This window comes from Paracoccus sp. (in: a-proteobacteria), assembly GCF_032007265.1.
Classification (GTDB): Bacteria; Pseudomonadota; Alphaproteobacteria; order Rhodobacterales; family Rhodobacteraceae; genus Paracoccus.
In genome coordinates this window covers 1-41398 of record NZ_DALZMB010000024.1, presented here as the reverse complement: position 1 = coordinate 41398, position 41398 = coordinate 1, and the positions used below count along the sequence as shown (strand labels likewise).

Below are 41398 nucleotides of genomic sequence, written 5' to 3'. Positions count from 1 at the left end.
ATTCGCATCATTCCTGCCTCGTACGGGTCGCCCACCTTGGAAGGTTACCATTCCTGACTTAACTTTAGCGGTAAGGATAGATGGCGCAGATGGAGTTCACCTGAAGGTGCAGAAAGAACCCGAATTCTGGGTCTTTGCCTATGGCTCGTTGATGTGGGATCCCGGCTTTCCTGTCGCGGAATGCGTGACCGCGCGCATCGATGGATTTGTTCGGCGCTTTTGCATGCAATCCGTCGTCTATCGCGGCACACAAGAGCGCCCCGGCCTGGTCCTTGCGCTGGACGAGGATAAGGGGGGGCATTGCACCGGGCTTGCACTGCGGGTTGCGGCGCAAGATTGGCCTCAGACGCTGCATGATATGCGCCAACGTGAGTTGGCGACCAATGCTTACCGCGAGGATGTGCGTGGCGTGCTTCTTGCTGACGGGCGGCGGGTGCAGGCTGTGACCTATGTCATGCGGCGCGAGCATGACCAATATGTGGGGGATGTCAGCCTGGCCGAACAGGCCCGCATCATCGCCTCGGCTGTGGGTGGGCGCGGTCCGAATGCTGATTATCTGTTCAACACCACACACCATTTGTCCCAGATCGGGCTAGAGGATCTGATGCTAGAGGATCTGGCCCGACAGGTCCGCCAGCTGCTGAGTGCGTCGCATTAGTCAACTCGGGGTCATCCCTTAGGTGCATCAGGAATGCCGCCGGACCGCGCGGCATTTGCCTCGAGGCGATAGGATTGCTTGGCAACCGCCCTATACCTTTCTAGTGTTTCACAAAGATTACCAAAACAGGGCAAGATGATGTCTGACGCTGATACCCGCGGACCCGGCTTGCCGGGCAGCACCCAGACCGCAGCTCAGGCGCCTGACCGCAAGATCCGCGCGATTCGTGGCAGCACCGGGCGACCCATTGGTGCAGGCGAGCCGCCGCAATTCTCGCAGCCCGTGCGCCAGATCGTGATGATGCTGATCGTGCTGGCCTTGGTCGCGGCGGGGGGCTGGTTCGCCTATGGCCGGATCGTGTCGATCTTCACCGCGAACCGGGTGCTGAATGGCATCATCGTGATGGTTTTCGCGCTGGGCGTGCTGACGTGCTTTTGGCAAGTGGCCCAGCTGGTCAATTCCGTCAGTTGGATCGAAAGATTTGCCGCCCGCAGGCGCAATGCCCTAGAGAGCGGCGTGCCGGTTGAAAGTGCCGAGGCGCCGCATCACGCACCGCGATTGCTGGCCCCTTTGGCGGCCCTTTTGGGCAGCGGGGGCGCTTTGGGCGGGATCATTTCGACCGCTTCGGCGCGTTCGATCCTGGATTCCGTCGCCGCTCGCATCGATGAAGCGCGCGACATCACGCGCTATCTGTCGAACCTGCTGATCTTTCTGGGGCTTTTGGGCACCTTTTATGGCCTTGCCACTACGGTCCCGGCGGTCGTGGAGACAATTCGTGCCCTGAACCCCCAAGAAGGCGAAACCGGGCTTCAGCTTTTTGACAAGCTGATGCAGGGCCTTGAGGGGCAATTGGGCGGCATGGCCACCGCCTTTTCCAGCTCGCTTTTGGGGCTTGCCGGCTCATTGGTGGTCGGCCTGCTCGAACTTTTTGCAAGCCACGGCCAGAACCGCTTTTATCGCGAGCTGGAAGAGTGGATGTCGGGCTTTACCCGTCTTGGCCTTTCTGGCGCGGATGGCGAGGGCCTGGATCAGGCCGTGATCGCGGGCTTTATGGATCACCTCAGCGGGCAGATGGCGGATCTGCATGAGTTTTATCTGAACCGTGACGCCTCGCGCGAGGAACAAACCACCGCGGCGGATGCGCGCCTTTTGGGCGTAAGCCAAACGATCGAGGCGCTGGCCGGGCAGATCCTGTCCCAAGGGCAGGCCGTTCGCAAGCAGGCCGAAATCACGGGCGCGGCGCTGTCGCGCATGGTCGAGGGGCACGAGCGGCTCAGCGATGGTCACGGACGGCTGGCCGAAAGCAATGACCGTTTGGCAGCGGTTTTGCACGATGGCAGCGAGAGCCAGACCAAAGAGACGCGGGAACTGCAGGCCATCTTGCTACGTCTGGCCGATGGGCAGCAGCAACTGAGCCAACAGATCGCAACCGCAAGCCAGATGGCGACCAGCGAGGGGCAGGGACGCCACGGCGCGATGATCCGCATGGCCGATGGTCAGGACCGATTGACAGCACATTTCCTGACCCGCGATGAAACCGGGAAATTGTCCGCCGACATGACGGCTCAGGCTCTGGCCCGCCTTGCCGAGGGGCAAGAGCGCCTGATCGCGCTTTCCACGCGCGAGGTCGTTGTCACGGCGCCCTCGCAGCCCGCCTCTGGGGTCAACTCCGAGGTCGATGAGACCGCGCTGCGCGAGGCGCAGATGCGACTGCGCTCGATCGACAACCAGCTTGCCAAAATGGCCGAAGAAATGGCCGCGACCCGCGCCGATATGATCGCTGATCTGCGCGGCGATATGGCCGCGTTGACCCGCGCAATTCGCAAATTGGGGCAGGGCGATGAGGCTTAGTCGCAACAATAATGCGCGCTTTGCCAGCAATATCTGGCCCGGCTATGTCGATGCGGTCACGACGCTTTTGATGGTGATCATGTTTGCACTGACCATTGTGATGGTGGTGCAGGCGGTTTTGCGCGAAACCATTACCGATCAGGGCAGCCAGCTGGATAAGTTGGGCGCGGAAATCGCGACCCTAAGCGGGGCGCTTTCGACCTCGCAGGGGCGTGCCGATACGCTTGAGCGCGACCTTGCCTCAGAGCGCGATCGTCTGGCTGCCGAGCAGGAACGCCTGGCCGCCGAACAAGAGCGTCTTGCCCAGTCCGAGCGTAACCTTGGGGCGGCTCGCAGCGAGATCGACAGCCAGCACGAGGCCGCGCGATTGGCGGCCGCACGCCGCGAAGCCATCGAGGCGCTTTTGGCGGATCTGCGCCGCACGCAAGGCGAAACGGTGGCGGATCTGACCAAGGTTCGCGGTGCCTTAAGCGAGGCCGAGGCCGCGCGTCTGGCCGATGCGGCCGCGGCCAAATTGTTGCAAGACAAACTTGCCAGCTCGCAGGCCGAGCTGACGGCCATGACCCTGGATCTGGAGGCGCAGCGCCAAAAGGCCGAGGAAACCCTGACGCTTTTGGCTGCGGCCGAGGCAGCCAAGGGCGATTTATCGGGCAAGCTGGATCAACAGATGAGCGAGGCCGAGAAACAGGCGGCTCTTCTTGCTTTGGCCCAACAAAAGCTGACCGAGCAGAAAGATCTGTCCAGCGAAGATCAGCGGCGTCTGGCGCTTTTGAACCAGCAGGTTGCGGCTTTGGGCGTTCAACTTGGCAGCCTTCAGGCGGTGCTGGATGCGGCGGGAGAGGATAAAAAGCAATCCGAACTCAAGATTGAAAACCTGGGTGAGCAGCTGAATGTCGCGCTGCTTCGCGCCGCCGAGGAAGAAAAGAAACGCAACCAGCTGGAACGGCAGGCCCGTGAAAAGGCCGAGGCCGAGGCCGCCGATTTGTCGCGCTACCGCTCTGAGTTTTTCGGGCGGCTGTCGCAAATCCTGCAGGGCCGTCAGGGCGTTCGCGTGGTCGGAGACCGCTTTGTCTTTTCCTCCGAAGTGCTTTTCCCGACGGGCGAGGCAACGCTTTCGGACGCGGGGCGCGAGCAGATCCGAAATGTCACCCAGATGCTGGGCCAGATCTCTTCGGAAATCCCGCCCGAGATCGACTGGATCATCCGTGTCGATGGTCACACTGATAGCCAACCGCTGTCGGGGCAGGGGCGCTATCGGGACAATTGGGAATTAAGTCAGGCACGCGCGCTGGCCGTGGTGCGCTATATGACCGATGATCTGGGCTTCCCGGCCAATCGTCTGGCCGCGACCGGCTTTGGTGATACCCGCCCCGTGGCCAGTGGCGACAGCGATGAGGCACGCGCCCAAAACCGCCGCATCGAACTGAAATTGACCGAGCGCTAAAGCAGAGGGCCAACCATCGCAGGTGGTTGGTCCTTTAGCTGATATGGGGGTCCACCAAAGTGTATTCGTCCGCAAACCGCGACAGATAGCGCAGCATCTGCCCGGATGCGCGCCATTGCCGAAACAGCGCTGCGCGCAAGGCAGGGGCAGTGGTCCAATGACGGCGCTCGGGCTGATCAACGGGGCTTCCCAGGGGGAAATGTGCCTCGATCACATCACTGAATGCACGCCGCATACGCATGGGCACAACCCCGATTGAGCTGTTCAGCCAGGGCTTGCGCGTGCCGATGAAGTGAATCAGGCAAGGGTCGGCCATCGTGGTCAGATGCGATGAGGCAGAGGTGAACTGCCAGTTCCACAGCGGGCTGATCTCGGCCCAATCGCCTTTTAGCATCCCGTTCATCAATGCCTGATCGCGCCCCAGCCCTGCCAGATGTGCGCGCGCAAAGACACTGGCACGCTGGGGCAGGTCTTGTTCGGCGAATGCCTCGGTGTCGATCATCACGACACCTGCATTGAAATAAGGATGGGCGGGCTCGCCTAGTTTGCGAAACTCGGCCACTTTGCGGCCGGGAGTGCGCCACTGGCGATTGTCGCGCACGGCCGCCACGGCATGACCCAGCATATCGGCCGACAAAAGCCGGGCCAGATCGCCGCGTTCGTACAAAATGTCGGCATCTATCACCAGAATACGGCGATAGATCCCGCGCAGCGCCGTGCCCAAAAACAGCTCCATATAGGTCGCAAGCGAGCGTCGGGCATCCAGCGGCAGCGCGTCCAGCAGGGCGTGATCCTTGGCCGAAACATGACCGATCCCTGCATTCGCCAGGCTTTGGGGCAGCTCGATCGCCTCGGGGCCGCCAATCAGCACGTCATAGTGCCGATTGCTTTGCGCGGCCATTTGCAGCGCAGGCGTCGCCGCATAGGGCAGGTAATTGGCATCACATGCGACAATCACCGCAAGATCGGATGACGGTTTGAACTGGGATGAGAAAATCGGCGGCTGCATATTTCAGTTAAATAGATGCAGGTCTCGTGGTGTAAATCCAGAATTAACCACAACCACGAGGAGCAGTTTTTCTGATTGGCCGGATCGGCGAAATTTGGCCTTTTCTGTGCATTAATCGGCTAAAAATGGCCTATTTCTGGCTTTGTCGGTCAAAATTCATGACGGGTCGGGAACTAAATTCAAGCGATGATTTGACGCAATTTCAAGGGAGTGCCCACCCCATGCTTGCCCGTCTGATCGCTATGGCCTAACCAGATAGCAAAATCCCGAATAGGGCGATGATCGATGCCGGACAAATCCTCTGATACCCTGACCGAGGCACTGGTGCTGAAGATTTTGCACGGTGAATTGCAGCCGGGTGAAAAGCTGCGTCAGGACCATATCGCCCGGGATTACGGCATGAGTCATGTTCCCGTGCGCGAGGCGCTTTTGCGGCTGGAGGCCAAGGGGCTGGCGATCAGCCGCCCGCGTCAGGGCATGCGCGTAGCCCCCCTTGATGGCGAGGCGCAGCGCGAACTGCGGGTCATGCGCCAAGCGCTAGAGCCGGTGGCCTTGGCCCATTCGGTCCCAAATCTGAGCGTGGACCAGATCGCCGCAGCCGAGGCTTTGCGTCAAAAATGCGACGAGGCCGATGACATTCTGACATGGGAGGCGCTGAACCGCGAATTCCATCTGGCCACTATTGTTGCCTGTGGCATGGCGCGGCTGATCGACGAGGTGGCAAGTCTGCAAATGCTTGCCGCCCGACACATGCTGAACCATTACCGCACGCGTTGGAAAAAGCGCGTTGATCTGGACCATCGCGCGATCATGGCCGCGATCCATAAGCGCGATGCTGGGGCGGCGGCCAAGGTCTTGGAACGCCACCTGACGCGGCTGGGCTAAAGGCGACGGGCGATCATCCAGACGGGATTCCAGCTTAGGCCGACCCCGCCTGATGGGGTGGCAAAGCGATGCTGATATTGGTTGCAAAATTGTGCTAGATCGCGCCGCGTCCAGCCTTTTTTGGCCAATCCGTTGACGCCAGTCAGGCGCAAATGGGCAAGCATTGCCTGTGGGCTGGCGAAACTCTGCACGCGTTCGGCCATGGCGCAATCATGGATCTGCCAGCCGTCGGGCAGCGCTTGGGCCAATGTGGCTGCATCCATCAGCGCGGGCGCGCAGGCATCTGGGCCGGTCAGGCTGACAATCTGGTGAAACTGCCGCGGCCCAAAGCCCGAAACCGCAAGCCACCCGCCGGGGCGCACATTGGCGCAAAGTCTGCTCAGGGCTTGGGCGGGTCCGGCGAGCCATTGGATCGTCGAGGCGGAGGCCACCAGATCCAGCCCGGTTGGGATTATGGCCCTTTCGATCGGGCCGGGTAGCAGCTGGGAATTGCCGCGCAGATCATCGGGCAGGGGATGGGGGGCAAGGTCGTTCAACCACAGCTCTGATATGGAAAATCGGGCATGCAGGGCGCGGCTGAAATGATAGCTGCCTGCGCCAAATTCCAGAACCCGCCCAAAGTCTCGCGGTCCCGCGCAGCTCTGCAGGCGTCGTGCCAGCATCCGCGCAATCACTCGCTGCGGTCTTGCGCTGGCGTCATAGCTTGCACGGTGGCGGTGAAAGCTGCGGGCGATGCGATCAAGCTCATCCGCGCTCATGCCAGAACCTCGGACCAATGCTGCCAAAGCGAAAATGGCGTATGCCCGGCCTTTAGCCAGGTGATCGGCAGGTGTTGGTCCTGCCAGCCAAGCGCAAGTGCCGCGGGCGGAAAAATGCGATCACCTTGTCCCAGCCAGATGCGGTCAAAGCCGGGCGAAGGTGCTGGACCGCGCGTCAGGACCGCCCGCAATTCGGCGCGAAGGGCACTGACATCGGGGGCGGTTGGCGCAGGCGCGCCGGCGCGTTTGCAAAATCGGCGCAGGTTCTCAAGATCAAGCTGATCGGCGGTGGCGCGCACCAGTTCGGGGGGGATGCCACGCTGTTCGTGGCAGGGATCAAGCGTGCCGTTGATGGCGATTTTGCGCGTGAACGGGTTGGGCCGATCTTTGGCGGTTTGCTCGGCCAGCCAATGGCCCGCGGCGGCCACGCCAAAGCTGTGAGCGATCAGATCGCAGCGCGCATAGGCACCACATTCTGACAGGTCATGATCCAAAAGACGCCAATCCTCGACAAAAAGGACGTCCTCAGCGCCGGTCAGATGGGCAAAGGGGGCTGGTCCAAGCGCCCAGCCGCCAAAGATCACGATCAGCCGGTCCGCCTCACGGTGTTGCAGCCACTGCGTTCTCATGGCGCGACGCTTGCTTGTGTCAGCATTGCTGCGGTGATCTGCGACAGCTCGGCCTTAGAGGTGATATAGGGTGGCATGGTATAAAGAAGGCGTCCAAAGGGGCGCAAATAGACCCCGCTTTGCAGCGCCGATGCATGAACGCGGGCCATATCAAGCGGCGCCTTCATCTCGATCACGCCGATCGCGCCCAGAATGCGCAGATCGGCCACACCGGGCAGATCGCGCGCTGGTGCCAGTTCGTCGCGCAGCTGGGCCTCGATCGCGGCGATTTGCGCGGGCCATTGGTTTTGTGCGATCAGGTCAAGACTGGCGCAAGCGGCAGCGCAGGCCAGTGGATTGGCCATGAAGGTCGGGCCATGCATGAAGATCCCCGGACTGGCCGAGGCAATGGCCTGCGCCACCTCGGCCGTCGCAACGGTTGCTGCAAAGGTGATATGGCCCCCCGTCAGCGCCTTGCCCAGGCAAAGTATGTCTGGTGTGATCCCCGCATGATCCATCGCGAAAAGGCGACCCGTGCGGCCAAAGCCCGTCGCGATCTCGTCCAAGATCAGCATGACCCCATAGTGATCGCAAATTGCGCGCGCGCCTTGCAGATAGGCGGGATGGTAAAAGCGCATCCCGCCCGCGCCTTGGACCACCGGCTCTAGGATCAATGCGGCGATTTTCTGGGCATGGCGCGCGAAAAGCTGGTCGAGATCAGCCAGACCGTTCAGATTTGGATCTGCGGGCCAGGGTGCGCCAAAGGCCACAGGGGGCGCTGGCAAAAAGTACTCGGCCTTCAGGGCCGCGCCGAAATGGCCGTGCATTCCCGACACCGGATCGCACAGGCTCATCGCCTTCCAGGTATCGCCATGATAGCCGCCACGCAGCGCGGCAAAGCTGGTGCGATCAAGATGGCCCCGCGCGATCTGAGCCTGCAAAGCCATTTTCAGGGCAACCTCGACCGCGACCGAGCCGCTATCGGCATAAAAGATGCGGTCCAGCCCTTGGGGCAACATCGCGACCAGACGTTGGCCCAGCTCGATTGCGGGGCGATGGGTGAGCCCGCCGAACATGACATGGGGCATACGTGCCAGCTGATCATGCATGGCAGTGGTAATTGCGGGATGGCGATGGCCATGGACCGCGCACCACCACGAGGACATGGCATCAATCATCCGGCCCCCATCCGCACGTTGCAACCAGACCCCCTCAGCCGCGCTGATCTCGTGGACGGGACCGGGGGTGATGGGGCTGTCATAGGGGTGCCACAGATGGGCGCGGTCAAAGTCGATCGCGCTCATGGTGCCAAGGCCTGCCGGATCGCGGCCAGATCTATGCCTGTAAAGGCCTGCGCCAAGGTCTGGGCGTTGATCTGCTCCAACGGGGGGATTGTGCCAAGGTTACGGGTCTGGCCCAAACGGGTGATGATTTCGGGGCTGTCGCCATGAGCGGGGCCGATATAGGCCACCCCGATCAGGTTCAGCCCGCGTGCGCGCATGACCTCGATCGACATCAGGGTGTGGTTGATCGTGCCGAGGGCCGTGCGCGCGCATAAGATCACGGGCGCTTGCCATGCGACCATCTGATCGGCGTAAAGCAGCCCCTCATCAAGCGGCACCATCAGCCCGCCCGCCCCTTCGATGATCAGGGGGCCGCTATGATGGGGAATAGCCAGCCCTTCGGGGCGGATGCGGGCACCTTCGGCCATGGCTGCCAGATGGGGCGACGCGGGCAGGGCAAAGCGATAGGCCTCGGCAAGGGTGGGCCTGCCGGTGAGCCGGGCCACGGTCTGGCTGTCGGTTTCCTCGTCAAGCCCGGATTGGATGGGTTTCCAATAGGTCGCGTCAAGCGCCTGGGTCAGGCCTGCGCTGAAAATGGTTTTGCCGATGCCGGTATCGGTTCCGGTGACAATGATCGCGCTCATGTCAGCTCCTGAAGGCGGGATAATGTGGTGAAAAGCTCGGTGATGTCGTCGCTGCTGACGCCCCCCGAGATCGAGATCCGCAGCCTTGCCGCGCCTTTCGGAACGGTGGGCGGGCGGATGGCACGCAGATCAAAGCCGGCTTCGCGCAGCTGCGCGCTAAGTTGCAAGGCGCGCTGATCGCAGCCAACCGGAAAGGGCAGGATCTGGCTGCCACTTGGGCTGAGACCGCAAATGCGCACCGCCTGCTCATTGGCATGTTCGCGCAAGGCGGTTGCGCGCGCCATCAACTGGGGCTGATCTTGCAGCGCACGCAGCGCGGCACGCACAACACCCGCCATCAGCGGCGAAGGTGCGGTTGCATAGATAAAGGGGCGCGCGCGATTGATCAGCGTATCAATGACCAACCTGTCTGCCGTGATCAGCGCACCGCTTGCACCAAGCGCCTTGCCGCAGGTGTGCAATGAGATCAGCGCAAGATCTGCAATCTGGTACAGCGCATACCCAAGCCCGCGGCCATCTGGCCCATAAAGGCCAGTTGCATGGGCCTCATCGACGATCAGGACCGCGTCGAATTCGGTGGCGATACGGGCAAAATCGACAAGGGGGGCAAAGTCCCCCTCCATCGAATAAAGGCTTTCGACGGCAATCCAAAGCCTGCCCTTGGCGCCAGAGTGACGCCATGCCAGCGCAGCCTCGCGCAGCGATTGGGGGCAATTGTGACGAAAGGGGCGGGCGGTGGCGCGGCCCAGGCGGATACCGTCATGGCTGCTGGCATGCACCAGGGCATCATGCAAGACCAGATCGCCCGCCCGTGGCAGGCATGACAGGATCGCCAGATTGGCCTGAAAGCCTCCGCCCAGAAACAGCGCGGCTTGCGTTCCGAAAAAGCGCGCGGCCTCTGCCTCAAGGGCCTCGTGCTCACCATGATTGCCGCGCAATAGCCGCGATGCCCCAGCCCCCAGGGGTAAGCCGCGCGCCAGCCCGTCACGTGCCGCATCGGCCAGCAGCGCCGAGCCCGCCAGACCAAGATAATCATTCGAGGCAAAATCGCGCCCGGCAGGGCAGGAAAGCGCGCGCAGCCTTGCGCGCTGTTCCAAGGCCTCAAGCCCGGATGCCAGGCCGGGGAAATGGCTCATGGGGTGACCTGACTATGCAGGGCGTGCATTTTCAGATCAGGGGGTGCTGCAGGTGCCTTTGGCGGCGCACTTGCCTGGCTATGCAGGCCAAGGCGGGCGAACAACTGGGCGTCACGGTCTTCTTCGGGGTTGTCGGCCGTCAACAGCGTATCGCCCACAAAGATCGAATTGGCCCCGGCGAAAAAGCACAAAGCCTGCATTTCATCGCTCATCTTGCTGCGCCCGGCTGAAAGGCGCAGATGCGATTGAGGCATCAGAATGCGCGCCAGCGCAACCGTGCGCACGAATTCAAATGGGTCGAGCGGGGACACATCGGCCAGCGGCGTATCCGCCATCGGCATCAGCATGTTAAGCGGCACCGATTGCGGCGGCTGGGGCAGGTTTGCCAAGGTGACCAGCATGGAAATGCGGTCCTGCGCCGTTTCGCCCATGCCCAGAATGCCGCCCGAGCAGACGTTGATGCCCGCATCCCGGACATGTTCCAGCGTTTCCAGGCGATCTGCAAAGCTGCGGGTCGAGATGATCGTCGGATAATAGGCCTCGGATGTATCGACATTGTGGTTGTAGTAATCCAGCCCGGCCGCGCGCAGCGCATGGGCTTGCTCGGCGTCCAGCATGCCAAGCGTCATGCAGGTTTCCATGCCAAGCGCCTTGACCCCCGCGACCATCGCTACAATCGCCGCCATGTCGCGATCCTTGGGCGAGCGCCATGCCGCGCCCATGCAATAGCGGGTCGCACCTTGCGCCTTGGCCTTGCGGGCCTCGGCGATCACGCGCTCGATCTCGAGCAGTTTCGAGGCCGACAGCTTCGCGCCATTGCGGGCAGATTGCGAACAATAGGCGCAATCCTCGGGGCAGCCGCCTGTCTTGATTGAAAGCAATTTCGAGCGCTGGACGTAGTTTGGGTCGAAATGCGCAAGGTGAACCACATGGGCCTGATGAAGCAGTTCCATGAAGGGTAAATTATAGATTATTTTTGCGCTGACATGATCCAAATTACTGCCCTCGATCTTGGTTTGTTAGAATCGGTTGCAGATTGTCTATAAAATGACTGCGATAGGTGGAATCAAAATCAGGCGTTTACATAATAATAGATAAAAATGTGTGAAAACACATCCGAAAGCTGCCCATGTCAGCTATCGCATGGCGCTTGGCGAAAATGTGGGGGGACGCTGGGCTTGAGCGGTCGTTTTGGGCTTGGCCAAGGGGGAGGTGCGGTCTTGGCTCAAGACGGCCTTGCGAAGTGACGCCCGTTTGGGCGGATCAGGCGGGAAAAAGGCAAAGCAAAGAAAGCGGGGGCCAGTCTGGCCCCCGAAAGTGATGCAAATTCAGGCAGAGGCTTCGCTGGCCAAGACCTTTTGCACCGCCGGATCTGCCGAAAGGCGATCAACAAGGGCTTGCAGATTGGGCCAGCGCGCCAGCCCTTCGGGCAGAACCTGAGCGCCCCAGCGCAGCATCGGGAAAGCATAGGCATCAACGTAAGAGCGCTTGCCCTTGCCTTCGCCCACCATCCACTCACGCCCCGCCAGATGATCGTTCAGCACATCAAGCTTCTTGGCGACCATGATCTTTGCGGCCTCGACGACCTCGGCTTTGGCTTCTTCGCTGGGATCGGTGGTGAAGCGGCCCGACATGAAGACCGGCCAGAACGAGCAATGCAGATCGCTGGTCATGAAGGCCGCCCATTTATGGGTCTCGGCCTTTTCGCGCGGGGATTGCCCGCCGCCCAGATCGGCCTCGGGGTGTTGGCTGGCGATGTAATCAAGGATCGCCGAGGCCTGCGTCAGATGCCAGCCGTCATCCTCGGCGATGGCGGGGACAGCGCCCGTGGGGTTGACGGCAAGAATTTCGGGCGAGCCGATGCGAACCTTCACAGCCTTGTAAGGCGCGCCGACCCATTCCAGCACGATATGTGGCGCCAAAGAGCAGGCACCGGGCGAGTAAAAGAGCGTGATCATCTATGTCTCCTTGAAGCGGCCGGGTTGCGGCCTGTGCGAACTTTACAAAACCCAGCGCGGCAGCACCATGATTGTTCCCAAGGGGGCCGCGCGGGTTACGCGCCTGGGCGTAACCACGCCGCTCTTGGCGCGGGCGCTTGGCGGGCGGTTGGGTGCATGGGGCAGCAATTGCGGGATACTCGGCCCCTGAAACTGGCTTTTGCATCTGGCATCTGGGGCGGCTAAGGCTGCGGCATGAGCATGACAAGCGACGATTCCCTGATCTTTGACAGCGCCCAGCTAGAGGTGGATGGCCGCTGCTTGCTTGGCCCGATCAGCCTTGCCATCACCGAGGCGCGTGTGGCGGTGATTGGTCGCAATGGCGCTGGAAAGACCACGTTCTTGCGGCTTGCGGCGGGTTTGCTTGCGCCAAGCTTGGGCAAGGTGCGGGTGGCGGGGATTGATCCGGCGAGCGATCGCAAGGCGATGCTGTCGCGTATCGGTATTCTGTTTCAAAATCCCGATCATCAGATCATCTTCCCCACTGTCTTTGAAGAGCTGGCCTTTGGGCTGCGTCAGCAGGGGCTTGGCAAGGCCGAGGCAAGCAAACAGGTGCGTGACCACCTTTCGGCGATCGGGCGCAAGGATTGGCAGGATCGGCTGATCCACAATCTCAGCCATGGCCAAAAGCAATGGATTTGCCTTGAGGCGATCTTGATGATGGCCCCGCATACGATTTTGCTGGATGAACCTTTTGCGGCGCTGGATCTTCCGACGCGGATACGGCTGGCGCGTCGCCTGAAGGGGTTGAAGCAGCGGTTGATCACCATCACCCATGACCCGCTGCATGCCGAAAGCGCTGATCGCGTGATCTGGCTAGAGGCCGGACAAGTCGCCATGGATGGGTCCCCGCAACAGGTCTTGCCCGCTTTTCATGACGCCATGACCCAGATCGGGGCACGCGATGCTGACGCTGACCCATCCGCGTAAGACCCCCGCACATCGGTGGCCGGCGGCGGTCAAACTGGTCGTGCTGGCGCTGGCAAGCATTGCGATCTTTCGCCTGTCCCCGCTGGGGCTTGGTCTGGCCGCACTTGGCCTGATCGCGCTTTACGCCGCATTGGGGCGCGATCTTTTGTGGGCGGGGTTGCGCGCGCTTTGGCCGTTATGGCCCTTTGTCCTGATCCTGGGGATCTGGCATGGGTTTTTTGGCGATTGGCAGGGCGGCCTTGGCCTGATTGGGCGTATGTTGCTGGCGGTGGGTGCTGCCAATCTTGTCACGCTGACAACCCCCATCGCCGAAATGATCGCGCTTTTCGAGGGGATGCTTGGCCCTTTGCGCCTGCTTGGGCTTAATCCGCGCGCGGTTGCGCTGTCCATGGCGCTGGTGATCCGATTTGCCCCGGTTTTGCTGCAAAAGCAGCAGGCTTTGGCGCTGGCCTGGCGGGCACGTTCGCCAAAGCGCGCAGGCTGGCGGCTGGCCTTGCCTTTGACCCTTGCCGCATTGGACGAAGCCGATCATGTTGCAGAAGCTTTGCGGGCAAGAGGCGGGGTCATGCCCGCGCGCCAGACAGAAGGAAAATAGAATGGAACGCAGCCTTGCCCATATCGCCTTGTTTGCGGCGCTGATTGCCGTCTTGGGGCTGATGCCGCGGATCGATCTGATCTCGGGGGTGCCGATCACCTTGCAGACCTTTGGCGTCATGCTGGCCGGTACGGTTCTGGGCGCGAGACGCGGATTTTTGGCGGTCTTGCTGTTTGTGGTCTTGGGGCTTGCGGGATTGCCGATCTTTTCTGGCGGGCGCGGCGGGCTTGGTGTTCTGGCCGGGCCGACGATGGGCTATATTCTGGGCTTTCCTGTCGCGGCTTTCGTCGCAGGCTGGGTCGTCGAACATTGGCGCCGCGCGCCCATCAGCATCGCAGCTGTCGCGGGGGCGGTCCTAGGGCCGATGCTGTTGCTATCGGTGACCGGCGCGGCGGGGATGGCCTATATTCTGGGCAAAACCTTTCCCGAGGCCTATGCGCTGACCTTGCCGTTCCTGGCGGGCGACGCGATCAAGGCGGTTTTGGCGGGGCTGGTGACACAAACTATCAGCCGCCTGCGTCCCAGCGTGGTCAGCTCGCGCGCCTGATCCGGGAGATCTGGGGGGCTGGGGATTGCTATTACGATTGGGGCCGGGAAGCGCATCCGCTTCTCGGCCCTTTTTCATGTTCTGCGCTAGCGAAGGTGATGGGGGGCTTGCAGCCCGTAGACCTGGGTTGCGATCCCCTCGGCCCGTGCCTTCAGTTGCAGGGACAGATAGCGCGAATAATGGCGCGATTGGTGCAGGTTGCCGCCATGAAACCACAGGCCCTCTTGCTGGGTGGGTTTCCACATATTGCGCTGCTCTCCCTCCCAAGGGCCGGGGTCTTTGGTGGTGCCAGAGCCCAGCCCCCAGCATTTTCCGACCTTATCGGCGACCTCCTGACTGATCAGATCAGCGGCCCAGCCATTCATCGAGCCATAGCCCGTGGCATAGACAACCAGATCAGCGGGCAGTTCGGTGCCATCTGAAAGCACCACCGAATGTTCCGTCAGCCTTTCGACATCGACGCCCGATTTCAACTTGATCGAGCCGTCGATGATCAGATCACAGGCCCCCACATCGATGTAATAGCCCGAGCCGCGGCGCAGGTATTTCATGAACAGCCCGCTGTCATCATCGCCGAAGTCCAGCATAAAGCCCGCGCCCTCAAGCGCCTTGTAGAAATCGGCGTCCCTTTCGCGGATCTTGTTATAAATCGGCACCTGAAAATCAGCCATGATCGCATAGGGCAGTGAGGCAAAGATCATATCCGCCTTGTCGGTGGTGATGCCGTTTGCCAGGGCCTTTTCCGAGTAGAGATCACCCAATCCGATATCCATCAGGCTGTCGGATTTGACGATATGGGTCGATGAGCGCTGGATCATGGTTACATCGGCCCCCCCCTCCCAAAGTGCGGCGCAGATGTCATGGGCTGAATTGTTCGCCCCGATCACCACGACCTTTTTGCCCTGATAGGCATCGGGGCCGGGGTGTTGGCTGGAATGCTGCTGCTCGCCCTTGAAAATATCCTGACCCGGAAAGGTCGGTACATTGGCCTTGCCGGACATGCCCGTGGCCAGCACCAATTGTTTGGGATGCAGGGTGATCTCGCGGCCATCACGCTCGACCACGACGGACCATTCGCCTTTGGCCGCGTCATATTCCGCCGATTTCGCTGTGGTCGAGGACCAATAATTCAGCTCCATCACCTTGGTATACATCTCTAGCCAGTCCCCGACCTTGTCCTTGGGGGCAAAGACCGGCCAATTGTCAGGGAAGGGAATATAGGGCAGGTGGTCGTACCAAACCGGATCGTGCAGGCAAAGCGACTTATAACGGTTGCGCCATTGATCGCCGGGCCGGGGATGCTTGTCGACGATGATCGCAGAGACACCCAATTGGCGCAGCCGCGCGCCAAGCGCGATCCCGCCCTGACCACCGCCGATCACCAGCACATAGGGCTGAGTTTCAAAGCCCAGGCTGGCGGCCTCATCCTCGCGCTTTTCCTTCCAGGTGCGGCGGTTCGGATCATGGCCATGTTCGGCGCCCATGGGGCGGCGCAGACCGCGCGGCTCTTCGTGGCCCTTCAGCTCGTGCAAAGTGGTCAGAAGCGTCCAGATCTTGCCATTCTTGGTGCGGATATGCCCCACGCCCCGTCCTGTGGCGGTTTCAAGGGTCAGCCAGCCTTCGGTCACACCATCGGCAAAGGTCACGCTTTCGCGCGGATCAAGGGCGATCGATTGGGGGATGATATGGCCAAGCTGGGCCTTTGCCATATCGCGGATCTGCGCCGGGCCCTCTAGGGTTTTGAGGTTCCAGGTAAAGGCTGCCAGATCACGCCAATAGGCATCATCCAGAAACAGACCCGCCACGCGCGCGGGGTCTTGCGCCACCAATGCGTCCTGAAGCTGGGAAACCAGCGTTTCCAATTCGGTTCGGAACGGGGTGTGATCAAGCATATATCCTCCAGATCTGCTCAAGGGGGCAGCAAGCGGGGCTCCTCTTCCCCGAATGCCGTCCGGTTTGTCCGTCTTGGGCCGAATGCCAAGCCCATCAGGGAACCATGCTGCTTGCATGGGGCGACGCCCCCAAAGCGAAAACTTTCGATCGCGCGAAATCAATGACTTGCGGGATTTGAGTGTTGCACAAGACGCCACAGTCGCGCCTCGCGCATCGCTGGTTCCGGCTCGGATCCAAGACCAAGGCATGCCTTAACGAAAAGGCGCTTTGCGCTGGCATATCGGCAAGTTAACCTTTGCCCGCAGAGAGGATGCGTCATGTCGGGCGACAGCCACCATATTCGCGAAATCGAAGATGTCTCGCGCAGGCAAGAGCGCAGCCAGCAGCGCGATCCGAACCTTAACCCGCGCGATGACCGCGCCAGGGGCGCTTTGTCGGGGGCGGGAACTGCCGCCTTGGGCGGGCGCGATCCGATTGTCATTGAAAGCTGGCTGCGCTGTTTGAACCTGCACGGTTTGGATCCCAGCCAGCGCGCTGGTGCCCATATCGTCACGGATGCCGAGCTGCGCGAACATCGCCAGCGTGCTGAAAAGCTGGTGCGGATCATCCGATCGGGTTTCGAGCAGCTTTACGCTTGGGTCGCGGGCCAGAACTATGTTCTGATGCTGTCGGATCGCACCGGCGTCACGGTCGAATATCTGGGTGACGAGGCGCAAAAGGCGGCATTGCGCAAAAGTGGGCTTTATCTGGGGGCTGAATGGTCCGAGGCGCGTGCCGGCACCTGCGCATTGGGTGCCTGCCTTGAAACCGGCGAGGCGCTGATCATTCATCAGACCGATCATTTCGACGTCACCCATGCGGCGCTGTCATGCACGGCAGCGCCGATCTATGACACGCAGGGCGGGCTGGTGGCAGCGGTCGATATCTCGCTGCTTTCATCGCCCCAGCCGCGTGCCAGCCAATCCCTTGCGCTTAATCTGGTGACACAGGCTGCGCGGCGGATGGAAATGGCCAATATCATGGCCGAAAGCCGCCGCGAATGGGTTTTGCGGCTGGCAGGCAGCCCCGACTTTCTGGATGTCGATCCCGAAGCGGCGCTTTCGCTGGACGGCGCGGGGCGCATCATCGGTGCGACGCATGGGGCCATGCGGATTCTGGCGCGGGCGGATGCCCTCAGCTGGCGGCGGCCGGAACAGATTATCGGGCGCCCGGTTTCTGACTTTTTGAACATCCGCATCGATCGGCTGGACGATCTGACGCGGGAGCGTGCGGCGATGGAACGGCTGATTGAAACGCGCGATGGCCATCGCCTTTACGCCCATGCAATCGAGCCGCGCCCATTGGCGCTGCCGCGCCGTCAAAGCGGGCTGCCATCACCCGCCGCCGCAGCGCTGCCCAAGGCCTTGCTTGGACTTGCAGGCCAGGATCAACACATCTCTGCCTTGCTTGCCCGTGCGGCCGAGCTTGCATCCTCTCGCCTGCCGATCCTTGTCACCGGGGCAAGCGGCACGGGCAAGCTGACGCTTGCGCGCAAGATCCATGAGCTATCGGGCCGCGGCCCGCTGTTGGTGCTTGAGGCGGGTGATCTGGGCGATGCCAATGCCGATGCGCAGCTGCTGGGGCGTATGGCAGCCCGCCAAAATCAGCCCGGTCTTTTGTCCGAATTGCAGGGCGGCACGCTGATCTTGCGAAACGTCGAGGACGTGCCGATACGGTTGCAGATGCGTCTTTCGCGGCTTTTGGCCGAAGGGGGCTATGTGCCGCTTGGCGGGTTGCGGCCTGTGCCGCTGGATCTGAGGGTGATCGCCACCAGCCAGCTGTCTTCGTCTCAGCTTGAGGCAAGGGTTCGGGCAGGCCAGATCGGGGCTGATCACAGGCCTGATCACCGGGAAGATTATGGCGCCAATCAAGGGGCCGAAATCGCGGGGTCGGGCTCGCACGCAGGAAAGGGGCCCCGCGCAGCAGGCGATCCGCGCGTGAGCCTAGATCCGCGCGGGGGCGCAGCTCTGCGCGCGGATTTCTATTACCGCCTGTGCGGGGCGATCTTGGCGCTGCCGCCCCTTTGCGAAAGACAAGATTTGTTGTGGCTGGCCGAAGGCATGATCAATCAGGCTGCCGGTCGCCGGATCGAGATCGCACCCGAATTGCTGCGCGCGCTTAGCCAGCGCCCATGGTCAGGCAATCTGCGCGAGCTGGGCTTTGTTACCCGCCGTCTTGCAGCATCGGCGGTCAATGGGGCGCTCAGCCTAGAGGCTGGATTAGGCATTCTGGGAACTGACCCGACGCAACCTCGCGCGACATCCGAGGCCATGGCATTGGCGCAGATGCTGGCCTTGTCTGGCGGAAATATCTCGCTTTGCGCAAGGCGGTTGGGGGTCGATCGCTCGACCATCCATCGCCGGATGCGTCGTTTCGGGCTTGAAGGGGCAGGGGGCGGCTGATCGGGCGGCTTAGCCCATGCTGAGATGCTCGATCAGGATGGTCGTGCCAAAAACGATCAGGGCCAACCCGCCAAACACTTCGACGATCCGGCCAAGGCGATTGCCCAAAAACCGCCCGGCAAGGACGCCCGTCGTGCTCATGGTCATGGTGGCCAATCCAATCGCCAGCGCGATCAAAAGGATATTCACATCCAGAAAGGCCAGGGACACACCCACCACCATCGCATCGATCGAGGTGCCGATCGCGGTTGCGATCAGCGCCCAAAGCGAGCCGCGCCCTTGGGGTGCATCGTCATGGGCGCGCAGTGCCTGCAATACCATGCGCAACCCGACCGCGCCCAAAAGCGTAAAGGCAATCCAATGGTCGAATGCCTGCACATATTGGCTGGCCGCGACCCCCAAGGCCCAACCAATCAGCGGCGTCAGGGCCTCGATCACGCCAAAAAGCACGCCCGTGCGCAGCGCATGCGAAAAGTTCGGGCGTTTGGCCGTAGCACCTTGCCCAAGCGAGGCAACAAAGGCGTCAACAGACATGCTGACGGCAAGAAAACCGATTGCAATCGGTGACATCGGAACACTCCTTGGGCTTCGGGGCGACGGACGGACCCCGCCCGCAGGGTCCTGACGCCACGGTCTTGCAAGGCCCTAAGGCTGGACGCGCCACGCAGGATGGGCCTGCGAGTGTGTTGACGCGGCCCCGCATTGCTGCGGTCGCTACTCCCCGATGCGGCTGACATAGCGCCAATATAGGGAGTGTCAATGAAAACAATGACTTGTAGTTGAGACGCATGTGCATCTGGCGGTTTTCGTCTTGCTGCGATGCAGCGGAAGTGACTGGTTTTATTGCCTTTGCTGTGGGCTGTGGACGGCTGTCGCGCCGCGATTGAGGTCCAGAAAAATATCCTATCGGCCGCAATGGCGTTGGTTTTGCGCGGCAAGATTTGCTTTCAGAACAGCGCTGCCACCATTTCCCGGCTCTTGATCGCAAGCATCGGTAAAGCCCACGCGCAAATCCGGCAAAGTTCGATTGCTGGCAGTCGGTCGGGGCATGGTGCAAGCCCATCTGGGGGCGAAAAGCCAAATCAGATGGCGCAGCATCAGCAGCGTCGATTTAGGCCCTAAGCGGGGCATTCGAGCCCGCACAGACAGCTGGTTTTAACCGCGAGCCGCTTGGGTGATGGGGATGCGCAAGATCGCAAACATGCAGAAGGGTGAACTGTTTTGATAATTTTCCCGCATATGTTGCATTACTGCAATATCGCCAACATGGAAGGTGAGCTAATTGAGCAAATCTAATATGCTCAATAGATTCGTCTGGGGATTTGCAAGCTGATCCCCTGCGGACATCTCCCAGTTTAGGTGACAAATTGCCTGATACCACACCCCCCCTTCCTCCTAGCGCCAATATAAATGCCGCGGGAAATCAGATTACCGGCACCAGCGAGCCTGGTGCTGACATCACGATCTTGAATGCAGACAGCGTGGTTATTGCCCGCGGCGTTTGCGATGCCGACGGCAATTTTACCATTGAATTGAACCCACCGATTATTGACGGCTCGGTTGTTGGCGTCGAGGCGACGGATGCTGCCGGGAACACGTCGCCCACCACCTATACGAATTCGTCGGACTTCGTTGCACCCGATGCACCACGGGACGTGCAGATGGCCCCCCTCGGGGAAACACTCACAGGAAAAGCAGAGCCCGGATCAAACATCGAGGTCAAGGACGCGGCCGGGTCTGTGATCGGAATCGGCACAACGAATCAGGATGGAAACTTCTCGGTCACCCTGTCTCCGCCGATGGCCAACGGAGAAGCTGTCTACGTGACCGCGACGGATGCCGCCGGAAACCAATCCCCGTCTGCCATGATCATCACCCCGGACAATACCGCGCCGGATGCCCCCACCGATCTCAATGTCGGTAACGATGGCACCATCGTGAGCGGCTTGGCAGAGCCCAATTCCCGGATCGAAATCCGAGATCCGAACGGAAACACGATCGGAACCGGCGCCACCGATGCGAGCGGACATTTCGTGGTCACGCTTTCTTCTCCGATGAAAAACGGAGAAAACCTTTCCGTGACCGCGACGGATTCTTCCGGAAACCGGTCTTTCCCTTCCCCGGCCACCGCCCCCGACATTACCGCTCCGGATGCGCCCAGCAATCTTGTCGTCAATCCCGAAGGTGTCGTGCTGACCGGGCATGCAGAGCCCAATTCCACGATCGAAGTCAGAGATGCGGAAGGACGCTATATCGGCATTGGCATCACCGATCCGAACGGCAATTTTTCGATCACACTCGATAAACCGTATACAAGCGGCGAACGGCTCACGGTCACGGCGATGGATCCCGCGGGCAATACCAGCCCCTCCAGTAACGTTACCGCGCCGACAATCGACGTGCCCTGCTTCGTGCACGGCACGCTGATCGCGACAGAGCACGGCCAGCGTCCGATCGAAGACCTTTGCCCCGGTGATTTGGTGCTGACCCGCGACCACGGACTGCAGCCTGTTCGCTGGATCGGATCGCGCCGGCTGGATGCGGCGTCGCTGCAAGGCAAAAACGATCTGCGTCCGATCCGCATTCGCGCCAATGCAATCGGACCGTCCTTGCCCTCCAAGGATCTGCTCGTCTCGCCGCAGCACCGCATTCTGGTGCGCTCGAAGATTGCGCAACGCATGTTCGGCACGATCGAGGTTCTGGTCGCGGCCAAGCAGCTTTTGCCGCTGGACGGGGTCGAAATTGCCGATGATCTGGTCGATGTCGAATATTTCCATCTGCTCTTCGACCAGCATGAAATCCTGTTCTCGAACGGCGCCGAGACGGAATCCCTGTTTACCGGCCCCGAGGCGATGAAGGCGATCGGCGCAGCGGCCCGCGCCGAGATCTATGAGCTTTTCCCGATGCTTGAGCATGATCTGACGGAAAAGCCCCCGGCCCGCCAATTCCTCTCGGCCCCGCAGGCGCGCAAACTGGCCGATCGCCATTTGGCCAAGTCCCGCTCGCTGACGATGTAAGAAAGCAGCCCCCGTCACCAAAAGAGGCGGGGGCGTTCCAGGCCTTTCGGGCAGGCTTGAAGGCATGTTCACCTGTCTGGGCTGGGCGTCTGAACCCCGCATCCTCGGCCCTTTGACGCTATCGTGGAAGCCGGCGTGTAGATCGGCCGTTCGGGCGTCTAGCTGTCCTTGATGGTAGAGGACGAGAAGGTCGCGTCCATCCGATCCCGGCCATAGTCCAGCAGCCAATCATTGAAGCGCTCATAACAGGGGCGCAGTGTTTGCGGCTCAACTGCAATCACGTCCATGCCTCGGTCATCATAGATATGGACAACAAGGCCGCGCTCGGGGTCCGCGATGTAGCTTTTGGCGATCGAGGAGAAGCGCGGGCCTATTCCCATTTCCTCGGCAACCGCCGCCCATATAAAGGGCAAAATCTGATCTGCTTGGTTGGGCAGTTGCAGCGAGCACAGGAAGCGATAACATCCCGCCTCCAAATCCCAGCACTCGGCTAAATCTGCGGTTTCGATACGATCGATGCCTGAAATTATGCCCGAAAAATTCGTAGATCTAAGCGCTTTTTGTAATTTCGGCGGAGGATCGGTTTGACCGTGACGACTGTAAAAGGGAACGGCAACTGTCAGATCGCTACTCTTTGAGAAAACGAACGAGGTTATGGCTCGGGCACGATCCATCGCCTGGATGAAGCGGACTGGCCCCATCTCGTGGGGATAACCCAGCTCAAATCTTAAAGAAAATGGGGAGTTGTAAAAAAGCGGGTGATGGAAATCTTTCCAGCCGAAATATTGCAATATTCTTTGCATTAACTGGAAACTCCGGGTGATAATTCCAAGAAATGATCAGCCACCTATCTGAAATCGACAATGCACGATTCATTGTGGAGGGATCAAGGCAAGATGATCGGCTGCTGACACTCAGCACGACCATCATCTTGCGTCATTCCCCCCCTAATCACCCAGCTTCACGGAAATCATCATGGCGAATTTCAGCTTTGCGGGACGGAGCGGCCGTTCGTTCTCGCACGCAACCGATGAGGCAAACGCCATGATACGGCGCAAGCTGTTCTTGAACATTAAACGATTTTGGACTATGTAGGGGGCAGTAAAGGGATGGTCTAACCGTCCGTTCATTGGCGAGCCTTGGCTCGCCAATGAATTTTATAGCCCTTCGTGAAACACGTCATATTTGCCGATTTCACAGGTCGTTCCAGAACAAAAGTGAAGTTTTTCAAGCAGCGCCTCGATGGCATGTTGATCGGTCTGTGACCGTTGACCAGTTGCATGAAGATAGTGATTGCCGATCGGTCGGGCTGTGAGATCGGCGATCTGAAGGCCAGACGAGTTGCTTTTCTTATCCATCAGTTCAAGCCGAAAATTTGAGTAGTCACGGGTTGCCACAGGAGCCAAGAGTGATCCTTGCACCGACACCTGCTTGTAGGCTTTGCTGAGCGCGGCATCATCTTCGCGGCCACGGGCTTCAAACACGATGTGCAGAACCTTCGCCAGTTCATTCGGGTCGTGGATTTTCAGATAGGTCTCAATCTGACGGAACCCCCTTGAAAGGGAGATATGATATGGATCGTAAGACTTGTGCCATTCGGGCACTTTCGGCTTGTCTATCACAACGCAGAAACAGCGAAACTTCGTGTCACGCATGAGTTGCGTCAGCTCATCCATAAAAGCACGTCTCCGATCACCTTGGAGCCCTTCGTACTTCGAGCGAACGGCTGGATCTTTGATCTTGTCGGATTTCCGCAAATCGCGTTCATGCAGAACGATGTTGTCGCAGCCCCAATATTTGAATTTCAAACGGTTGAAACGCGGGATCAGCTCATCGATGTAGTAATCTTTCTCGAACATGCAGAAGTTGAGGCAGAGCAATGGATACTCTGGCGCAGCTGTCCAATTGGAGTGACCGCTCTCGTCGACATAGATGACGTACTTGCTGAACTCGGACATCGATCACAACCCGCGGCAATTTATCGAATTTTACAAAGAGATATCCATTCTGTCCAACAAGGTTTGCGTCTCCTAACCCAATTGTACGACCGCATCGGGCCCCTTGCGTCAGTCATGATGTTGGTTGTGATCGGCGCTGCTGGTGCAAGTCGAATTTAGATGATGATACTGCTGAATTTCAGCAATCGGCGGATTGAGCCCAGTGCGGGTGTTGAATTTGGCTACACTGCGCATTGGAAGAATGAGGAGAGATGACGATGAGCCAGACTGCAACCACTCGCGAGGTTGCCTTGGTAACTGGCTCGACCTCGGGCATAGGGGCCGCCATTGCGCGTCGACTAGTCTGCGAGGGCCTGTTCGTCGTTCTGCACTCAGGTCGATCACCTGAAAAAGGCGCTGCGCTTGCTGCGGAGCTTGGTTTCGCGACCTACATTCAGGCCGACCTCTCTCAGGAAGCAGAGAGAGTTAGGCTTATCTCCGAGGCAGTCGCCATAACCGGAAGGCTGGATGTTCTGGTTAACAATGCAGGGATCAGCGGCTTGATCCCGCATAACAATCTTTTGGCTGCAAATCCTGACATCTGGCGCATGCAGTATGAGGTCAACGTCATCGCTCCATTTCAGCTTGTCGCGCTGAGCGAAAAGCACCTGCGTGCCTCGGCGCAGAGAAATGGCAGAGCTTGCGTCATCAACATCAGCTCTCATGCCGGGGTGCGGCCAAAAGGCGGATCAATCCCTTACGCGGCGACGAAGGCCGCGCTGAACCATGTCACGCGACTTCTGGCACGGACGCTGGGGCCTGAGATCAGAGTGAACGCTGTCGCGCCAGGTCTGGTTGACACGCCGCTGACAGCTGACTGGACCGAGGCGCAAGAGTTGTGGAAAGCGCAATCTCCAATGAAAAGGGCGGCTCGGCCAGAGGATATTGCTCAAGCAGTCACGATGTTAATCAGGACGGATTACATCACGGGAGAAATCCTGCTGTTGGATGGTGGCTTGAACCTAACTTAGGATACCGTGGGCCATTCATTCGTGGCGAGCGAACGCAATGTCGCGCAGCGCGAATATTTGCATCTTGCGCGTGGCGAGTGCCTGATAGGGGGGATTAAAACTCTGCTCACTAACTTCCCGGATAATCTGAGACCGTTGTCCTCCATCTTGCCAAAAGGCGGCAGCGCGCGTCTTGGAATGGACATCGTCTATGCTGCAACGGGCAATTTTATAATCAGCTGTGCCGATGGGGCACGACAGCATTGTTGCTGCGAGTTTTGTCCAAGCTGCGGGCACATTCGGCGACCTGGATCGATCCTTTTCTCTATGACGAAGAGGGCTGAACCTGGTGGACATATGGAAACAGACTTTGTGCTTGATCGATTTTTTCTCGCACGGTTTGGGGTAATCGGTCGATTATCAGGGCAACACCACCACATTGCCCCGAATGCGGCAAAATTTGCGGTGACGGCGCGCACAAGGTGAGACTGCAAAAGGGGGGGGCTGACTAAGGTTCTGCGATGGCACTGGTAGGGCTCGGGATGACCGCAATCCCCTAAGCTTGCGGGTTTTCCGCTGCCTCGTGCCGGGGGCACTTGGGGTAAAGAACGGCGCGCAGTAAGATCCGTTGACAGATGCGCGGATTTGCCCAATAGGCGGGTTTGGCTGGTCCCTTCGGCGACACCATGTCCGGTCTGGACGGTCGGTCGAAAAGTCTCGTGGTTGCAGAGGCAATCTGCATCTATGCGCGAAGCTCCTGTCCTCAACACGTTTTTGCCCTTCGGGTCATTTTTCAGGAGTCTGCACGATGCTGACCGGCTTCGTCCTTTTCTATGTTGGCGCGGTTCTTTGCCTTAACGGCCTATGGCTGATGGGCAAGATCGAGGATCGCGAGATTGTCGTAATCAATATCGTCTCGGGTTTGGTCTCGGCGGCGGTGGTTCTGCACGATGCCTTTGGTGCTGCGGCCGGTGCGGGCAGCATTCGCAATGCGGCCCTGACGCTGCTCTTTTGCACCACATATCTTTGGGTGGCCTATAATCGCTGGTCGGGCGTGGATGGCCGCGGGCTGGGCTGGTTCAGCCTGTTCGTCGCCATCACGACGGTCCCGGTTTTCCTGCGTGCCTTTGCCGAGGCGGGCAGCGCAACCGATCTGTGGCTGGCAGCCAATTGGGTCGTGTGGTGCGTTTTGTGGTTCATGTATTTCCTGCTTTTGGCGCTCGGGCGGCCAATTCAGCGGCAGACCGCATGGGTGACGCTTTTTGCCGGCGTCTTTACAGGATGGCTGCCGGGCTTTTTGCTGCTGGACGGCCTGATCTAAGCGGCATTGCCAGAGATGAAAAAAGGCCCGAGATCATCTCGGGCCTTTTGTCTTTCGCGGGGCGACGGGTCTTAATCAAGGCCCAGTTTGGCGCGCAAGGTTGACAGATCCTCGGCCAGGGTATTCACGCCCGTGGCCAGGACCAGCCGATCCTCTTCGGTCAGCTTGTCGTAAGAGACATAGCCTTCGCCCTCTTTGTACTTGTCCAAGGTCACGTCGATGGTTTTGAAGTTCTCATCGACTTTCTTCAGGAAATCAGCTTCTTTTTCGGCGATCAGCGGGCGGGTCAGCTCGACGATTTTATAGGCGCCGTCGAAATTGCCGCGGAAATCCCACAGATCGGTGTGGCTGTAACGATCCTCTTCGCCCGAGATTTTCGTGGCTGCGACCTCTTCCATTAAAACTGCCGCGCCGCCGACGACGACTTCGGGGGGGAAGGTCAGACCGGCGATCCGACCCTGCAGTTCTTTGACATCCGACAGCAGTTTATCGGCAACCGGGCCAAGCTCATCGGTGGATTTCTGGTCCCAAAGCCCATATTCGATGCGGTGAAAACCGGGGAATTTGGGATCTTTCTCGGCCAGCTCATAGTCATCAGCCCGGCTATCGATGGAAACATCAAGATCCGAGAACAATTCGGCAATCGGCTCGATGCGCTCATAGCTTAGCCGGGTTGGGGCGAATAAAGCCTTGGCCTTTTCGATGTCGCCCGCTTTGACGGCATCGGTGAATGCGGTGGTGTCTTCGACCAATTGGTCAAGGTTTTCCGAGACATACAGTTTATATTCGGCAATGGGGCCGACCAGATCAAGGCTGGGCTCTTGAGCCAGGGCAAAAGTCGGCGCCAGCAGGCAGGCACATGTAAGAAGCAGTTGTTTCATGTAAGCTCCTGAAAGGGGGCGGGCACGTTGGCGCCGCCATTGTGATTAGAGGCTGGCAATCAACTGGCTGGCCGGGAAACTGCCACGGGCAAAGCCCGGCAATGCAAAGAAATATCCACCACCTACGGGCTTGATATATTCCTCAAGCGGTTCGCCATTCAGCTTGTTCTGAACGGCGATAAAGCCCTGTTCGAGGTCCGCCTGATAGGCGATGAACAACAGCCCCTGATCAAGCTGGCCTGATTTTGTCACTCCAAGTGAATAGTTAAAGGGGCGGCGCAGCATCAGATGGGCGCGCGCCGATTGGCTGCGATCATTGGCCAGTCGGATATGGGCATCCATTGGGGTGACCTTGCCTTCAGGGTCGCGGGCAAAGTCGGGTTCATCGAATTCGCTGGCATGGGGCTTGTCCAAAGGTGCGCCCGACATTTTCATGCGCCCGATGACGCGCTCTTGCTCGCCCAGATTGGTGCGGTCCCAGCGCTCGACGAAATTGCGGATGATGCGCACGGCCTGATAGCTGCCATCTTGTGCCCAGGCCGGGCCTTGATCGGGGCTGACCCAAAGCATGTGATCCATCAGCTGGTGATCGCCCGGATCGGGATTGGCCGAGCCGTCACGAAAGCCAAGAAAATTGCGCGCGCTTTCGGTTTTGCCGTCGGCTGCGGCAGGCAGGACCGGGACCGAGCCCTCGACCTTCCATTTCAGCACCATCTGATCGGGAATATTCTTGATCAGATCGCGCAAGGCATGGATCACCGCATCCGAGGTATTGGCGCAGATCTGAACACCCAGATCGCCGTGGCATTGATCGGCGACCAAAGCGTCATTGGGAAACGAGGTCATGCGCTGCAACTGCGCAGGCTTGTGCGCGGCCAGCCAATCGCGGTTGTCAAAGAGGGATGCGCCGAAAGACAGGGTGATGGTCAAGGCATCCGGGGCAATGACCGGCCCCAGCAAGCCGCTGTCAAAGGGGGGCAGATTGGGGTCAAGCTGGGGGACAGGGCCACCATGGGTCAGCGTTTCGATCCGCTCGCCCAGCCGGCGCATCAGGTGCTCTAGCTCGGCCGGATCGCGGGCCAGAACGGCAAATGCCGCAAACAGGCCATGAGCGGGCCTGGGCGTGACGATGCCCGCCTGAAACCTGCCATAAGGCGAGATCGCCGCTGAAGCCGCATCGGCCAAAGGCGCATTGGTAACGGCCTCGCGCGGGGCATTGACGGGGCCTTGCTCGGCCGCGGCGCGATGGGCGATGGCGCCACCGATCCCGGCGGCACCCAAGCCCAACAACATGCCGCGTCTATTCAACTTGGTTTGGCCATCCATGCTCACGCCCCTAGACCCATTGCCTGATTGGCTTCGGCCAAAAGCGCCGAAAGCCGGGTAAAGCCAGCGGCCAGATCGCTGCGGGTCTGGGCTGGTGTGGTGCGGTAATCTGCGGGCAGGGCGGCAATCGCAGCTTCAAGGGCCGAAAATTCGCCATCAAGCTGCTCTTGCAAAAGCGGATGTCCATTCGACAAAAACGGCTTAAGCAATCCAGTCGAGGCTTTGATGCTGGCCAAAGCCTGTGCCAGCTCGGGGCCATCCTGGCCGTTTTGAGCATCCTCGCCGTCGGGGATCACGGAATCGGCCAGATGGGCCGCGTATTGGGCGCTGTGACCGGCAATATCGGCGGGCGCGGGGGCATAATCCTTGATGCGGTTGACCAGATCGGCACTGTCGCGAACCAAGGCTGCGGCAGTCTCGGGGCCGCCCGGTCGGTCTTGCCACAGCGAGGCTTCGAGGCGGTGAAAGCCGGTAAAGGCCGGATCATCGACCCCTTGTGCCAGATAGCGCGGCGAAGGATCGATCCGCTCGGACAAATCAGAAAAGCGCCCCGCCAAAGGCTCGATCCGGCGCCAGGATGCACGGGCCTCAAGAAGCTGGCTGCGGGCGTTGTCCAGATCGCCAGCAACAAGCGCATCCGACAGCTTCGTCAGCGACTTTTGCATGCGACCGGCATCAACCATCATGCGGACCTTATATTCCGACAAGGGCCCAATCATGGCGCGGGTCGGCGGCTGCTTTTGTTCGGCCAGCGATTGATCGGTTGCGGTCACGATCAGCTTGCCGCGCGGGCTGGACAGCAGGCCGCAGGTGATTTGATATTCACCGGGCGAGAGGCGGACCGCCAGATCTGCGCTAAAGCCCGGGGCGATATTCTCGCGCTCGGCCACGACCATGACACCGTCAAGGATCTCCCATTCCAGCGGACGGGTCTGGGCGGCGTTGAAGATCCGAAATCCCTGCCGTCCGGCGGGCAGGGTCAGCTCCATCGGATCGCACAGCGTTTCTGTGACCCGGATCTGGGTCAGCCCTGGCGTATTGGGGTCATGGCCACGCTCGGACAGGGTCAGTGCGGTGACAAAAAGCCCCAAAGAGAACAGGCACAGGCCAAGGCTGGCAGGCAGGATAAGGCGGGGGATCGGGCGCAAAGGCTCAGCTGCGGGCATGTTGCGCCTCGGTCTTGGGTTTTTCGGGACGCAAAATCCACAAAAGCGGCAGCAAAAGCGCGATCAGATAGACCACGAGTTCGCCCAGAACCAGCGTTTCGCGATAGCCAAGAAATCCTGCCAGCAGCGTGCCCAGCAGCGAGGATTCGGGCAGATGTTCCGACAGGTTCCAGATCGGCTGTTGCAGATGGTTCCACAGCCCCGCCTCATGCAGGGCGCGCGGCACGCTGGCGGCGATCCCCGCTGCGACCAGCACGATGAAAATCGAGGTCCAGCGAAAGAACCGCCCCAGATTGACGCGCAAGGCACCGCGATGGATCAGCCAGCCCAGAACAATCGCGGCAAGCACACCCAAAAGCGCGCCCAAAGGTGCATTCCAGCCCGCGCTTTGCTGGAAGATCGCCAGCAGGAAAAAGACCGATTCCAGCCCCTCGCGAGCCACGGCGGCAAAGGCCAGCGCCACCAGCGACCAGATCGAGCCGCCTCGAAAGGCGCTGTCCATTTGCGCGTGAAGATCCGATTTCACGCTGCGCCCGAATTTATGCATCCAAAGCACCATGGTGATCAGGAACACATAGGCGATGATGCCGATCGCAGCCTCAAGCAGCTCCTGCGCCTTTTGCGGGAATGCGGCATTCATCCAAATCAGCACCGCCCCACAAAGAAGCGCAAGTGAGAGTGCCAAGAAAATGCCGGACCAGATGGCGGGAAGCTGTGCGGATCGGCCGGTTCGGGTCAGATAACCACATAGAATACCGATGATCAGGGCTGCTTCGAGCCCCTCGCGGAGCATGATAAGAAAAGGAGCGAACACGAAACCAATCCCGGACGATCGCTATTGATTTGCCCAGATAGGACAGAAAGCCGCAGATGTTCAACAGAAATAGTCGGGAAAGTTCGTGGCGTAAAATTTTGCAATCTGGCAAACTGTCGCAGTCGCGAATTTTGTGATTATTTAAATATTACAAGTGGATGCAGGTATTTCGAGGTCGCGCCAGTGCGTCAGATGTTGACGTTTTCCCTTGGTTTATATCGGAAAGTTCCCGCGAATTTGTTCGGCCTCGCACCTGAAACCTGCATTTAGATGACCAAATCACCCCAAGATTGCGATCATGCAGGCCCGCAGTCAGGGGTGCCGCGCGGTCACGCAGCCCTGCGACTGCTTTTGATGCTGTGTTTTTGATCCGATCCGAAGGTTGTCGCGGATAGGGAGTGCTTGCGCCGCAACGGCACTTGCAGGGGGCTGTCCTAGAAATGAGTTTATTCTATTTATATATCTATTTGTAATTATACATAAATATCAAACATTACCCCATCATCTTCTGATGCAGCCGCCTGCTTTCCTGTTGTGTCAATTTGTCTTGCCATAGGTCCGTTTAGTGTGAACCAATCAGCTATTGGACTGGGGGAGGCGTCAATGGGCATGGGACATGTAGCCGAGAGGCTTTTCGTGTCCTGATCCCCTGGCCAAAAACAACGCGAGAGGGGGAAGGTCATGAAGAAGGTTTTGATGTCGGCAAGCTGCCTGGCCATGCTTGGGTTACCGGCGCTGGCCGAAGTTTCTGATGGCGTGGTTAAGATCGGTATTCTGAACGATCAATCTGGCGTTTATTCAGATTTTGGCGGCAAAGGCTCGGTCGAAGCGGCGAAAATGGCGGTCGAGGATTTTGGCGGCAAAGTGCTGGATGCCCCGATCGAGGTGGTTAATGCCGATCACCAGAACAAACCGGACATCGCCTCGAATATCGCGCGGCAATGGTATGATACCGAAAAAGTCGACTCGATCATGGAGCTGACGACATCGTCGGTCGGTCTGGCCGTGCAGGCTCTTTCGCAAGAGAAAAAGAAGATTACGGTAAATACCGGGGCTGCAACCTCGGATCTGACGGGTAAATCCTGCACGCCCTATGGCTTTCACTGGGCTTATGACACCCATGCTTTGGCGGTGGGAACGGGTGGCGCATTGGTCGATCAAGGCGGGGACAGCTGGTTTTTCCTGACGGCTGATTACGCCTTTGGCTATGCGCTGGAGGGAGCCACCAGCGAGGTGGTGGCGGCCAAGGGCGGCAAGGTGTTGGGGTCGGTCCGGCATCCTTTGGCGACGACGGATTTCTCGTCCTTCCTGTTGCAGGCTCAGGCGTCGGGCGCCAAGGTGATCGGGCTGGCGAATGCGGGTCTTGATACGCAGAACTCGATCAAACAGGCGGCGGAATTCGGCATTACGCAGGCCGGACAACGGCTGGCCGCGCTTTTGTTCACCATTGCCGAGGTTCATGGTCTGGGGCTGGATGTGGCACAGGGGCTGACCCTGACCGAGAGCTTTTATTGGGACCGCAACGACGCCTCGCGCGAGTTTGCCAACCGCTACAAAGAGCGCACGGGCGCCATGCCCAATATGGTTCAGGCTGGCACTTACTCGGCTGTGCTGTCCTATCTACGCGCAATTGAAGCTGCCGGAACCGATGAAACCGAGGCGGTGGCAGCCAAGATGCACGAGCTGCCCGTCAAGGATTTCTTCGCCGAGAATGGCAAGGTCGGGCCGAATGGTCGCCTGATCAGCGATGTCTATCTTTTCGAGGTGAAAAAGCCCGACGAGAGCAAGGGCGAGTGGGATTACTATAAGCTGCTTGCGACCATTCCCGGCGATCAGGCCTATATCGACCCGGCCAAAAGCGGCTGTGCGCTGGTCAAATAGCCCAAGCCCGTCAACCGATTACACGGATGCCGGGCTTCGGCATCCGGCTTTTGCGTGCAACTTCCGGGATAGTAAAAATGCCTCAGCTTAATAGTGCAGCGAGCCGTCAATGAGCGCCCCTCAAGCGGCCGTCACGGGATCAGGTCTGGCACCAGATCAGATCGTTTTGTCAGCGCGCGGACTGGGCAAGGATTTTTTCGGCTTCACCGCCGTCAATAACGTCGATCTGGATATTCGTCATGCCCAGATCCATGCGCTGATCGGGCCGAATGGTGCGGGTAAAACCACGGTTTTCAATCTGCTGACCAAGTTTTTGCAGCCATCGCGCGGGGTGATCACCCTGATGGGGACCGACATCACCCGCATCAAGCCCGAAGCGGTGGCGCGCATGGGGTTGGTGCGCTCATTTCAGATTTCTGCGGTCTTTCCCAATCTGACCGCGCTGGAAAATGTCACGGTTGCCCTGCAGCGCCCCAATGGTCTGGCGGTGCAATTCTGGCGCCCGATGCAGGCGTTGGATCGGCTGAAAGACGAGGCATCAGGCTTGATCGATCGCCTTGGGCTGGCGGCATACCGCGACACCCGCGCGGGCGATTTGTCCTATGGGCGCAAACGTGTGCTTGAAATTGCAACGACCTTGGCGCTGAACCCCAAGGTCTTGCTTCTGGACGAGCCGATGGCTGGGCTGGGGCAAGAGGATGTCCAGATGGTTGCCACCATTATCCGCGATGTCGCACGCGAGCGGGCCGTGCTGATGGTCGAGCATAATCTGTCGGTCGTGGCAGATATTTGCGATCAGGTCACGGTGCTGCAACGCGGCGAAATTCTGGCGCAGGGTGATTATGATACCGTCGCGGAAAATCCTTTGGTGAGGATGGCCTATATGGGGGCAGAGGCATGACGACGACGCTTCTGAATGTCTCGGGGTTGCAGGCGTGGTATGGCGAAAGCCACATCCTTCACGGCGTTGACCTAAGCGTCTCCGAGGGCGAGACGATCTGCATTCTGGGCCGAAACGGCATGGGTAAGACCACGACCTTGCGCGCCATCATGGGCATTTTGCGCAAGCGACAGGGGCAGATCCACTTCGCAGGCAAAGATCTGATGCGGATGCCGCTGCATGGGGTCGCCCGTGCAGGTCTTGGCTTTGTGCCCGAAGAGCGTGGAATATTTGCAACGCTTTCGGTCGAAGAAAACCTGCTGCTGCCGCCGGTCGTGGCGCCGGGCGGCATGGATTTATCCGAGATTTACGCGCTTTTCCCCAATCTGGAGGAGCGACGCAACAGCCCCGGCACCAAGCTGTCGGGCGGAGAGCAGCAAATGCTTGCCATGGCCCGGATCCTGCGCACGGGTGCACGCTGCCTGCTTTTGGATGAACCGACCGAGGGGCTTGCCCCTGTCATCATCCAGCGCATCGGCGAGGTTTTGGCCCAGTTGAAAGCGCGCGGCATGACCGTGGTTCTGGTCGAGCAGAATTTTCGCTTCGCGGCCAAGATCGCGGATCGGTTCTATGTGATGGATCATGGCCGAATGGTCGCGAATTTCCCTGTGGCCGAGCTGCCCGCGCAGACGGCTTTGCTTAACGCGATGCTGGGGGTCTAGGATGACGGCGCTTTTTGGCATTCCCCCCGCAGCATTTCTGGGCCAGTTGCTGATCGGACTGATCAACGGCTCTTTCTATGCTTTGCTCAGCCTTGGGCTGGCGGTGATCTTTGGCCTTTTGCGGGTCATCAATTTTGCCCATGGGGCTCAATATATGCTTGGGGCATTTACCGCCCTGTTGATCGCGAAATACGCCGGGATCGGTTATTGGTTCGCGCTTGTCATCGTGCCTTTGCTGGTCGGCGCATTCGGCGTTCTCATCGAGCGCACGATGCTGTCGCGGCTTTACAAGCTTGACCACCTTTACGGGCTGTTGTTCACCTTTGGGCTGGCGCTGACCATCGAGGGAACGTTTCGTTACTTCTTTGGCTCATCGGGCCAGCCCTATGCGGCACCCCCAGAATTTGCCGGGGTTTGGAATCTTGGTTTCATGATGCTGCCGAAATATCGCGGTTGGGTCATTCTGGCCTCGCTGATCGTCTGCCTTGGAACCTGGCTGCTGATCGAGAAAACCAAGCTGGGCGCCTATCTGCGTGCGGCGACGGAAAATCCGACGCTGGTTCAGGCCTTTGGCGTGAATGTGCCGCTGCTTTTGACCCTGACCTATGGTTTTGGTGTCGCGCTTGCGGCGCTTGCCGGTGTGCTTGCGGCCCCGGTTTATCAGGTATCGCCCCTGATGGGGTCCAATATCATCATTGTGGTATTTGCCGTTGTCGTGGTCGGGGGGATGGGCTCGATCTTGGGCGCGATCGTGACTGGCTATGCTTTGGGGATCGCGGAAGGCCTGACCAAGGTGTTTTATCCCGAGGCCTCCAATATCGTGATTTTCGTCATCATGGCGATTGTCTTGATCCTGCGACCGGCCGGACTGTTCGGAAAAGAGGTCTGAGATGACACAACCCGCGACTGCCTCTGCCTCAACCCCCAACTCTTCGTCGCAAGGCGCAGCCGCTGCGCCAGAGCCCGTCACCCTTCATCCGCAAGCACGCCAGATCCGCTTGGCGGTCTTGGTGGTGGTCGTGGCATTGGGGCTGGTTGCGCCTTTCCTGATCTATCCGATCTTCGTGATGAAGTTCTTGTGCTTCGCGCTTTTCGCCGCCGCCTTCAATCTGTTGCTGGGCTATACGGGCCTGCTCAGCTTTGGCCATGCCGCCTTTTTTGGCGGGGGCGCCTATGTCACCGCTCATGCCGCCAAAGTCTGGGGATTTGGCCCCGAATTGGCCCTGCTGATCGGTGCGGGTGCTGCGGCAATCTTGGGGGTGGTGATCGGGGCCTTTGCCCTTCGACGCAGCGGCATCTATTTCACGATGATCACGCTGGCGCTGGCGCAAATGTTTTACTTTTTCTGCCTGCAGGCGTCCTTTACCCATGGTGAGGACGGCATCCAATCCGTGCCGCGGGGCAAGCTGTTTGGCATGATCGATCTCAGCGGCGGGCTGGCGATGTATTATTTCGTCTTCGCCCTTTTCCTGATCGGGATGCTGGTGATCTGGCGCTTTGTGAATTCGCCCTTTGGGCAGATTTTGCGCGCCATTCGTGACAATGAACAGCGCGCGATCTCGCTTGGCTATTCGGTGACCCGTTACAAGCTGGCGGCATTTGTGATGTCGGCCACGCTGGCGGGGCTGGCTGGCGGGATGAAGGCGCTGGTCTTTCAATTCGCGACGCTGACCGATGTCAGTTGGCAAATGTCCGGCGAGGTCGTGCTGATGACGCTTCTGGGCGGGATTGGAACCTTGGCCGGGCCGATCTTTGGTGCCGGGGTGATGGTCAGTCTGCAAAACTATCTGGCAACGTCAGAATTTCCGGTGACGATCATCACGGGGATTGTGTTCATGGCCTGTGTCTTGCTGTTTCGCCGCGGGTTCGTGGGCTCGTTTTATGCCTCACGGCTGGGGCGCAGCCTCGGCTATAAAGCCGACAACTAGGGGGCGTGGCGCGGCCCCGGCATGATCGCGCGCCCGTTGCAGGCTTGGTCATGGCAGCTATGCCTTGCAGCACCGGGGGACATAGGATTTGTTGTGGGCCGGATGCCGTCGTGAGAAAGGACTGCCATGCCACATTCGCAATTGTTCGAACCCATTACGATCGGGGGGCAAACCCTTGCCAACCGCATCGTTATCGCGCCGATGTGCACCTATTCCGCAAAAGACGGCCAGATGACCGACTGGCACCTGATCCATCTGGGTCAACTTGCCATGTCGGGGGCTGCCATTCTGACGATCGAGGCCACCGCCGTCGCACCCGAGGGGCGCATCAGCTATGGGGATGTCGGGCTGTGGGATGACACCACCGAGGCCGCGATGAAGCGCGTGCTTGATGGGGTGCGTGCCTGGTCGGATATGCCGATTGCCATCCAATTGGCCCATGCAGGGCGAAAGGCCTCGACCGACTTGCCTTGGAAGGGGGGCGCGCAGATTGCCCCTGATCACGAGAATGGTTGGCAAACCGTGGCCCCTTCGGCCGTGGCGTTTCAAAATCACGAGAACCCGCCTGTCGCGCTGGACCGGGCAGGGCTGGACCGTATCCGCGAGGCCTTTGCCGATGCCGCGCGCCGCTCGGCGCGGCTGGGGCTGGATGCGATCCAGATCCATATGGCGCATGGCTATCTGCTGCATGAATTCCTGTCGCCGCTCTCCAATAAGCGCGATGACGAATATGGCGGCAGCCTTGAAAACCGCATGCGCTTCCCGCTGGAGGTCTTTGACGCGGTCCGCGCGGCCTTTCCGGCAGATCGCGCGGTGACGGTGCGTGTCTCGGGGACGGATTGGGTCGAGGGTGGCTGGGATATCGATCAGACCGTCGCTTTCGCCCGGGTTCTAGAGGCGCGCGGCGTCGATGCAATCCATGTCTCAAGTGCGGGCCTTGCGCCCGAGCAAAAGATCCCTGTCAGCCCGAATTATCAGGTGCCACTTGCCCGTCAGGTCAAGGCAGCGGTGAAAATTCCGGTGGTTGCCGTGGGTCTGATTACCGAACCCGAGCAGGCAGAGGCGATCATTGCGACGGGGGATGCGGATATGATCGGGTTGGCCCGCACCATTCTTTATGATCCTCGTTGGCCTTGGCATGCCGCAGCCAAACTGGGGGCGCAGGTCAAGGCCGTGCCGCAATATCTGCGCTGCCAGCCTGCGGTTTACCGCGACCTGTTCATTAAGGAATAGGCGCAGCTATTTCCCCCGAAAATGCGGCATAGGCTTTTTCGGGGGGCTTTGATCTAACAGGCTGCGCCATCGTATTTCGTCAGGAAAAGGACGGAAAGAATGTGCAGCCTGCCATCGGCCATGCAAAGCCGTGCTTATGCGTGGTTGCGTTCGATCCAGGTGCCGAATGCCGCCATAATCACGCCCAGGAATTTCGCGGTTTCGGGGGACTTCACCTTGCCTTCGGCGTCAAACATATCGTTGAAGCCTCCGATATAGGCCTCGGGCTGCTGCATTGCTGGCATATTCAGAAAGACCAGCGACTGCCGCAGGTGATGGTTCGCACCAAAGCCGCCGATCCCGCCGCCCGAGCCGCTGACCACGGCCGCAGGCTTGCCATTCCAAACGCTGTGTCCATAGGGGCGCGAGCCGACATCCAACGCGTTTTTCAGCGCGCCTGGCACCGAACGGTTATATTCGGGCGTCACAAAAAGAACAGCGTCGGCCCGGCTAAGATCATTGCGAAACCGCGTCCAGCTTGCTGGCGGCGTTGCCGTGTCCAAATCCTCATTATAATGGGGCAGATCGCCGATTTCGATATGTTCGAAGCTAAGCCCCGAGGGCGCCTGTGCGATCAGCGCATTGGCCAGCTTTCGATTTAGCGATTCCTTGCGAAGGCTACCGACGATTACAGCAACTTTGCGGTCTGCGGACATCATTCATCTCCTAGATATCATATCAATCCGGCATCGGATGGCCGAAAGGTGACGATGGCACGAAGAAACGTTGGTCCGTGCGAAAGGTTCAATTTGATGAATAAGGAAGCTTGATGACGCCCGAATGAAAAAGCCGCCCCAATGGGGCGGCTTGATCCAAATGATGGTGAAATCTGGGCTTAGCTCCAGGATTTCGTGCTGGGCTTGCGCTTGCCAGCGCCCCCTGCAGGACCGGGGCGACCCGGCTTGGCCGCACCAGCGGGCTTGCCGTATTTCGCCGCAGGCTTGCCACCGAATTTCGCCGGGGCCGCGCGTGCCGGACGATCACCATATTCGGCGCCGTCAGAAGAATTGGCCTTTTTCGCACGATCTTGCGAGGACCAACGCGGCTTTTTCAGCTTCTCGTTCTCAGAGGTCGGGTCAAAGGGCTTACGCTCTTCGCGGGCCGGACGGGGGGCGTAGCCAGCATCTTCCTCGACAAAACGCGAAGGCTTGCGCTCATAGGCCGGTTTATCCGCGCGCGGGGCACGGGCCGGGCGCTGGTCATCGCCAAAGTCGCGGCGCGGACGCGCGGGGCGGTCGTCGAACTTGCGCGGGGCACGCTCGCCACGCTCGGGACGTTCGCTGCGCTCGGGGCGATCAAAGACCGGCTCATCGGCCAGGCGGCGCATGACGATGCCTTCTTCGATCTCGGCACCATCTTGAAAACGATCGGCCATTTCCGCCGAGATCTGAACAAAGGTCTCGTTGGTTTTCACACGGATCGCGCCGATTGCATCGCGGGTGATGTTACCGGCTTCGCAGATCTTGGGCAGCAACCAACGCGCTTCAGCACGACCCGAATGGCCGACGGTCAGCAGATACCAGACCGAAGCACCAAAGGCTTCGCGCTGGCGCGGTGCGGCCGGGGCAGTTGGGCTGGCGGTTTCGGCCAGCTCTTCGGGGGCCGGACGGCCTTCGCGCCACAGTTTGATAAAGGCCGAGGCGACCTGTTCCGCGCCAAAGCGCTTGACCAGATGCGCGGCCATTGCGGCCTCGTCTTCCAGCGGCTCGCTGAGGGCGGGATGTTCCAGCATACGGCTGTCGTCTTTGGCGCGAACCTCGTCAGCCGAAGGCGCTTTGCCCCATTCCGCGACGACTTTTGCACCTTGCAACAGGCGTTGTGCTTTCTTGAATTCCGAGCTGGGAACGATCAGCGCCGAAACCCCTTTTGCCCCCGCACGACCGGTACGGCCCGAGCGGTGCAAAAGCGTTTCCGAGTTGGTCGGAAGATCGGCGTGGATCACCAGCTCTAGGCCGGGAAGGTCGATGCCGCGCGCAGCGACGTCGGTGGCGATACAGATGCGGGCACGGCCATCACGCAGAGCTTGCAGCGCATGCATCCGCTCTTGCTGGCTCAGCTCACCCGAAAGCGCCACGACGCGGAAACCGCGGTTGCCCATCCGCGACAGCAGATAGTTCACATTGGCGCGGGTCTTGCAGAAAATGATCGTGGTTTGCGATTCATAAAAACGCAGAAGGTTGAAAATCGCGTTTTCACGGTCGCGGGGCGAGACGCTGAGCGCGCGATATTCGATATCGCCGTGCTGGCGCGCTTCGCCAACGGCGCTGATGCGCAGGGCGTTTTGCTGGAAATCCTTGGCCAGCTTTTCGATGGCCGGCGGCACTGTGGCCGAGAACATCAGCGTGCGGCGATCCTCGGGGGCCGAGGACAGGATGAATTCCAGATCTTCGCGAAAGCCCAGATCCAGCATTTCATCGGCTTCGTCCAGAACGGCCGCGCGCAGGCCCGACAAATCCAGGCTGCCGCGTTCGATATGGTCGCGCAGACGACCCGGCGTGCCCACAACGATATGGGCGCCACGATCCAGCGCGCGTTTTTCGGTGCGGTAATCCATGCCGCCGACGCAGGTGGCAATCTGTGCCCCGGCTTCGCCGTAAAGCCACTGCAATTCGCGGGCAACCTGCAGCGCCAGTTCGCGCGTCGGTGCAATCGCCAGGGCAAGCGGCTGCTCGGCAGGCATCAGGCGGTCAAGGTTCGACAGAACCTCGGGGGCCATGGCGATACCGAAAGCCACGGTCTTGCCCGAACCCGTCTGCGCCGAGACCAGCAAATCGCGGCCATGGGCATTTTCTGCAAGAACAGAAGTTTGAACGGAGGTGAGGCTGGCATAGCCTTTGGCCGCCAGCGCCGCAGCCAAAGGTGCGGCAATATTATAGTCTGTCATGTACTTCGCCAGGAAAGGGGGTGCCATTGCACCCGATGAACGGCATCCATTCCCTTTCGCGGCAGAACGCCCAAAGGCTCGCCGCCCCGGAATATCGGAGCCAGAGTGGCGGCCCTATCCAGCCATTGACGAAATGTCAAAGAAAAAGAGACATTGGGGCCTAATTTTCTCGTAAAAAGGGAAAATTCGGGTGAAAAACCTGTTTGGTGGCATAAATTTTCGCCCTGATTCGGCTTTGATGGACCCAAGGATCGCCTTTGCGCTTGACCTTGAACAGCCTGCATGGCCCAAAGTCGATGTGCCTGTTTCGGGGCCGTGCCCATCTTGCGGCAAGCCCGCGCCACAGGAAGCTTATGCCACGGGTAAAATCGTCAGCCTTCAAAGGATCGGTGAATGGAAAGCGTCAAAAAGGTCCCGCATTGCAGCCATTGGGGTGCCTATTCGCTGCTGGTGGAAAATGGCCAGATCATCGGCGCCGAGCCCTTTTTCCGCGACCCGGCGCCATCCTCGATCATTCACTCAGTCAAGGATTGGGCCAATCCTGATCGCCGCGTTTTGCGCCCGATGGTGCGTGAAGGCTGGCTTTCAGCCCGGCAAAACAGCGACCGTCGTGGTCGCGGCTCTGAGCGCTTTATTTCGGTCAGCTGGGACGAGGCCGCCGATCTGGTGGCAAGTGAGATCAGCCGCGTTGCCGAAGATCACGGCAATGATGCGATCTTTGCGGGCTCGTATGGCTGGACCAGCTGTGGGCGCTTTCACCATGCACCGACCTTGCTCAAGCGGATGCTGAATCTGGTCGGTGGCTATACCGGCCATGTCGACACCTATTCCATCGCGGCCGGTCCGGTGATCTTGCGCCATACGCTTGGCAATGATGATGCCTGTATCGGGCGGGCCAGCACGTTGGATTTGATTGCCCAGCACACCGAAACACTGGTGGTCTTTGGCGCGCTTTCCCCACGCACGGCACAAAATGAGGCGGGCGGGATCGGCACGCACATGCTGGAGACCCGCCTGCGTGAGATGGTGGCCCGGGGCGTCCGCATCATCTTGGTTTCGCCACTGGCTGATGACATTCCCGATTGGGTGGGGGCGGATTGGTGGGCGATCCGACCCAATACCGACTCGGCGCTTTTGCTGGGGCTGGCGGGGGAAATTCTGCGCGCTGATCTGCATGACCGCGCATTTCTGGCGCGTTGCACCAGCGGCTCAGATGTCTATCTGGATTACCTTTCCGGCAAAAGTGACGGTCAGATCAAAGATGCTGACTGGGCGGGGGCCATTACCGGGCTGGATCCGTCTGCGATCCGCGCCTTGGCACGTCAATTGGTCGCAAGCCGTTCGATGTTAAGCTTGGCATGGAGCCTGCAGCGCGCCCAGCATGGCGAGCAGCCCTATTGGGCCGCATTGGGCTTGGCTGCGATGATCGGCCAGATCGGCTTGCCGGGGGGCGGGGTTGGCTATGGCTATGCCTCGCTTGGCGGGGTCGGGGCAGGGATCAACGCGGGTCGCTCGCCCGCGATTACCGCCGGACGAAATGTCATCGACAGCTTTATCCCCGTGGCGCGCATCAGTGATCTGCTGCTGCATCCGGGCACGGAATTCACCTATGAGGGCGAGACGCGGCGGTACCCTGATACCCGGCTGGTCTATTGGGCGGGGGGCAATCCCTTTCACCAT

The 41398-nt window shown here is 59.8% G+C and carries 35 protein-coding genes and 1 pseudogene; 18 read left to right on the top strand and 18 right to left on the bottom strand.

The genetic code is table 11. The annotated features are described in order from the left end of the window. Positions 1-106 precede the first annotated feature (106 nt). The 3 genes and pseudogenes from RTS12_RS07425 (at position 107) to RTS12_RS07415 (ending at position 3953) form a co-directional block, all read left to right on the top strand. Entirely contained in the window at positions 107-658 is a 552-nt protein-coding gene (locus RTS12_RS07425) for a gamma-glutamylcyclotransferase (RefSeq protein ID WP_312526994.1), read from the top strand. Positions 659-955: 297 nt separating this feature from the next. Further along, positions 956-2095: pseudogene (locus tag RTS12_RS07420) on the top strand (hypothetical protein); the annotation flags it as partial. Between the two features lie 403 nt (positions 2096-2498). Next, entirely contained in the window at positions 2499-3953 is a 1455-nt protein-coding gene (locus tag RTS12_RS07415) for a peptidoglycan -binding protein (protein WP_312526992.1), read from the top strand. Positions 3954-3987: 34 nt separating this feature from the next. On the opposite strand, the gene RTS12_RS07410 is transcribed toward RTS12_RS07415, so the two are convergent. Next, the gene (locus RTS12_RS07410) at positions 3988-4962 is read right to left on the bottom strand and encodes a glycosyltransferase (RefSeq protein WP_312526990.1); all 975 of its coding nucleotides are present in this window, start codon (positions 4960-4962) and stop codon (positions 3988-3990) included. Positions 4963-5247: 285 nt separating this feature from the next. Here RTS12_RS07410 and RTS12_RS07405 point away from each other — a divergent pair, with 285 nt between their 5' ends. Beyond that, entirely contained in the window at positions 5248-5847 is a 600-nt protein-coding gene (locus tag RTS12_RS07405; RefSeq protein WP_312526988.1) for a GntR family transcriptional regulator, read from the top strand. On the opposite strand, the gene RTS12_RS07400 is transcribed toward RTS12_RS07405, so the two are convergent. From RTS12_RS07400 to RTS12_RS07370, 7 genes are all read right to left on the bottom strand, one after another. After that, positions 5844-6605 carry a biotin synthase gene (locus RTS12_RS07400; RefSeq protein ID WP_312526986.1) on the bottom strand — a complete coding sequence of 254 codons (762 nt, stop codon included), beginning with the start codon at positions 6603-6605 and terminating at the stop codon, positions 5844-5846. The genes RTS12_RS07405 and RTS12_RS07400 overlap by 4 nt on opposite strands. Continuing rightward, positions 6602-7234 carry a pimeloyl-ACP methyl esterase BioG family protein gene (locus RTS12_RS07395; protein ID WP_312526984.1) on the bottom strand — a complete coding sequence of 211 codons (633 nt, stop codon included), beginning with the start codon at positions 7232-7234 and terminating at the stop codon, positions 6602-6604. The genes RTS12_RS07400 and RTS12_RS07395 overlap by 4 nt, the downstream gene beginning before the upstream one ends. Further along, positions 7231-8517, bottom strand: coding sequence for an adenosylmethionine--8-amino-7-oxononanoate transaminase (gene bioA / locus RTS12_RS07390; RefSeq protein ID WP_312526982.1), 1287 nt, complete (start codon positions 8515-8517; stop codon positions 7231-7233). The genes RTS12_RS07395 and bioA overlap by 4 nt, the downstream gene beginning before the upstream one ends. Further along, positions 8514-9140 (bottom strand): dethiobiotin synthase, encoded by a 627-nt coding sequence (gene bioD / locus RTS12_RS07385; protein WP_312526980.1) that lies wholly within the window; start codon positions 9138-9140, stop codon positions 8514-8516. Before bioD ends, bioA begins: the two co-directional genes overlap by 4 nt. Next, a complete protein-coding gene (locus RTS12_RS07380; protein ID WP_312526978.1) occupies positions 9137-10276 on the bottom strand; it encodes an 8-amino-7-oxononanoate synthase in 1140 nt (379 codons plus the stop codon). The genes bioD and RTS12_RS07380 overlap by 4 nt, the downstream gene beginning before the upstream one ends. After that, positions 10273-11286, bottom strand: a complete 1014-nt coding sequence (bioB, locus tag RTS12_RS07375) for a biotin synthase BioB (protein WP_312526996.1) — start codon at positions 11284-11286, stop codon at positions 10273-10275. Before bioB ends, RTS12_RS07380 begins: the two co-directional genes overlap by 4 nt. 318 nt (positions 11287-11604) lie before the next feature. Further along, positions 11605-12234, bottom strand: a complete 630-nt coding sequence (locus RTS12_RS07370; protein ID WP_312526976.1) for a glutathione binding-like protein — start codon at positions 12232-12234, stop codon at positions 11605-11607. Positions 12235-12468: 234 nt separating this feature from the next. Here RTS12_RS07370 and RTS12_RS07365 point away from each other — a divergent pair, with 234 nt between their 5' ends. Genes RTS12_RS07365 through RTS12_RS07355 form a run of 3 tightly spaced genes read left to right on the top strand, consistent with a single transcriptional unit; the run spans position 12469 to position 14345 of the window. Continuing rightward, entirely contained in the window at positions 12469-13203 is a 735-nt protein-coding gene (locus tag RTS12_RS07365; protein ID WP_312526974.1) for an ABC transporter ATP-binding protein, read from the top strand. Further along, a complete protein-coding gene (locus tag RTS12_RS07360; protein WP_312526972.1) occupies positions 13178-13798 on the top strand; it encodes an energy-coupling factor transporter transmembrane protein EcfT in 621 nt (206 codons plus the stop codon). The genes RTS12_RS07365 and RTS12_RS07360 overlap by 26 nt, the downstream gene beginning before the upstream one ends. 1 nt (position 13799) lies before the next feature. Then, on the top strand, positions 13800-14345 hold the full coding sequence (locus RTS12_RS07355) for a biotin transporter BioY (protein WP_312526970.1): 546 nt from the start codon (positions 13800-13802) through the stop codon (positions 14343-14345). Positions 14346-14431: 86 nt separating this feature from the next. Here the strand turns inward: RTS12_RS07355 and RTS12_RS07350 are convergent, their stop codons facing one another. Then, a complete protein-coding gene (locus tag RTS12_RS07350; protein ID WP_312526968.1) occupies positions 14432-16237 on the bottom strand; it encodes an NAD(P)/FAD-dependent oxidoreductase in 1806 nt (601 codons plus the stop codon). Positions 16238-16555: 318 nt separating this feature from the next. Between RTS12_RS07350 and RTS12_RS07345 the strand changes: the two genes are divergently transcribed. Then, entirely contained in the window at positions 16556-18679 is a 2124-nt protein-coding gene (locus tag RTS12_RS07345; RefSeq protein WP_312526966.1) for a sigma-54-dependent Fis family transcriptional regulator, read from the top strand. Positions 18680-18688: 9 nt separating this feature from the next. On the opposite strand, the gene RTS12_RS07340 is transcribed toward RTS12_RS07345, so the two are convergent. Further along, positions 18689-19249 (bottom strand): manganese efflux pump MntP family protein, encoded by a 561-nt coding sequence (locus tag RTS12_RS07340; protein WP_312526965.1) that lies wholly within the window; start codon positions 19247-19249, stop codon positions 18689-18691. Between the two features lie 797 nt (positions 19250-20046). On the opposite strand from RTS12_RS07340, the gene RTS12_RS07335 reads away from it, so the two are divergent. After that, positions 20047-21696: an Ig-like domain-containing protein gene (locus RTS12_RS07335; protein ID WP_312526962.1), complete on the top strand. Its 1650-nt coding sequence runs from the start codon at positions 20047-20049 to the stop codon at positions 21694-21696. Positions 21697-21854: 158 nt separating this feature from the next. On the opposite strand, the gene RTS12_RS07330 is transcribed toward RTS12_RS07335, so the two are convergent. Further along, positions 21855-22487, bottom strand: coding sequence for a DUF3885 domain-containing protein (locus RTS12_RS07330; protein ID WP_312526960.1), 633 nt, complete (start codon positions 22485-22487; stop codon positions 21855-21857). 366 nt (positions 22488-22853) lie between these two features. Continuing rightward, on the bottom strand, positions 22854-23654 hold the full coding sequence (locus RTS12_RS07325; protein ID WP_312526958.1) for a DUF3800 domain-containing protein: 801 nt from the start codon (positions 23652-23654) through the stop codon (positions 22854-22856). 257 nt (positions 23655-23911) lie between these two features. Between RTS12_RS07325 and RTS12_RS07320 the strand changes: the two genes are divergently transcribed. Further along, positions 23912-24664 (top strand): SDR family oxidoreductase, encoded by a 753-nt coding sequence (locus tag RTS12_RS07320; RefSeq protein ID WP_312526956.1) that lies wholly within the window; start codon positions 23912-23914, stop codon positions 24662-24664. Between the two features lie 787 nt (positions 24665-25451). Further along, positions 25452-25964: an AmiS/UreI family transporter gene (locus RTS12_RS07315; RefSeq protein ID WP_312526954.1), complete on the top strand. Its 513-nt coding sequence runs from the start codon at positions 25452-25454 to the stop codon at positions 25962-25964. A 71-nt stretch (positions 25965-26035) separates the two neighbouring features. Here the strand turns inward: RTS12_RS07315 and efeO are convergent, their stop codons facing one another. The 4 genes from efeO to efeU are packed head-to-tail and all read right to left on the bottom strand — an operon-like array spanning position 26036 to position 30151. Beyond that, complete coding sequence (gene efeO / locus RTS12_RS07310) at positions 26036-26845, bottom strand: iron uptake system protein EfeO (RefSeq protein ID WP_312526953.1); 810 nt, start codon at positions 26843-26845, stop codon at positions 26036-26038. Between the two features lie 45 nt (positions 26846-26890). Next, entirely contained in the window at positions 26891-28171 is a 1281-nt protein-coding gene (gene efeB / locus RTS12_RS07305) for an iron uptake transporter deferrochelatase/peroxidase subunit (protein WP_312526951.1), read from the bottom strand. A 2-nt stretch (positions 28172-28173) separates the two neighbouring features. Then, complete coding sequence (locus tag RTS12_RS07300; RefSeq protein ID WP_312526949.1) at positions 28174-29337, bottom strand: imelysin family protein; 1164 nt, start codon at positions 29335-29337, stop codon at positions 28174-28176. Next, positions 29324-30151, bottom strand: a complete 828-nt coding sequence (gene efeU, locus RTS12_RS07295) for an iron uptake transporter permease EfeU (RefSeq protein WP_312526947.1) — start codon at positions 30149-30151, stop codon at positions 29324-29326. Before efeU ends, RTS12_RS07300 begins: the two co-directional genes overlap by 14 nt. Before the next feature lie 681 nt (positions 30152-30832). Here efeU and RTS12_RS07290 point away from each other — a divergent pair. The 6 genes from RTS12_RS07290 (at position 30833) to RTS12_RS07265 (ending at position 36795) form a co-directional block, all read left to right on the top strand. Beyond that, on the top strand, positions 30833-32032 hold the full coding sequence (locus RTS12_RS07290; protein WP_312526945.1) for an ABC transporter substrate-binding protein: 1200 nt from the start codon (positions 30833-30835) through the stop codon (positions 32030-32032). Between the two features lie 109 nt (positions 32033-32141). Beyond that, complete coding sequence (locus RTS12_RS07285) at positions 32142-32933, top strand: ABC transporter ATP-binding protein (RefSeq protein WP_312526943.1); 792 nt, start codon at positions 32142-32144, stop codon at positions 32931-32933. Continuing rightward, entirely contained in the window at positions 32930-33634 is a 705-nt protein-coding gene (locus RTS12_RS07280; protein ID WP_312526941.1) for an ABC transporter ATP-binding protein, read from the top strand. The genes RTS12_RS07285 and RTS12_RS07280 overlap by 4 nt, the downstream gene beginning before the upstream one ends. A 1-nt stretch (position 33635) precedes the next feature. Then, positions 33636-34523, top strand: a complete 888-nt coding sequence (locus RTS12_RS07275; RefSeq protein WP_312526939.1) for a branched-chain amino acid ABC transporter permease — start codon at positions 33636-33638, stop codon at positions 34521-34523. A 1-nt stretch (position 34524) separates the two neighbouring features. Beyond that, on the top strand, positions 34525-35562 hold the full coding sequence (locus RTS12_RS07270) for a branched-chain amino acid ABC transporter permease (RefSeq protein ID WP_312526937.1): 1038 nt from the start codon (positions 34525-34527) through the stop codon (positions 35560-35562). Between the two features lie 126 nt (positions 35563-35688). After that, positions 35689-36795: an NADH:flavin oxidoreductase/NADH oxidase gene (locus RTS12_RS07265; RefSeq protein ID WP_312526934.1), complete on the top strand. Its 1107-nt coding sequence runs from the start codon at positions 35689-35691 to the stop codon at positions 36793-36795. A 134-nt stretch (positions 36796-36929) separates the two neighbouring features. On the opposite strand, the gene RTS12_RS07260 is transcribed toward RTS12_RS07265, so the two are convergent. Continuing rightward, positions 36930-37490: an NAD(P)H-dependent oxidoreductase gene (locus RTS12_RS07260; RefSeq protein WP_312526932.1), complete on the bottom strand. Its 561-nt coding sequence runs from the start codon at positions 37488-37490 to the stop codon at positions 36930-36932. 179 nt (positions 37491-37669) lie between these two features. Beyond that, the gene (locus tag RTS12_RS07255; RefSeq protein WP_312526930.1) at positions 37670-39718 is read right to left on the bottom strand and encodes a DEAD/DEAH box helicase; all 2049 of its coding nucleotides are present in this window, start codon (positions 39716-39718) and stop codon (positions 37670-37672) included. A gap of 393 nt (positions 39719-40111) precedes the next feature. Here RTS12_RS07255 and RTS12_RS07250 point away from each other — a divergent pair. Then, a partial coding sequence (locus RTS12_RS07250; protein ID WP_312526928.1) for a molybdopterin-dependent oxidoreductase occupies positions 40112-41398 on the top strand: 1287 nt, incomplete at its 3' end.

Bases quoted from the DNA above. Each gene is read 5' to 3' on its own strand.
- RTS12_RS07415 (WP_312526992.1), top strand. From the start codon at position 2,499: ATGAGGCTTAGTCGCAACAATAATGCGCGCTTTGCCAGCAATATCTGG.
- RTS12_RS07410 (WP_312526990.1), bottom strand. From the start codon at position 4,962: ATGCAGCCGCCGATTTTCTCATCCCAGTTCAAACCGTCATCCGATCTT.
- RTS12_RS07405 (WP_312526988.1), top strand. From the start codon at position 5,248: ATGCCGGACAAATCCTCTGATACCCTGACCGAGGCACTGGTGCTGAAG.
- RTS12_RS07400 (WP_312526986.1), bottom strand. From the start codon at position 6,605: ATGAGCGCGGATGAGCTTGATCGCATCGCCCGCAGCTTTCACCGCCAC.
- RTS12_RS07395 (WP_312526984.1), bottom strand. From the start codon at position 7,234: ATGAGAACGCAGTGGCTGCAACACCGTGAGGCGGACCGGCTGATCGTG.
- bioA (WP_312526982.1), bottom strand. From the start codon at position 8,517: ATGAGCGCGATCGACTTTGACCGCGCCCATCTGTGGCACCCCTATGAC.
- bioD (WP_312526980.1), bottom strand. From the start codon at position 9,140: ATGAGCGCGATCATTGTCACCGGAACCGATACCGGCATCGGCAAAACC.
- RTS12_RS07380 (WP_312526978.1), bottom strand. From the start codon at position 10,276: ATGAGCCATTTCCCCGGCCTGGCATCCGGGCTTGAGGCCTTGGAACAG.
- RTS12_RS07370 (WP_312526976.1), bottom strand. From the start codon at position 12,234: ATGATCACGCTCTTTTACTCGCCCGGTGCCTGCTCTTTGGCGCCACAT.
- RTS12_RS07365 (WP_312526974.1), top strand. From the start codon at position 12,469: ATGAGCATGACAAGCGACGATTCCCTGATCTTTGACAGCGCCCAGCTA.
- RTS12_RS07360 (WP_312526972.1), top strand. From the start codon at position 13,178: ATGCTGACGCTGACCCATCCGCGTAAGACCCCCGCACATCGGTGGCCG.
- RTS12_RS07355 (WP_312526970.1), top strand. From the start codon at position 13,800: ATGGAACGCAGCCTTGCCCATATCGCCTTGTTTGCGGCGCTGATTGCC.
- RTS12_RS07350 (WP_312526968.1), bottom strand. From the start codon at position 16,237: ATGCTTGATCACACCCCGTTCCGAACCGAATTGGAAACGCTGGTTTCC.
- RTS12_RS07345 (WP_312526966.1), top strand. From the start codon at position 16,556: ATGTCGGGCGACAGCCACCATATTCGCGAAATCGAAGATGTCTCGCGC.
- RTS12_RS07340 (WP_312526965.1), bottom strand. From the start codon at position 19,249: ATGTCACCGATTGCAATCGGTTTTCTTGCCGTCAGCATGTCTGTTGAC.
- RTS12_RS07325 (WP_312526958.1), bottom strand. From the start codon at position 23,654: ATGTCCGAGTTCAGCAAGTACGTCATCTATGTCGACGAGAGCGGTCAC.
- RTS12_RS07320 (WP_312526956.1), top strand. From the start codon at position 23,912: ATGAGCCAGACTGCAACCACTCGCGAGGTTGCCTTGGTAACTGGCTCG.
- RTS12_RS07315 (WP_312526954.1), top strand. From the start codon at position 25,452: ATGCTGACCGGCTTCGTCCTTTTCTATGTTGGCGCGGTTCTTTGCCTT.
- efeO (WP_312526953.1), bottom strand. From the start codon at position 26,845: ATGAAACAACTGCTTCTTACATGTGCCTGCCTGCTGGCGCCGACTTTT.
- efeB (WP_312526951.1), bottom strand. From the start codon at position 28,171: ATGGATGGCCAAACCAAGTTGAATAGACGCGGCATGTTGTTGGGCTTG.
- RTS12_RS07300 (WP_312526949.1), bottom strand. From the start codon at position 29,337: ATGCCCGCAGCTGAGCCTTTGCGCCCGATCCCCCGCCTTATCCTGCCT.
- RTS12_RS07290 (WP_312526945.1), top strand. From the start codon at position 30,833: ATGAAGAAGGTTTTGATGTCGGCAAGCTGCCTGGCCATGCTTGGGTTA.
- RTS12_RS07285 (WP_312526943.1), top strand. From the start codon at position 32,142: ATGAGCGCCCCTCAAGCGGCCGTCACGGGATCAGGTCTGGCACCAGAT.
- RTS12_RS07280 (WP_312526941.1), top strand. From the start codon at position 32,930: ATGACGACGACGCTTCTGAATGTCTCGGGGTTGCAGGCGTGGTATGGC.
- RTS12_RS07275 (WP_312526939.1), top strand. From the start codon at position 33,636: ATGACGGCGCTTTTTGGCATTCCCCCCGCAGCATTTCTGGGCCAGTTG.
- RTS12_RS07270 (WP_312526937.1), top strand. From the start codon at position 34,525: ATGACACAACCCGCGACTGCCTCTGCCTCAACCCCCAACTCTTCGTCG.
- RTS12_RS07265 (WP_312526934.1), top strand. From the start codon at position 35,689: ATGCCACATTCGCAATTGTTCGAACCCATTACGATCGGGGGGCAAACC.
- RTS12_RS07260 (WP_312526932.1), bottom strand. From the start codon at position 37,490: ATGTCCGCAGACCGCAAAGTTGCTGTAATCGTCGGTAGCCTTCGCAAG.
- RTS12_RS07255 (WP_312526930.1), bottom strand. From the start codon at position 39,718: ATGACAGACTATAATATTGCCGCACCTTTGGCTGCGGCGCTGGCGGCC.